Origin of the sequence: Pseudomonas sp. LFS074, from assembly GCF_047978165.1 — a bacterium.
In the GTDB taxonomy this organism is placed as follows: domain Bacteria; phylum Pseudomonadota; class Gammaproteobacteria; order Pseudomonadales; family Pseudomonadaceae; genus Aquipseudomonas; species Aquipseudomonas putida_P.
In genome coordinates this window covers 2,449,811-2,505,466 of sequence record NZ_JBFPFV010000001.1, presented here as the reverse complement: position 1 = coordinate 2,505,466, position 55,656 = coordinate 2,449,811, and the positions used below count along the sequence as shown (strand labels likewise).

Here is a 55,656-nt window from a genome sequence, read left to right as displayed (position 1 = left end):
GTTGGTCAGCGCCACGCTATAGATAAGCAGGATGGGGAAGATGGCGAAGAAGTACAGCACGGTGATCGAGGCACCGGCGGTGCTGCCGAAGTGCTCCTTGACCACTTCGGTAATGTCGCCACCGTTGCGCCCCGACAGGACGAATCGGGTCAACCCACGGTGGGCAAAGTACGTCATCGGGAAGGCCAGGATGGCCAGGATCAGCAGCGGCCAGAAGCCGCCAAGGCCGGCGTTGATCGGCAGGAACAGGGTTCCGGCGCCAATGGCTGTGCCGAACAGGCCCAGCATCCAGGTGGTGTCGTGACGCGCCCAGCTGCCAAGGGTGGCGGGGGTCGATTCTGCAAAGCGTTGTTCAACGCTTGGGGCCTGCTCATTCATTCCGGGTGAAGCTCCACTCGCAAGACTGCAACAGGCTGAGAATGGCGAAACAGTGCCTTCGCCCAACTCAACCGGAAAAGAGGGGCGCGATTGTGCACGGAAAGGTTGCACTTGCGAAGCCCTTTTCCGAGGGGCGGTTGCACTTGTCTTTACAAGTGAGGTGCAGCTGGCTGAAAACGCGGGTTGCAGCAATGACCTGTGGGGGCGGCGTTGCGCCGCGAAAGGGCCGCAAAGCGGCCCTGGCATTACTCGCTGCGAAGCTGCGAATGCAGGGGCCGCGCTGGGCCCCTGGAGGATTACTTCTGAACGGCGGCGAACGCTTCGGCAACCCGCTGCAGGTTGGCCGGGCGCAGGCCGGACATGCACACGCGGCCGCTGTCGATCAGGTACACACCGAACTCGTCACGCAGGCGACGCACCTGCTCGACGCTGAAGCCGGTGTAGCTGAACATGCCGCGCTGGCGCAGGAAGAACTGGAAGTCCTGGCCTGGCAGCAGCACGGCCAGGGCATCGACCAGCGCCTGGCGCATGTCGAGGATCCGCTTGCGCATCACTTCGACTTCTTCGGCCCACTGGGCATTCAGGCCTGCATCGCTGAGCACGCCAGCCACCAGCTGGGCGCCGAAGTTGGGCGGGCTGGAGTAGTTGCGGCGCACGGTGGCCTTCAACTGGCCAAGTACGCTCTGGGCAGTGGCGTCGTCATCGCACACCACCGACAGGCCGCCTACCCGCTCGCCGTACAGCGAGAAGATTTTCGAGAACGAGTTGCTGACCAGGCACGGCACGCCGGCACGGGCCATTTCGCGGATGGCGTAGGCGTCTTCCACCAGGCCTTCGGCGAAGCCTTGGTAGGCGATGTCGAGGAACGGGATCAGCTGGCGCGCCTTGACCACTTCGACCACTTGCTGCCACTGGTGCTGTTCCAGGTCGGCGCCGGTAGGGTTGTGGCAGCACGGGTGCAGCAGGACCACGCTGTTGGCCGGCAGGGTCTGCAGGGTGGCCAGCATGCCGTCGAAGTCCACGCCACGGGTGGCCTGGTCGAAGTACGGGTAGGTGTGCACCTTGAAGCCTGCGCCTTCGAAGATGGCGCGGTGGTTGTCCCAGGTCGGGTTGCTGACCCAGACTTCGGACTGCGGGAAGTAGCGCTTGAGGAAGTCGGCACCAACTTTAAGGGCACCGGAGCCGCCCACGGTCTGCACGGTAGCCACGCGACCGCCCGTCACGGCGGGGTGATCAGCACCGAACAGCAGCGCCTGGATCGCCTGGCGGTAGCTGGCCAGGCCTTCCATCGGCAGGTACAGGGAGGCTTCGTGGTCCTGGCCGGCCATGCGTTTTTCCACCGCATCCACAGCCGCCAGTTGCGGCACCACGCCGGCCTCATCGTAGTACAGGCCAATACTCAGGTTGACCTTGTCGGCGCGCGGGTCGGCCTTGAAGGTTTCCATCAACGAGAGGATCGGGTCGCCGGCATAGGCATCGACATGTTTGAACACAGCGTGCAGCTCCTTGGATCAGGACAGTTCGAAAAGGCAGACCTGAGCATACCCGGAGTGCAGGCTCAGGAACATCCACTATTGTGCAAGGTTGTCTATGCAACATTGCATGGCCCGACGGTGCAGGGGTCAGCCAAGCAGCTCTTTCAGGCCCTGCAACTCCTGCTCGGTCACCGCCACCCCTTCCTCCTCGGCCACCTCCCGCTCGCGGTAACGCCGCTCGCCCGGCATGCGCGTCAGCCCTACGGCCTGCATCTGCTCCACCAGTTCACGGCTGCGCTGTGCAAACCGCTCGCCTTCGGCCTTGCTTGGGTCGATGAGGATGATCAGTTGCCCGGTCCACGGCGTCTTCGCCCCCGGGTGCCCCGACCAGTCGAACTCCCAGGAGAAGTGCCCGCCGGTCAACGCCGCCGCCAGCAACTCGACCATCATCGAAAGCGCCGAGCCCTTGTGCCCGCCAAACGGCAGCAAGGCGCCGCCTTCCAGAATCGCCTTGGGCTCGGTGGTCGGTTCGCCATTGGCATCCACGCCCATGCCTTCAGGTAGCTGCTGGCCAGCCCGCGCAGCAATCTGCACGTCGCCATGGGCCATGGCGCTGGTGGCCATGTCGAAGACGATCGGGTCATGTTCGGCGCAAGGCGCGGCAAAAGCGATGGGGTTGGTGCCGAACAGTGGCTTGCGCGCGCCATGTGGCACCACGCAGGTCATGCTGTTGACCACGCTGAGGGCAACCAGGCCCTCTTCGGCGAACGGCTCTACATCCGGCCACAGCGCGGCGAAGTGGTGCGAGTTGTGGATTGCCAGCACGGCGATGCCGGCGTTGCGCGCCTTGGCCACCAACAGTTCTCGGGCCGCCGCCAGTGCCGGCTGGGCAAAACCACCCGCGGCATCGACACGCACATAACCAGCAGCCACGTCGCTGACCTTGGGTGTGGCCTGGCCATCGACCCAACCGCTGGCCAGGGTCGAAACATAACCGGGCATGCGGAACACCCCATGGCTATGAGCGCCATCACGCTGGGCGCTGGCGCAGTTGTGGGCCAGCACCCGAGCCACGGCCTCGCTGCAACCATGGCGCTGGAAGATGGCCTGCAGCAGGCCCTGCAGCTCGGAAAAGGGCACGCGCACAATGGTGCTGGTGGAGGGTGCGGACATCTGAAGCTCCTTGTTGTTTTGGATTGGCTACAGCGTTGCAACGACAAAAACTTTCCTGCATGTGACAGCAATCTGTCAAATGTTGACTTGATGACAGAAAACATTCATTTTCTTCCCAAGCCTTACCCCTGGAGCCGCAGCATGAGCCAACCGATCAAGCAACGCCTGGAAAACAGCCTCGAAGGGGCCGCTGCCTCGGGTCGCAAGATCGCCACCTACATGCTCGCCAACCTGCACGAACTGCCGTTCCAGACTTCAGCCAGCATTGCCGCCAAGCTGGGCGTCAGCGAATCGAGCGTCGGGCGGTTCTGCCGCTCATTGGGTTATGCCCACCTCAAGGCGCTTAAGCAAGACCTGCAGAACGATCTTGGCGATGGCCCATGGCTGGTGGGTGATCGCCTGCAAGATTACCGCCAGAACCAGGACGCCAGCGACAACGCCGGCAGCCTGGAGCTGGAAATCGCCGCCTTGGTGCGCGTGCACGAATACCGCCAGAGCACGGCCTGGCACACCGTGGCGCAACGCCTTGCGAGCAAGCCCAGGGTGTTCATCGCCGGTTTCCAGACCGAGCGTGGCATCGCCATGTGCATGAGCCACTTGCTGCAATACCTGCGCGATGGTGTGCAGCTGGTCGACATCAGCGCTGGGCACTTCGGCGAAGTGCTGCTGGGCCGCGCCGAAGACAGCGCCCTGGTGGTGTTCGAGGCGCGCCGCTATTCCCGCCACGCCCTGATGCTGTGCCAGAAGGCACGCGAGGCTGGCATTGCGGTCACTCTGGTGACCGACACCTTCTGTGACTGGGCCGATGCCAATGCCGACGAGGTGTTCCGCATCCCCACCGAGTTCAATCTGTTCTGGGAATCCACCTCGACGATGCTGTCGTGGGTGCACCTGATGGTCAACGAGGTCTGCAAGAAGCTCGGGCCGGATGTTGAAAAACGCTTGGAAGCGACTGCCGCTCTACATAACGAATTCGTCGGCTACACCTCGTGGTCGACGGGCAAACAACAATAGCAAGAGTGCAATGAGGTGCGAGATGAACAAGTCCATGGCCTTGGTGGGTGCGTGCGCCCTGCTGCTGGCGGGTGCCGCCAGTGCCGAAACCCTGCGTTTCGCCACGGAGGGTGCCTACCCGCCCTTCAACTATGTAGACGCCGATAACAAGCTGCATGGCTTCGATATCGACATCACCCATGCCCTGTGCGAACAGATGAAAGTGGAATGCACGCTGGTGGCCCAGGACTGGGAAGGCATCATCCCCGCCCTGATGGCACGCAAGTACGACGCAGTGGTGGCGTCAATGATCGACACCGAAGAGCGGCGCAAGAAAATCGCGTTCACCGACCACTACTACCGCACGCCACTGACCGTTGCGGTGGCCAAGGACAGCAAGATCGACAGCGCCCAGACCGACTTTGTCGGCTACACCGTCGGCGCCCAGTCGTCCTCCACCCAGGCCATCTACGCCGAAGACGTGTATGGCAAGGCCGGTGCCGATGTGAAGCTGTACCCAACCATGGACGAGGCCAACGCGGACCTTGCCGCAGGCCGCCTGGACGGCGTGATTGCCGACAAATTCCCGCTGCACGAGTGGATGAGCAAGAACGGCGGGGACTGCTGCAAGATCCTCGGCGATGTGGCCGACACCAAGGCCGATGCCGCCATTGCCGTGCGCAAGGACGACGAAGCCCTGCGCCAGCGCCTGAACACCGCGCTACAACAGATCGTGGCCAACGGCACCTACCAGAAGATCGCCAGCAAGTACTTTGCTTTCGATATCTACAACTGATCTTCAGGAAACTGCGCAATCCCTGTAGGAGCGGCCTTGTGTCGCGATAGGGCCGCAAAGCGGCCCCGGCGTTCTTCGCGGCGAAGCTGAAAATGTGGGGGCGCTACGCACCCCTATCGCGACACAAGGCCGCTCCTACAAAGAGACCGCGTTGCCCATCTTAGGGGTTCGTCATGCTCGATCAATTGTCCTTGCTGTCCTTCGCCAGCGGAGGCTGGGGCCAGGCGTTGCTGGCCGGCGCGCTGGTTACCGTTTCCCTGGCCCTGGCCTGCCTGCCCATCGGCCTGCCACTGGGCCTGGTGGTCGCCCTGGCGGCGCGCTCGCGCAAGCGCCTGCCACGGGCCTGGGCCACTACCTTTTCAACCGTGTTTCGCGGCCTGCCCGAGCTGCTGACCTTGCTGATCATCTATTACGGCTGCCAGATCGCCGCGCAGAAGATCCTCGCCGCCATGGGCTACGAGGGTGAATTCCTGATCAACACCTTCCTCGCCGCGATGATTGCCTTCAGCCTGGTATTTGCCGCGTTTTCCAGCGAGATCTGGCTGGCGGCCTTCAAGACCCTGCCCAAGGGCCAGCTGGAAGCCTGCTCGGCCTTGGGCCTGAGCAAGCGCACCGGGTTCTTCAAGGTGCTGCTGCCACAACTGACCCGCATCGCCCTGCCCGGCCTTTCCAACAATTGGCTGTCGCTGCTCAAGGACACCTCGCTGGTGTCGACCATCTCACTGGTCGACCTGATGCGCCAGACCAACCTGGCGGTCAGCGTGACCAAGGAGCCGATGTTCTTCTACGGCGTCGCCTGCCTGGGTTACCTGCTGTTCGCGGCACTGTCCGGGCGCGTGTTCGCCTACATCGAACGGCGTAGCAACCGCCACCTGCTAGGAGCACGCGCATGAGCCTCGATCAACTGCTGGCGCTGGTACTCGACCCCGACCTGCTGGAGCGCTACGGCCCACGCTTTCTCGACGGTTTGCTGGTAACTGCCAAACTGGTGGCCATTTCCTTCACCCTGGGCGCCGTGCTCGGCCTGCTGCTGGCCCTGGCACGCATGTCGCGCAGCCTGGTGCTGCAGCGCATGGCCGCCGGTTACGTGTACTTCTTCCGCGGCTCGCCACTGCTGGCGCAGCTGTTCCTGCTGTATTACGGGCTGGGCTCGCTCAAGGGCTTCTGGCAGGACGTCGGCCTGTGGTGGTTCTTCCGCGAGGCGTGGTTCTGCACCTTGCTGGCGTTCACCCTGAACACCGCCGCCTATCAAGCCGAGATCTTCCGCGGCAGCCTGATGGCCGTTGCGCCCGGCCAGCATGAGGCGGCACGGGCGCTGAACCTGAAACGCTCGACCACCTTCTTCAAGGTGATCTTGCCGCAGTCGCTGCTCGTGGCCATCGGCCCACTGGGCAACGAACTGATCCTGATGATCAAGGCCAGCGCGATTGCCTCGCTGGTGACCATCTACGACCTGATGGGCGTGACCAAACTGGCCTTCTCGCGCAGTTTCGACTTTCAGATCTACCTGTGGGCGGCCGTGCTCTACCTGGTGATCGTCGAGCTGGTAAGGCGCCTGCTGAAACACTTGGAAGGCCGCTTGGGCCGCCACCTGAACTGACCGAAGGATACGTTCCATGCATTGCCAGACCCTTGTCCTCGGCGCCGGTATCGTCGGCGTCAGCACCGCCCTGCACCTGCAGGCCCGCGGGCGCCAGGTGATTCTGATCGACCGCGACGAACCGGGCAGCGGCACCAGCCACGGCAACGCCGGGCTGATCGAGCGCTCCAGCGTCATCCCCTACGCCTTCCCCCGGCAACTGGGCGCGCTGCTGCGCTATGGCCTGAACCGCCAGCCCGATGTGCGCTACAGCCTGGCGCACCTGCCCAAGGTCGCACCGTGGCTGTGGCGCTACTGGCGCCAGTCGGCGCCCGGCCGCCTGGCCGGGGCCGCCGCCGATATGCTGCCGCTGGTACAACGCTGCGTCGAAGAACACGACGCGCTGATCGAAGCGGCCGGCCTTGAAGGGCTGGTGCAGGCCAAAGGCTGGATCGAAGTGTTCCGCGACCCTGCGCTGTTCGAGCAGGCCAAAACTGACGCCAAGGGCCTGAGCCGCTACGGCTTGCAGTTCGAGATACTCGAATGCGGGCAACTGCAGGCACGCGAGCACCAGTTGGACGCCACCGTGGTCGGTGGCATTCATTGGCTCGACCCAAAGACCGTGAACAACCCCGGCGCCCTCACCCGTGGCTATGCCGCGCTGTTCCTGCAGCGCGGCGGGCAGTTCCTGCATGGCGATGCGCGCAGCCTGCGCCAAGCCAACGGCCAGTGGCGGGTAGAAAGCCGTCGTGGCCCGGTTACCGCCGACGAGGTGGTGGCCTGCCTCGGCCCGCAGTCGGCGGACCTGTTCAGCGGCCTGGGCTATCAGATTCCGCTGGCGATCAAACGTGGCTACCACATGCACTACAGCACCCGCGACGGCGCACAGTTGGAGCACTCGATCTGCGATACCCAGGGCGGCTACGTGCTGGCGCCGATGGCGCGCGGTGTACGCCTGACCACCGGCATCGAGTTCGACGCAGCCGGGGCGCCTGGCAACCAGATCCAGCTGGGCCGTTGCGAAGCCTTGGCGCGCAAGCTGTTCCCGGCCCTCGGCGAGCGGCTGGACGACACCCCATGGCTGGGCCGTCGCCCGTGCCTGCCCGACATGCGCCCGGTGATCGGCCCGGCACCGCGCCACCCGGGGCTGTGGTTCAACTTTGGCCACGCCCACCACGGCCTCACCCTGGGCCCGGTCAGCGGCCGGCTATTGGCCGAACTGCTCACTGGCGAGCGCCCCTTCACCGACCCCGCGCCCTACAGCGCGACCCGTTTCGACTGAACCCACGCGGGAGAAAAACAACATGACCGCACCACTGAGCCTTGCCACCCTTGCCCCCGAACCCGACCCGCGCCCGGTGCTGATCCGTATCGAAGGCCTGAACAAGCATTACGGCGCCTTCCACGTGCTGCGTGACATTGACCTGCAGGTGCGCGAAGGCGAACGCATCGTGCTGTGCGGGCCCTCCGGCTCGGGCAAGTCGACCCTGATCCGCTGCATCAACCGCCTGGAGATTGCCCAGCAGGGCAGCATCCAGGTGGATGGCATCGACCTGTCAGCCACCACGCGCGAGGCCGCGCAGGTGCGCAGCGACATCGGCATGGTGTTCCAGCATTTCAACTTGTTTCCACACATGAGCGTGCTCGACAACTGCCTGCTGGCCCCCACCAGCGTGCGCGGGCTGTCACGCAAGGACGCCGAGGAGCGGGCACGCATGTACCTGAGCAAGGTCGGCATCGAAAGCCAGGCGCACAAGTACCCCAGCCAGTTGTCCGGTGGCCAGCAGCAGCGCGTGGCCATCGCCCGGGCGCTGTGCATGAAGCCACGGATCATGCTGTTCGACGAGCCTACTTCGGCGCTGGACCCGGAAATGGTCGCCGAGGTGCTGGATGTGCTGGTGCAGTTGGCCGGCACGGGCATGACCATGCTGTGCGTCACCCACGAAATGGGCTTTGCCCGGCAGGTAGCCGAGCGCGTGCTGTTCCTTGAGGGTGGGCAGATCATCGAAGACAGCCCGCCGCAGGTGTTCTTCAACCAGCCGCGCACCGAGCGGGCCAAGGCGTTTCTGGCGCAGATACTGCACTGAATGGAGGTCTGATGCGTGTGGGAACGGCCTTGCGTCGCAAAAGGGCTGCGCAGCAGCCCCAGCAATGTGCATCAGTGCTGAAATCCGGGGCCGCTTTGCGGCCCTTTCGCGACACAAGGCCGCTCCTGCAAGGACCGCGCTTGCCTCGAGCGCCTTGCTCATTGCACCGCTGCAAAGACCCAACTGCATCGTTAAATATTATTGACCAACGCCCCCGCCAAACCCACGCCACCACAGGCCCGCATCGGTTTCAGCCCCCAAAAACCGGCGCATCCCCCGCATTAAAGCCCTCTTCCGTCGTTTGACATATCGAACGGCTCTGGCAAGCTATCTACATGCCCCGACCGGAATCGTCGCCTCTGACGAGCCGGCAGTGCTCGGGGCTACAGGCAGCACCCAGAGCCCCGCGCCGTGCGCCTGCACAACAACGACAGGTTGAACCTGTCCCAAGGTGACATATGTCCAACAGCAACATTGGCAACAAGCAACCTTCCCTGCGCAAACCCGTCGTCCTGATGACCATGGGCAGCCAAGAGCGCAAAGGCCATGACTATCAGGTCATGACCCACAAATACATCACCCCGCTGGTCGAGTTTTCCGATTGCGTCCCGGTACTGGTGCCCACCTGCTGCGGCATTGAAGACCTCGAGACCTACCTGGACATGGCCGACGGCGTGTACCTGACGGGCGCTGGCAGCAACATCGACCCGGCCCTGTATGGCCAGGAAAATGAAACCCCAGGCAAGGGCCAGGACCAGAACCGCGACCTGTTCGACATCCCACTGGTCAAGGCGGCGATCAAGCGTGGCCTGCCAATCTTCGGCATTTGCCGTGGCATGCAGGAAATCAACGTGGCCCTGGGTGGCGACATCTACCAGAAGGTCTACGCCGAGCCTGGCTTCAATGACCACCGGGAAAACCCGGAAGACCCGGTTGAAGTGCAGTACGCCCAAGTACATGGGGTGAAGATCCAGCCGGGCAGCTGGCTGCGTGACACCCTGGGTACCGACGAGATTCGCGTCAACTCGCTGCATGGCCAGGGCCTGCACAAGCTCGGCGCCGGTATCGAAGCTATCGCCCATGCCGAAGATGGCTTGGTTGAAGCGATTCACGCGCCGAGCATTTCGCCGTTCCTGTTCGCCGTACAGTGGCACCCAGAATGGCAAGCGGCGAAGAACCCTGATTCGATCAAGATCTTCCAGGCTTTCGGCGATGCCTGCCGAGCCCAGGTACGCAAGGCGCAGGTCAAGCGCCAGCACGCTGCCTGACATTCAGTTTCCTCTGCTTTGATCGCGGGGCGGCGCAAGGTCGCCCCCGTTTCCCCGGTCACCCTCTGCTGGTCCCAGAACACTTCCCGTGGAATCGGGCGGCGGGCTTGTACCTGTCTCCGCGATCGTTTTTTACCCCTCCCCACCTAAGAGATACGATGACCAACATGCGGTCGCCGTGTCATTTCTAGCGCCTACGAGATCGAGCGCCGCCACCCCCAGACCGGCGCACACAAATTTTTCTGCAAGGAGGGCTAGTCATCGCTTAAGTTGTACGATAACTTACCTCTAACGCAGAACAACACCCTTCACCCAAGCGCCACAGGATGCCAACAACAATGAATCCACAAGAACTTAAATCCATCCTCTCCCACGGCCTGCTGTCTTTCCCGGTCACCGACTTCAACGCCCAGGGCGACTTCAACCCGGCTGGCTACATCAAGCGCCTGGAGTGGCTGGCCCCGTATGGCGCCAGCGCCCTGTTCGCCGCTGGCGGCACCGGTGAGTTCTTCTCCTTGGCCGCCAGCGAGTACAGCCAGGTGATCAAGACCGCCGTCGATACCTGCGCCACCTCGGTTCCTATCCTCGCGGGTGTTGGTGGGTCCACCCGTCAGGCCATCGAATACGCACAAGAAGCCGAGCGCCTGGGTGCCAAGGGCCTGTTGCTGCTGCCGCATTACCTGACCGAAGCCAGCCAGGACGGCGTCGCCGCACACGTCGAAGCGGTGTGCAAATCGGTGAACATCGGCGTGGTGGTGTACAACCGCAACGTCTGCCGCCTGAACGCCGACCTGCTGGAAAAACTGGCCGAGCGCTGCCCGAACCTGATCGGCTACAAGGATGGCCTGGGTGATATCGAGCTGATGGTGTCGATCCGTCGCCGCCTGGGCGAACGTTTCAGCTACCTGGGTGGCCTGCCGACCGCCGAAGTGTATGCTGCTGCCTACAAGGCCCTGGGCGTGCCGGTGTACTCCTCCGCGGTGTTCAACTTCGTGCCGAAGACCGCCATGGACTTCTACAGTGCCATCGCCCGTGACGACCACGCTGCCGTGGCCAAGCTGATCGACGATTTCTTCCTGCCGTACCTGGACATTCGCAACCGCAAAGCCGGCTACGCCGTGAGCATCGTCAAGGCCGGCGCCAAAATTGCCGGTTACGACGCAGGCCCCGTGCGCACCCCGCTGACCGACCTCACCGCAGAAGAGTACGAGATGCTCGCCGCGCTGATGGACAAGATGGGCCCGCAGTAAGCCCTGCCCGCGGCCTGCCAGATGCCGCGCCCGGAGTGGGCCAGCCCCACTCCGGTTACAATTCGTGAGCCCGCACAAAAATAACTAGTGGGAGTATTGCCAGCATGCAAGCGACTAAAAAGACGCATGTGCGCTACCTGATCCTGTTCATGCTTTTTCTGGTGACCACGATCAACTATGCCGACCGCGCTACCATCGCCATCGCAGGCTCCAGCCTGCAGAAAGACCTCGGCATTGACGCCGTAACCCTCGGTTATATCTTCTCCGCCTTCGGATGGGCTTACGTGGCTGGCCAGATTCCTGGTGGCTGGCTGCTCGATCGCTTCGGTTCCAAGAACGTCTACGCCTTCAGCATCTTCACCTGGTCGCTGTTCACCCTGTTGCAGGGTTTTGTCGGTGGCCTGCCGGTTGCCTGGGCGGTTGTCACCCTCTTCACCTTGCGCTTTCTGGTTGGCTTCGCCGAAGCCCCGTCGTTCCCGGGCAACGCACGCATCGTCGCCGCCTGGTTTCCGACTCAGGAGCGCGGCACTGCCTCAGCCATCTTCAACTCGGCGCAGTACTTCGCCACGGCGCTGTTCGCCCCGATAATGGGCTGGATCGTGTTCAGCTTCGGCTGGGAGCACGTGTTTGTCGTCATGGGTGCACTGGGCATCGTGTTCTCCATGGTGTGGCTGAAAACCATCCACAACCCGCGCCAACACCCACGCATCAGCCAAAGCGAGCTCGAACACATCGAGCATAACGGCGGCCTGGTGGACATGGACCAGAAGCGCGGCAACGACGGCCCGAAATGGGGCTACATCAAGCAACTGCTGACCAGCCGCATGCTGCTGGGCGTGTACCTGGGCCAGTATTGCATCAACGCCATCACCTACTTCTTCCTTACCTGGTTCCCCGTGTACCTGGTGCAGGAACGTGGCATGACCATTCTCAAGGCCGGCTTCATCGCCTCGCTGCCGGCGGTCTGCGGTTTCATTGGGGGCGTGCTGGGTGGCGTGATCTCCGACTGGCTGCTGCGCCGTGGCAACTCGCTGACCTTCTCGCGCAAACTGCCGATCGTGTGCGGCCTGCTGCTGTCGACCACCATGGTGTTCTGCAACTACGTCGATGCCGAGTGGATGGTGGTTGGCTTCATGACCCTGGCGTTCTTCGGCAAAGGCATTGGCGCGCTGGGTTGGGCGGTGGTGGCAGACACCTCGCCGAAACAGATCGCCGGGCTGTCCGGTGGCCTGTTCAACACCTTCGGCAACATCGCCTCGATCACCACCCCTATCGTGATCGGCTACATCATCAGCGCCACCGGCTCGTTCAAATGGGCGCTGGTGTACGTGGGCGCCAACGCGCTGGTGGCGGTGTTCAGCTACCTGGTGATCGTCGGCCCGATCAAGCGTATCGAACTGCGCGACGACGCCCCAAAGCCACAGGCTGAGCCTGCCGCCAATGGCGAACTGGCCAGCTCGCGCCACTGAGTGAACACGCCCGCCCCGGGGCAACCGGTGCGGGCAGATGTACAAAAAGCCTGAGAACCTGACAAGTAGGGCCCAAACATGCAGTTGATCGAACATTCCGACTCGCCGCGCTACGTCCGCCTGCACGACGACGATAACGTCGTGGTGGTGGTCAACGACGGCGGCCTGGGCGAAGGCGCCCACTTCGCCGACGGCCTGACCTTGGTCGAAGGCGTGCCACAAAGCCACAAGGTCGCAACCAAGGCCATCGCCAAAGGCGAGCCCGTGCGCCGCTACGGGCAAATCATCGGCTACGCGCTGGAAGACCTACGCCAGGGCAGTTGGGTGCAGGAAAGCCAACTGGCCATGCCGGCCGCCCCGGAACTGGACAGCTTGCCGCGCTGTGACGCCGTCCCACAACCGCTGCCGCCACTCGAAGGCTTCACGTTCGAAGGCTACCGCAATGCCGACGGCACCGTTGGCACCCGCAACATCCTCGGCATCACCACCACCGTGCAGTGTGTGACCGGCGTGCTGGAGCATGCGGTCAAGCGCATTCGCAGCGAACTGCTGCCCAAGTACCCCAACGTCGATGACGTGGTAGCCATCACCCACAGCTACGGCTGCGGCGTGGCCATCAACGCTCGCGACGCCTACATCCCGATCCGCACCGTGCGCAACCTGGCCCGCAACCCCAACCTGGGTGGCGAGGCATTGGTCATCAGCCTCGGCTGCGAAAAGCTGCAGGCCGGCCAGGTGATGCACGACAACGACCCGTCGGTAGACCTCAGCGAGCCATGGTTGTACCGCCTGCAGGACGCCAGCCTGGGCTTTGTGGAAATGATCGAGCAAATCATGGAGCTGGCCGAAACCCGCCTCAAGAAGCTCGACCAGCGCCGCCGCGAAACCGTACCGGCCAGCGAGTTGATCCTCGGCATGCAGTGCGGTGGCAGCGATGCCTTCTCGGGCATCACCGCCAACCCTGCGCTGGGCTACGCCGCAGACTTGCTGGTACGTGCCGGTGCTACGGTGCTGTTCTCGGAAGTGACCGAGGTACGAGACGCCATCTACATGCTGACCTCGCGCGCGCAAAACCAGGACGTTGCCGATGCCCTGGTGCGCGAAATGGACTGGTACGACCGCTACCTGCAGCAAGGGGCCGCCGACCGCAGTGCCAACACGACGCCGGGCAACAAGAAAGGTGGCCTGTCCAATATCGTCGAGAAATCCCTGGGGTCGATCGTCAAGTCGGGCAGCGGCGCTATCCAGGGCGTGCTTGGCCCAGGCGAGCGGGTAACGCGCAAGGGCCTGATCTTCTGCGCCACCCCGGCCAGCGACTTCGTCTGCGGCACTTTGCAACTGGCCGCCGGCATGAACCTGCATGTGTTCACCACAGGCCGAGGCACCCCTTACGGGCTGGCCATGGCACCCGTGGTCAAGGTGTGCACGCGCACCGAACTGGCCCAGCGTTGGCCCGACCTGATCGATATCGACGCCGGGCGCATCGCCACAGGCCGTTCGACCATCGAAGAGCTGGGCTGGGAACTGTTCCATTACTACCTGGACGTGGCCAGCGGCCGCAAGCAGACCTGGGCCGAGCAGCACCGGCTACACAACGACATCACCCTGTTCAACCCGGCACCGATTACCTGATGCCGAGGGCATGCTGTGGGAGCGGGCATGCCCGCTCCCACAGGTCATGCGACAACCCGCCAGATTTTCTTTCAACCTACAGGAGCACCCCATGCCTGAAATCCTCGGCCACAACTTCATCGCCGGTCAGCGCAGTGCCGCTGGTTCTCAGCGCCTGCAGAGCCTGGACGCCAGCACTGGCGAAGCCCTGCCCTTCAGCTTCGCCCAAGCTACCGAGGCCGAAGTGGACCAGGCCGCCAGCGCCGCCGCCGCCGCCTTCGCCGAATTCCGCCAACTGGCCCCGGCACGTCGTGCCGAGTTTCTCGACGCCATCGCCGCCGAACTGGACGAACTGGACGAACTGGACGATGCCTTCGTCGCCATCGTCTGCCGCGAAACAGCCCTGCCCGCCGCCCGTATCCAGGGCGAGCGCGGCCGCACCAGTGGGCAGATGCGCCTGTTCGCCCAGGTACTGCGTCGCGGCGACTTCCTCGGCGCGCGCATCGACCTGGCACTGCCCGCACGCCAACCCCTGCCACGCGTAGACCTGCGCCAGATGCGCATCGGTGTCGGCCCGGTCGCTGTGTTTGGCGCCAGCAACTTCCCGCTGGCCTTCTCCACCGCTGGCGGTGATACCGCCGCAGCCCTGGCCGCCGGCTGCCCGGTGGTGTTCAAGGCTCACAGCGGCCACATGGCCACCGCCGACCTGGTTGCTTGCGCCATCGTGCGCGCCGCCGAACGTACCGGCATGCCCAAAGGCGTGTTCAACATGGTATTCGGAGGCGGCGTGGGCGAGTGGCTGGTCAAGCACCCAGCCATCCAGGCCGTTGGCTTCACCGGCTCGCTGAAAGGCGGTGACGCTCTGTGCCGCATGGCCGCCGAGCGCCCGCAGCCAATCCCGGTGTTCGCCGAGATGTCCAGCATCAACCCGGTCATCATCCTGCCGGGCGCCCTGGCCAAGCGTGGCGAGGCCATTGCTCGCGAACTGGCCGGCTCTGTGTGCATGGGTGCCGGGCAGTTCTGCACCAACCCGGGCCTGGTGATCGGGCTGCAGTCGCCGCAGTACAACCAGTTACTGGCCGACCTTGGCCAGCATCTGGACCAACAGGCCGGGCAAACCATGCTCAACGCGGGAGGCCTGCGCAGCTACGTTGGCGGCCTGGAGCACCTGCATGCCCATAGTGGAATCCAGCACCTGGCCGGCCAGAAGCAGGAAGGCAGCCAGGCCCGCGCCCAGCTGTTCAAGGCCGATGCAGGCCTGCTGGTCCAGTCTGACCCGCTGCTGCAGGAAGAAGTGTTCGGCCCCACCACCGTGGCCGTAGCAGTGCAGGACGACGAACAACTGCGCGCCGCCCTGCTCGGCCTGCGTGGCCAGTTGACCGCTACCCTGATCGGCGAAGCGGAAGATTTCGAGGCCTACGCCTGGTTGGTGCCACTGCTTGAGGAGAAAGTCGGGCGGATCCTGATCAATGGCTACCCGACCGGTGTCGAAGTGTGTGATGCCATGGTTCACGGCGGGCCTTACCCTGCGACCTCGGATGCGCGTGGCACCTCGGTCGGCACCTTGGCCATCGACCGCTTCCTGCGCCCAGTGTGCTACCAGAACTATCCGCAGGCGTTGCTGCCCGAAGCACTGCGCGATGGCAACCCGCTGGGGCTGCGTCGGCTGGTGAACGGGCAATGGAGCGAGGAGGTGATCTGACGGGTTGCCTGAAACAAGAAAGCCCCGCACATGGCGGGGCTTTCTTTTGGCTGTACCGGCGACAAATGGCTCAGGCCCCTTGTGCCTCAGCCGCCTCATGCGCCTGACGCAAGCGCTCGCGGCTGTTGCTCAGGTGCATACGCATGGCCATCTTCGCCCCTTCGCTGTCCTGCCGGGCAATCGCTTCATAGATCGCCTCGTGCTCATGCATCAACCGGCTCATGTAATGCGCCTGATCATCATGGGCCAGCCGCGCCGAATTCAGCCGGGTGCGCGGAATGATACTGGTACCCAGGTGGTTGATGATATCGGCGAAGTAGTGGTTACCGCTGGCCTGGGCGATGCGCAGGTGGAACTGGAAGTCCGCCGACACCGCATCAGTGGCATGGGCGGCCCCTTCGTTGAGTTCGTCCAGCGCCGCCCGCATACCAGCCAGCGCTTCATCACTGCGTCGCTGCGCCGCCAGCCCAGCGGACTCGATCTCCAGGGCAATGCGCAACTCCAGCACCGCCAGCACTTCGCGCAGGGTGACCACAGTGGCCGGGTCGATGCGAAAGCCCCCGGTTGCCGGTGCATCCAGCACGAAGGTGCCGATGCCATGACGGGTCTCTACCTGCCCGGCAGCCTGCAGCCGCGAGATCGCCTCACGCACCACGGTGCGGCTGACGCCCTCTTCGGCCATGATCTGCGATTCGGTCGGCAGCTTGTCGCCGCGCTTGAGCTGGCCACTGCGAATGCGCTCGGTCAGCACTGTGACCAGTTCCTGGGCCAGACTGCGCGGCTTGCGCCGGGTCCTTGCCTGTACCTGCTGCTCTGTCATTGCCCTGTATTTCACCTTGAAAGACAGCGCTCATCATAGCGCAAGCGGTTGTACGATCACATACACCCGGTGCGGTATTTATTGCTCACCTTTGCAGGCCCCCAGCCCAGGAAAAACCCACAGAAGCACTGGCTCAAGCCCCGCGCAAGCCTGTACTGTGCGCCCTCACGCTCACTCATCCATGGAAGGACACCGCAGCATGAAAACCCTCGACCGCCTGTTGCTCGGCAGCGGCCTGCTGATACCCCTCTGGCTGTTGGCAGGGGTATGGCTCACCGCCCTGGCGTACCCCGGCTACGACCACCTGCAACAGGCCATGAGCCAGCTGGGTGCGACAGGCTCGCCAACCCACAGCTGGTCGCCACTGCTCAACAATTTTCCCTTGGCCGGGTTGTTCGGCCTGTTTGCCTGGGGCCTCGCCCGACGCTGGCGTGGCTCGAAGCTGGCGCTGCTGAGTGCCGGCCTGGTGTTGCTGCATGGCATCGGCAGCCTGGGAACCGGGTGGTTCCCTTGCGATCAGGGTTGCGCACCGACACAGCCATCCACCGCCCAGCAACTGCATAACCTGTCCGGCTTGCTGATGTTCCTCTCCCTGACCGTTGCCAGCGCCCTCTGGGCATGGCAGGGCAGCCGCATTGCTGGCTCGCCTGCATTTGCGCTGTTTTCTCTGGTCTGTGTAGTGCTGGCGATCGTCACCGTCATACTGATGGGCCAGGCGGCCCAAAGCGGCCAGCTGTTCGGCCTGTATCAGCGCCTGAACTATGGTGTGTCGGTGATCTGGGTCGCCAGCCTGGCGTGGATCAGCCTGCGCAAGCCTGCTGCCAGCCCGCTGCGCATGGCCATATTCTGACGGCAAATTGCTGGCCCCCAGCCACTGAAAGTGAAGGCAAACTCTTTTTCCTTTCAGACGCTTAGGACAGCAACATGCGAGTACTTCTAGCAACGATGGCCGGCTGCCTGCTGGCCACGCTCGCTTTCAGCGCCCAGGCCCGCGCACTGAGCCAGAACGATCGCCACACCTGCGGCTGGGGTGCGCAGATAGCCGCCGAGGCCCAGCAGGCCAAGCTTTCCGGGGTAACCCTGTATGCCACGCGCAAGAAGCTGCAGGTACGCAAATTCCCCAAGCCGTGGATGCGCATGACCGCCTTTGGCATTACCGAGCAGACCTACAATAGCCGCTCGCGACTCAAGCCTGCCGCGATCAAGCAGACCTACTACGAGCAGTGTGTTCAGCATGCTGTAGCAAAAAGATAATTACTTATTTATCAATAAGTTATTAACTAAACATAAAGTCATGTAGGCGTAACCTTATGCTGCGCCTACAAAGACCGTTTCAGGGCCGCCAAGGGGCGCCGCCCTTGAAACGGTCCTCCAGCCAGGCCTTGAAGGCGCCCAGGGCCGCTGTATTCAGGCGTGCGGTGGGTCGCACCAGGTAGATGCCCGCCGCCACGTCCAATTGCCATTGCGGCAGCACCCGTACTAGGTTGCCGCTGGCCAGGTCCTCGCCCATCAGCCAGTCGCCACCCGCCAAAATTCCTACACCGCGGCGCGCTGCCTCCAGCAGCGCTTCGTTGTCATTGCTGCGCAGGCTACCGGTAACCTTGACGTTTACCTGATGCGCGCCGCTCTTCAGGCGCCATTCAGGAAATGATCGTAAACCACTGAAACCTAAACAATTATGCTCAGGCAATTGTTCCGGCTCCGCAGGCACCCCATGCCGAGCGAGGTACTGAGGCGATGCGCACAGGATGCGTACGTGATCGCATAATTTCCTCGCCACCAGTCGATTGTCCGCTAGCTCACCAATGCGAATCGCGGCGTCGAAGCCCTCGCCGATCAGGTCAACGAAACGGTCGGCGTACTCGGTCTCCACCGTCACTTGCGGGTAGGCCAGCACAAAGTCGGCAAGCATCCCGCTTAACCAGCGCCTGCCCATGGCAGCCGGTAACGCCAGACGCAGGCGCCCACGCACCGTTGCAGCGCCTTCGGCAGCCTCCTGCTCCGCTTCGGCAATCAGCCGGCTTGCCTCGCGTACCTTGGCTACCAGCCGCTGTCCCTCATCGGTAAAGCGCAACTGCCGCGTGCTGCGCTCCACCAGGCGAATGCCCAGCCGCGTTTCCAGTGAGCTCAGGCGTTTCGACAGCACCGTGGGGTGGCGCTCCAGTTGTCGCCCGGCAGCAGCAAACGAGCCCTGCTCATGCAAGGCCAGCAAAGTGGCAAGTTCATCGGCGCGGCGGCTGTCGAAGGCATCCATGGCAAGGCTCGGCTCAGGGCAGTGGGGTCAAGGATCGGGCATCAGGCAGTCAGTACCAACGCGCCCTCCGACCGCCCTTGCTCCAGGTCCCCGTGGGCCTTGGCTGCGTCAGCCAGCGGGTAGCGACGCCACACCCGAGGCTGGATGATACCCTCGGCGACGGCCGTCAGCACATCGGCCGCACGCTGCTGGTACTCCTCGACCGTGCGGGTGTGGGCCGCTAACGACGGCCGGGTCAGGTACAACGAGCCCTTGGCATTGAGCGTGGCCACCTCGATAGCCGCCGGTGCACCGGAGGTGCCACCGAACGACACCAACAGGCCGCGCACTCGCAGGCTGTCCAGCGAAGCCTCCAGCGACACCTTGCCCACGCAGTCATACACCACATCCACCCCTTGCCCTTGGGTCAGCTTGCGCACCTGGCTGGCCAAGGTTGCCGCGTCGAACACCAGCACATGCTGGCAGCCTGCTGCCTGTGCCCTCGCCACACTTTGCGGGCGCGACACCACGCCGATCACCGTCGCCCCCAGGTGCCGCGCCCAAGGTGCCATCAGCTGGCCCAAGGCACCGGCTGCGCCGTATAGCAGCACTTGTGTACCCGGCCCCACGGCAAAGGTGGTTTTCAACAAGTATTGCGCCGTAATGCCCTTGAACAGCACCGCTGCGGCGGCTTCGTCCTCCAGCTGCGGCGGCAGCTTGACCAGCCGTTCGGCCGGGAACAGCCGGCCGCTGGCATAAGCGCCGACCGGCCCCATCGCATAGGCGACCCGGTCGCCGACCTGCACGTTGCGAACCCCATCGCCGAGGGCAGTGACCCTACCTGCACCTTCCAGCCCCAGGCCTGACGGCAATGCCAGCCCTGCCCCACCCTTGCGCTGCAACACGTCCAGCGGGTTCACACCCATGGCTGTCTGTTCCAGCCAGACCTGCCCAGGCCCTGGAGTTTGCACCGCCATGTGTTCGAGCTGCATGACATCGGCAGTGCCGGTGCCATTGAGAATGATGCGGGTAACCATGATCGAATCCTGCTGGATGAGTGTTCGAATCAGGCTAATCAGGTAGGAAACGTTGAACAATCAGGCGAGGTGCAGATGATTTCTGCACCCCTTGCAGCAATCAAATCAGTGCTTCAGCACCCGCCCAGTACCGCAGGGCGCCGCTCACCAGCGAAAAACAGCGGGCGCAGGCGCACGCCGACCAGGTTGCCAGCATAGGCCGCCACCAGCCACAGCCAGCCATGCACGCTGCCCGAGGCGATACCGCTGAAATACGCACCGATGTTGCACCCGTACGCCAGGCGCGAACCGTAGCCCAGCAGCAGGCCGCCAATCACTGCGGCCACCAGCGACGGCAGCGGGATCTTCAGGCTTGGCGCAAAGCGCCCGGCCAGGCCCGCCGCCAGCAACGCCCCCAGCACGATGCCCAGGTCCATCACTGTGGTGATGTCCTGCCACAACGGCGCCGCCAAGGCCTTGGCATTGGCCGGAGCCTGCCAGAACACCCAACTGCCGACATCCACACCCAACCCGTTGAGCACCTTAGCCCCCCACAGGGCGAACGCCGAGGTAATGCCCCATGGCCGCCCCGCCAGCGCCAAGGTCGCGTAGTTCAACAAGGCCAGGGCGACAGCGCCCCACAGCAATGGCCAAGGACCACGCAGGAAGCGGCGCAGGCCCTGGTGTTCGCTGGCAACCGGCGCCTCAAGCGCGCCATGCCGGCGTTTTTCCAGCACCACGGTAGCCCAGGCGATCAACCCGAATACCGCCAGGCTAACCAACAGCGCAGGCCCTACCCCCCAGGTTTGCACGATCGAGGTGGCCGGGAACGACGGCAAGGCGAACCACCAATCAGCATGATGGGTAGCGCTGACCGAGCCGATGATGAAGAACAGCAGGGTTACCAGCATGCGCGCATTACCACCCCCTACGGTGAACAGCGTGCCCGATGCGCAACCGCCGCCCAGCTGCATGCCGATGCCGAAAATGAACGCCCCGAACACCACAGAGACACCCGCCGGGGCTACCAGACCGGTGACCGGGTTACCGAACAGGCTACCTGCCGAAAGCGCCGGGAAGAACAGCAGCACGGCCAAGGTCAGCATGACCATCTGTGCGCGCAGGCCTGCGCCACGTCGCTCGTTGATGAACACTCGCCAGGCCGAAGTGAAACCGAAGGCGGCGTGATACAGCGTCAGACCAAGCGCGGCGCCGACCACCAGCAACAAAACCTGCTTGAAGCCGGCATTGAAGTTGAGGAACCAGGCGCCAGCCAGCAGCAAGGTCATGGCGATAATAGGTGCGCCAAGGCGACGCGGTTCGGGTGTGGCAGTTGCGGAAAGACCCATCGGAATACTCGGATAACAGTAAAACGGACGGGGAGTATAACGCTAGACAGGTCGGCGCAGCCCTTTGTGGGGGCCATGTGGCCACATCATTTGTTAAGCTGATTCACGCCTTTAAATTCTTACAGGATCATTCACTCCATGGATGAGCTGCGCAAGATCGACCTCAACCTACTGCTCGCCTTGCACGCCCTGCTCAGCGAAAAGCACGTGACCCGCGCCGCGCTGCGCCTGCACCGCAGTCAACCGGCAGTCAGCCACGCCCTGGCGCAGTTGCGTAAACACTTCGACGACCCGTTGCTGGTACGCCAAGGCGGCGGCATGGCCCTCAGCGCCCGCGCCCAGTCGCTGGCCCAACCCCTGCAAGATGCCCTGGGCAACCTCAACGGCCTGCTGGCTACCCCGTTGTTCGAACCCGCCAGGGCCCAGCGCCGTTTCCGGCTGTCACTGTCTGACTATTCCTCGCGCCTTATCCTGCCGCCTCTGCTACGCCATCTGCGCCAGGTAGCACCCGGGGTGGACCTGGCCATCAGCCAGGCCAGCCGCGAAACGATGCTGGCCCAGTTGCTCGACGGCGAACTGGACCTGGCCCTGGGCCTGTTCCCAGACCTGCCCCAGGACATCACCGCCCAGCCCCTGTTTGCCGACCGTTTCATCAGTGTTGCCGATCGCCAGGTATTGCCCCCTCGCGGTGATCTGGCCCTGGAAGACTGGCTGGCACGCCCGCATGTGTTGATGGCCATGCGCCCGGATGCCTTCGATGAAATCGAGCGTGCACTGGCCGCCCAAGGCCTGCGCCGTCGTATTGCCTTGGCCTTGCCACACTGGAGCGCGGCAGTCGAAGTGCTGGCTGGCACCGATCTGATCCTGACGGTGGCCAGCCGCGCTGTAGGGTCGTTACGCCAACACAAGACACTGCGCCAGTTCACGCCGCCACTGGCTATTCCCTCATTCGACTACCAGCAGGCCTGGCACAGCCGCAAGGACAGCGACCCTGGGCACCGCTGGCTGCGCGAAACCGTGTGGGCCTGCAGCCAGCCAGGGCGCTGATCAGTTTTCCTGCTGCTTCACCGGTACCGTGGAATCGGCCGATGGCGCCGGCGCCCATGTACCCTGCACCAGCAGCACACCGCACAGGATTAGCACTACACCCGCTACCCTGGCCAGGCTGAGCGGCTTACCGCCCAGCCCCATTACCCCGAAGTGGTCGGCGAGCACCGCTGTGATGATCTGCCCGGCCACCACCAGCACCAGGAACCCCGCCGCGCCCAGTTTGGGAGTAAGTGCTGCGGCACCGGCCACATACATCGCCCCCAGCACTCCCCCGACCCAAAGCCACCATGGCCCCTGCAGGGCCTTGTCTAGGTCTGGCACTGGCACTCTGAGGATCAACAGCGCGGCGACAACCACCAGCGAACTCACCGTCAACGACGTGAATGCCCCCCACAGCCAGTGCCCCAACGCCCGGCCGACGGCGGCATTACCTGCGGCCTGGAACGGCAAAACTGCCCCGGCTAGCAACGCCAGGGCAAAGGGAAGCACCAGAAGACACAGGGTTTTACTGAACATGGCAATCCTCATCGCTGACCAATATTCACGCCATGATCGAAAATTCCCCAAACTTATGGAAATCGAAAACATGCACGCACACTATTCGCCAGGCGCATGAATAGATACGTTCTCTACCTATTGAGCTAGGCTCCTGTCCCGTCGCGACACCCAAGGGCCTCGCTACGAGCAAACCTAAAGCTGATGTGATGGAACACATTCGATGACAGATGAACGCAAAACCCTGCTTGATCTAGGGCAGTTACCAACCCGCAACCTCGCCGAATGCCTGGCGGTGGACCAGAGAGCCCTGGTCGGCTCGTTGGCCACCCTGCTGCCAGCCACGCTCATCGACGATTTGACCGCCTGCGCTGAAGACACAGCCTCGTTGGGCCTGTCGAAGAAGATCGCAGCCATCGGGCTGGCGCTGGGGCAATGGTTGGAGCAGGCCGCCTCGCCGATGCGCGAGCAAGTGCTGGCGCAGTGCAGCTCGCATGCTTCCGATACCGTGCGCAGCTGGGCGGCCTTCGCCCAAGCGCATTTATCGCGCACGCAACTGCTGGAGCCTGCACTGCTGGCACAGTTGCGATTCGCTCGCGATGAGCATTTTGGCGTACGCGAGTGGGCGTGGATGGCCTTGCGCCCACGCCTGGCCCAAGAACTGGACGCAGCCCTCGCACTGCTCGGGCCTTACGCCGGCGACCTGAACCCGCTGGTAAGGCGCTTCTGCATCGAGGTGCTACGCCCACGTGGGGTGTGGTGCGAGCACATCAACGCACTCAAGCAAACGCCTGAAGCGGCTGAGCCGCTGCTGGTACCGCGCCTGGCAGAAGCTGACAAATACGCTCAGGACTCGGTCGCCAACTGGCTCAATGACGCCAGCAAGACCCGCCCGGATTGGGTGATCCAGCTGTTCGTGCGCCATCCGCCGTCATGCAAGGCATCACGACGGATACATACACGGGCAACCCGCAGCCTACCTCGATGAATGCTCAGCGCGAGGTTTCAATGCGCAGCACTTCGGTGTAGATCGCGTCGACCGTCTGGCCAACCTTGAGGTTCTTCATGCGCGCCTGCAGGTCTGGGTTCTCGACCTTGACGACCTGCAGCTTGCCCTCTGGTGGCAGCAGGCTCACCTCATGCTGCTTGAGGTCGATCTTCTTGATCTGCGAAGTGACCCTGACCTGGCGGAATGCCTCGCCACCCGGGTTGGGGTTTTGCGCAGTGGCGCGAATGGTCCCCGACTCCTCACTGGCCTTCGGCGCCCCACCCACATTGGTGTTGAGCACATAAGCCACGGCACGGGTGACGAAGATGTCGACCTGGTCGCCCACTTTGAGATTAGGCAGGGCCTTGGCCTTTTCCGTGAGCTGGAACGTCACATCCTTCTTGTTATCAGGGCCCTTCACCGTCACCTGGCGGTTGGCCAGGTCGATGGCTGTGACTTGCGTGGTGACGTGGCTTTCCAGTGCCTCGCTGGCAATCGGGATATCAGCAGCGTGTGCCGTGAGGCTGGCAGCGGAAACCAGTGTGGCCAAGGCAACTGCACGAGCGAGAGAACGAATCGGGTTCATAGGCCTGCTTCCATGTGATCAAGACCAAAAAAGGGCGCGAAAGGCTCACGCGCCAACAAGCATAGACGTTGCCCACCACCCTGCCCGCACACATCCGCTGCGACCGGTTTCGCCTCCTTCTCGCCACCCCACGCTTGTAATAGCAAATGCGAACTCTTTACACTTGCTTTACATTTACAAATCATTACTATTCGTGACCTCGAAAACAACAAAGAGTCACCTGTAATGGCAAAAAGGTCCGTTGCCCCAGCATCCATTTCCATGCTGGGCCTGCTGGTTGTGCCTGCTGTTCACGCTGCCGTTCAAACCCAAGCGCAGGGTAGCCTCGCCCTGCCCGCCACTGCCGTCACCAGCGCCTACGAGCAGCAAAGCTACAAGGCCAGTGAAAGCCGCAGCGCCATGAAGATCGACGCGCCGCTGCGTGATATCCCGCAAACCGTCAACGTCGTGCCCGAAAGCGTAATCAAGGATCAGGGCGCGCAGTCCATGGAGGACGTGCTGAAGAACGTGCCCGGCATCGGCCTGTCCAACGGCGACGGCCAGCGCGACCAGGTGACCATCCGCGGCTTCAGCGCCATTGGCGACATGTACATCGACGGCGTGCGCGACGATGCCCTGTACTTCCGTGACCTGTCCAACGTCGAGCGTGTCGAGGTGATCAAGGGCCCAGCCGCCGTGCTGTATGGCCGTGGTTCTTCTGGCGGGCTGATCAACAGCATCAGCAAGAAGCCAAGCTTCACGCCCAAGCGCGAAGTGGGCATGAGCTTCGACAGCGAAGGCAAACGCCGCACGCAGTTCGACACCGGTTGGGCCGACCCGCAAAGCAACCAGGCCTACCGCGTAACCGGCGCCTTCGAAGACAGCGACACCTTCCGCGACGATGGCTATATCGACCGCAAGGCCATCGCGCCGTCGGCCTACTTCCGCCTCTCGGACGACCTGGAACTGAACCTGGGCGCCACCTACCTGTACGACAAGCGCCTGATCGACTTCGGCATCCCGGCCCTGGGCAACCGCCCGGTGGATGTCGATCGCGACAAGCGCTTCGGCTCTGGCGATGCCGACCAGGACTACGCCCGCAGCGAGGTGTTCTCGCTGACCGCCAGCCTGGACTACCGCATCAACGACAGCTTCACGCTGACCAACACCAGCCGTTACTACCGCTACGACCTGGACCGCAACAACACCCTGGCCGACAGCAGCCCGACACGCTTCGTCACTGCGCCCAACGGCGAATTGCTGGTCAAGCTCAACCGTGGCAACGTTGCCCGTGACGAGTACGGTGTATTCAACCAGACCGAACTCAAGCAGCAGGCGCAAGTGGCCGGCATGCAGCACAACCTGCTGTATGGCGTGGAAGTGGGCTTGCAGGACAAGTACCAGCGCGTGCTGAGCCAAAACAATGTGGCCCAGGTGCCGGTGTACCGCGACGCCCTGGTGCCGGTGCCAGACCATGCCGCCAACCTGTCGTCCAAAGGCACCAACTTCCAGCAGACCACCGGTTTGTACCTGCAGGACATGATCGAGCTTAACGAGCACTGGAAGGCCCTGGTGGGTGTGCGTTATGACATCTTCGGCCAGGAGTACGACGACGACCGCGTGCAGAACGTCGACCTCGACCGCACCGACAAGACCTGGAGCCCGCGCGCCGGCCTGGTCTATCAGCCGGACACCATCCAGTCCTACTACGTGTCGGTCAGCCGCAGCTACCAGCCTTCGGGCGAAGTGTTCGCGGTCAGCCCGACCAACCAGCATCTGGAGCCGGAAGAAACCACCAACTATGAAATCGGCGCCAAATGGGACCTGCTCGACAGCCGCCTGTCGCTGACCGCTGCGGTGTTCCGCCTTGAGCGCACCAACATGAAGACTGCCGACCCGGCCAACCCCAACCTGACCGTACTGGCGGGCGAGCAACGTACCGATGGTTTCGAAGCCACCGTCAGCGGGCAGCTCTCGGACAAGTGGCAAGTCTACGCCGGTTACGCCTACCTGGATGCCGAGATCACCAAGTCGAACAGCAAGACCAATGGCGTGGCCAATGAAGGCCAGACCCCTACGCTGACGCCGCGTAACAGCGCCAACATCTGGCTGGTGCGCACCCTGACCCCAGAGTGGCGCGTGGCTGCCGGTGCCAACTACGTCGACGAGCGCTACACCGCGCTCGACAACGTAGTGGTGATGCCGGGCTACACCACCTTCGACGCCGCACTGCTGTACAGCGTGCCGCAGTGGGATGCCGCGCTGCGCCTGAAGAACGCCTTCGACCGTGACTACTATGCCTCGGCGCACGGCTCGGTGGACCTGGTTACGCCAGGGGCACCACGGACGCTGGAAGCCAGCTTCAACTACCGCTTCTGAAGCGCTGCGCGATCCGTGTAGACGCTGTCGCGCAAGCCCAGCGGATCGCGCAACCCCGGTAGTTCATTCAGCGATTGCGCGTCACCCGCCAAACCGTATTCGCCAAATCATCGGCAATGATCAACGCCCCACGGGGGTCCACTGTCACCCCCACCGGCCGTCCACGGGTCTTGCCATCCTCACCTCGGAACCCCATGGCGAAGTCGATCGGCTCTCCCGCAGGCTTGCCATTGCTGAACGGCACGAAAATCACCTTGTAGCCCACCGGGTCAGGTCGGTTCCAGCTGCCGTGCTCGCCCACGAAGACACCGTCGGAAAACCCATCCCCCATGGCCGGTATCGAGAAGTCGACACCCAGGGCAGCCACATGCGAGCCCAGGCTGTAATCCGGCTTGATCGCCGCTGCCACCTTGCCTGGGTTCTGCGGCCGCACCCGGTCATCCACGTTCTGTCCCCAGTAGCTGTAAGGCCAACCATAGAAGCCGCCCTCACGCACCGATGTGAGGTAATCCGGCACCAGGTCGGGGCCCAGTTCATCCCGCTCGTTGACCACCGTCCACAACTGCCCGGTCTGCGGCTGAATGGTCAATGCCGTCGGATTGCGCAGGCCGGTGGCGTAGGGCCGGTGCGCACCGGTTTCGGCATCGACCTGCCAGACCATGGCCCGATCGATCTCGACCTCCAGGCCGCGCTCGGTGATATTGCTGTTCGAGCCTATGCCCACGTACAGGTAACGACCATCCGGGCTGATGGTCAGCGCCTTGGTCCAGTGGTGGTTGATCTCGGCCGGCAGGTCGGTGACCTTGGTGGGCGAGCCTTCGGCCTGGGTCTGGCCTTCCTTGTAGTCGAAGCGCACCAGCGCATCCTGGTTGGCCACATACAGCTTGCCGTCGGCAAACGCCAAGCCGTAGGGGGCGTTGAGGTTTTCCGCGAACACGGTCTGCACCTCATAGGTGCCATCGCCGTCGGCATCACGCAGCAAGGTCAGGCGGTTGCCGCCCTTTACCTGCGTGTTGCCCTTGGCCTTGATCTGGCTGGCAATCACGTCCTTGGGCTTGAGCTTGGCCGCACTGCCACCCCTGCCCTCGGCTACCAGAATGTCACCATTGGGCAGCACCAGGCTCTGCCGCGGAATCTTCAGGTCAGTGGCAATGGCCGTGACGCTGAAACCCTCCGGCACGGTCGGTTTCTGTTCACCCCAGGCAACCGGCTGCGCAATCTTCATGCTCGGCAGCAAGCCGCGCTGCGGCTCCGGCAGCTTCGGGTCTGGGCCGTGGGCCTGGGTCGGCTCACCGTCGCCACCACAGGCACCAAGCGCCAGCGTCAGGCTCAACAGGGTCAATGCATGTAAAGGCTTCATGCCGCACCTCCCGAACGCAGGTTGCTCAAGCCGGTCCATGCAGCCACTACCGCAAGCACGGTCACGATCACCGACAACACCAGCCCCGACGGCATCACTGCCCAAGCGTCCTTGGCATGCTCAAACGCATTGACCAGCCCAAGCAGCCAGGTCACCAGCAGCAGCGCGAAGTAAAGCGTTGCGCGCCCGCCCTTGTGCTCGGCGCGGATCAGGTTGGCCAACGCGAAGAGCAGTGCCAGCCCGCAGAACACCAAAGCACCGGCGATCAGCCAGGCGGCGAAGTTACTCCACTGGATTTGATAACTGTTGTAGTAGGCGATATCGCTCAGTAGCGCACCCAGAAACAACGGCACACTGCCGGCCAGCAACAAGGCGTGCAGCGGGCTGGGTGTACAGCGGTAGAAATTTTGGTCAGATGCGGTCACGGTGCCTCCTTTTCATTCAGTGACCCGGGGCTGATGGGCTTGTACCATCAGTTGAGCGCAGGGTGCGCTTAGCAAAGGAGCCCCTTGACGCCGCGATAGTTCACCGTTTGGCTTGAATGAAATATCCTGCAAGGCATTTGCCGCCAAGCGGACAAGGGGATCACATGCGCAGACAACCGATACGCCCAATCGAGTCCTGGGTGCTGAACACCCTGCTAGCCCTCAGCCTGGCGCTCACCGCTGGCTGCTCCAGCAAACCCCGCTACGCCACACCTGCGGTGGGCTCCAACTGCTTCGCCAAAGCCGTCCCCACGACCGGCGAGGGTGGCCTGGCCTGGGGCAATAACCTCAGCATTGCCCGTCAGAAGTCGATGAACAACTGCATACGCTATGCCAGTCGCTCGGGAGGCACACCGAGAACTTGCCAAGTCGTCATGGCCAAGTGCAAAAACTGAATAGATAGAGGACGGTTTAAGTAAGGCAATTCCTACAAACTTAGTTATAACTTCCCACGTTACTAAAGCACGAATAAATCCACATAAAATATTACACTTTCACCCTCGACCAAAAATAATTAATCGAGGCATCCTACTTCGCTTATCGCCCAGCAAATCCATATCCCTGCAACTTAAAATAGCAAGTAAGAAATTTCTTACACAACAATCGTCAGCCAATTATCTTTCAGTCTTTTCTGTACTGGAGCAGGCCACTCTACGCCTAATGTCTGAAAGGGCTGCTCTCTGAGCAAGGAACTCTCATGAGCAATGCCTCCGTCAGCAGTGCCACCTCTGGTCCCGCCTGCAGTGCACGCATCCCCATCCTGCCAGTGCGCTATGCCATCGTGCCGCGCACCGGCGACTCCCCCGCCTACCGCTATGCCGACGCAGGCTTCAACCTCGAACAAGGCTTTGCCCCGCTGCAGCACTCCGCCTATACCCTCCGCGCCCTGCGTCAGGGCTATGTCTACGTGTTCATGAAAGGCCCGCTGGGCGAAAAGCTGGTCATTCATGAGTACGTCGGCGCAGGCCTTTACAAGGAACTGCGCTACCAAGGGCTGGAGAACTACCACCTGCGTGAACGCTACCTCTCCAGCCGCACCCTGGGCTGGGTGTGGGCCGATACCTGCCCCGATACCGCCAAGGAAGTCTGGATCGGCTACAGCCCACACCTGTGGACCAACGCCATGACCGCCCGCATCACCGGCTCGCCTGCCCTGCGCAAACGGCACATGCGCCAGTTGGACATGGCCGAACTGGTGAGCGGCAACCAAGCGCCGTCCACCCAGCCCCATGTGCTGCCGGTCAGCGCCCTGCAAACCTGGGTCGAAGACTTCAAACCGCCCCACCTGCGCATGCCGCTGACCTGGAGCAGCGACCCGATCAGCGAAATCCTGCCCATCGGCAACCTCGTCGCCATGGCGCGGCACTACCCCTACACCCAGCCGAAAGTGCCGGTGGTGGTCGCGCTTGCCGACGCCGAAGGCATGGCTCTGGACCTGAGCCTGTCGGTCTCGGCCTACCAGCATCAACTGCGCGACCTGATGCCCGCCGAGCAACTGGAGCACACCAAACCCGCACAACCGCCCGAGCAGGAGCGCGTGCCGGCGTGCTACCGGTTGGATGCCGAACAACTGAGCGTGCAAAGCCGCGATTTCCACCATCGCAACCTGGTGGCCATGCTGCTGAACAAGACGCTGGAAAGCATGTACCCGGCGGACGCCCCCTCACCGGAACTGGCCGCGTTCCGGCTTGGCCTGGAACGCCGGGGCCCCGCCCTGTCGCCGGCCGAGTCGCATTTTCAGGCGCTCACCCACAAGGACTACTCGCCCCACGGCGCGCGCCTGGTACAGCGCCTCGATGTCGGCAAATACCAGCGCTTCATCGCCGAGCGCGATGAGCTGGAACGGCGTATTGCCGCCCTGCGCAACCAAGCCTTGCAAGCCAGCAACGATCATGACGCCTGGCTGGCAACGGCCGAATCCCAACACATCGATAACCCCTATAGCCTGGCGGCGGCCTTGGCCTGCTACGACCGCGACGAACGCGCCTCCGCCCGTGGCCTGGAAATCTCACTGGCCTTGCTGATTCAGCCAATGGGCCAGCCGACACCCGGCACCGAGGAACAGGATCGACGCTTCAAGCGCCTGGAACAATGGCTCGACCAACACGACAGCCCGCTGTACACCGCCCTGGCACCGTTCAACCCGTTCAAGGACAAGGCCGACTCGATCGGCAGTTTGTTCGGCGCCAGCGACGACGTGATCGAAGGCTTGGCCGGTCGCTTTCCGGCCATGGCCGACATCACCGACCTGACCGCCCAGACGCTCAATACCGTGGTGCTCAAGCGCCTGCGCGGGCAAACCCGCTGGGATGCCAGCCATGGCCTGCGCCAGCAGGTGTTGATGGCGGCGCGTGAGGGGAATGCCGAGAAGGCGCTGGGGCTATTGGCAGCGCGCTATCGGATCACCAGCCAGGCCATCACGGAAAATCCGTTCAGCCAGGAGGTACAGAAGTACTTGAAGAGCGGCATGGCGCAGGTCGAAGAACTGAAAGAGCTGCGCATCTCGGGTAGCCGGAACGTGTTGATCGAACTGACGACCACAGCGCGAGTGAAACCCAATTTTCTCGGCCTGCTCACCTCGGGCGTTGGCGGTGGTTTGAACGCGGGCATGCTGTGGTTCAACATCTTATCGCTCAAGACGGCCTACAACAGCCTGCAGAAGAGCAATGCACCGGAATATACCTTGGGCTTTGCTTCATCGATATTCGGGGTGATCGGTGCAGCGGCAGCGACAACGGTCAGCGTTCGGGCAACGCAGAAGGCGGTGATGCTGCGATTAAGCTCGACAGCACCTGGGATGGCGTTTGGTAACGGCGTTATCAGGTTCCTAAGCAGTAACTTGTTTGCGCGTTTAGCCGGATATCCTGCAATAGCATTCACTCTATTTTCAGATTTTTTCAAGGCAGGGCGCCAGAGAGCGAACGGCAATCAAACAGCTGCTGATTACACTTTAGCTGGCGGTTTAAGCATGGCCATTGGTTCCGTTGTAATTCTTGAAGCAGGTCTTGCAGTTGCAGGCGCTACAACGCTAGTACCCTTTGCCGGATGGGCCGCAGCGGCCCTTGTCCTCGTGGGTGTCGCCATCATTGGAGTAGGCCTGTACCTACACGCCAAGGCACATGAGCACCTTCATAGCCCAATTGAGTTGTGGGCAGCACGCAGTATCTTCGGCAATCGTAATAATGATGGAGAGGAGCGCCCCGGCATAACTTTGGATTATGAAAAGAAACTGCCCTCTTTCGACTCGCTACAAGCCGAAATCAAAGCTTGGCACAATCAGCACTACGGCCCAAAACTTCTATCTACCGAGCAGGCCCTGTCACTCGGCGTATCTCATGTCGACACCCGGTGGCATCAGAATGATTACTGGTCTCCGCCCAACTGGGCCGCTATCACACATAACGAAGTTTCCACACCTCAACCAACCGCTGAGTTCACAGTGCTGCTACCTGGCTTTGTGCTTGGGGTAAGCGAATGGTCAGGACGCTTAAATGCCCTCCGTGATGACCATGGAAGGGACCTGCTTCCAATTACCCCGACCGGCCACATCGTAGGTGCTGGCTTGGTTCTGCACTTCGAAAACACGCTAGCTAACCAAAAATATGTCTCACTGCATCTAACTTACAGCACCAATCAAGGCCTGGACGAGAACAATGAGATCCTGTCAACTTTTCATCTGGAGCGCTGAGCATGGCGACCATCTGGCTATTCAATCCAACCACAGACTCCGGGCACAAACCTGCTATTGGCGGACAGCTATTAAACTTATCAAGTAACACTTTAACCCTGCGAAACCCCTGGGTAACAGACTCTGTATTTATGGGAAAGATTTACTGCGCAATGATTGTCGCGTCGATTATCTTCTTCTACCCATACCTACTATCCAGCGAAGCATGGGACCCATACACCTTTAGCTATACCTTTATCATCCTCACAGTAATTGGACCTTTCATCTTCCTCCCGTTTTTAGCCTATCGAATATATTTCATAAAACGCTTATCAAGCTTATGCTTCAACCGATCAACTCAGAAAATTTACTATCAGCGGTTGAGTAAGCTATTTGTCTTTGAGTGGAGCAACACGGGCGGAGGCCTTTTCAAACGCACCGAAAACGGCGGCTCATCGTTCAGCACCAGCTACGCCCTCGCCTTCGCCCCTCGCCGGGCAGATGGCAGCCTCCACCAAAAAGACTGCCTCTGGGTCGACAGCAACGAACCCACCGAACCCGGCGTGAAGCACGTCGCCGAAGTCTGGGAATACCTCCGCCATTTCATGGCTCACGGCCCGGACAAACTCCCCCCGCCCGGCGAGCCCAACTGGTGGCACAAGCCGCTGCACGCCATCTGCCTGACCCCAGCCGAAGCGTGGCGCCACTACGCTCCTTGGCGAACCGGTGAGCCCGGTGAAATGCAGGGCAAAAAGAACTGGCAATTGCCGTTCTGGGCCGTGCTGTTCCCCTATAACCTCACCGTCGCCATCTGCTGGTACGGCATCTGCCGCCTGTTCAACGTCCGAGCGGCGCCACCGCCCCCAGAAGCGTTCGAGGAAGCTCCAGCACCTTCAACCCAAAAAAGGCGCGTATGAGCGACGCTTGAGGGCGGCGGTTATCAGGCAAACTTGGCCCGCGCCGCGTGCAGCTTCTTGTAGCTCTCGATCAAGCGCAAGTGGCGATCAAGCCCTTCGAGCTTCATGCTGGTCGGGGTCAGGCCATGGAAGCGCACGCTGCCGTCCACCGAACCCAGCACCGCGTCCATGCGCGCGTTGCCGAACATCCGACGGAAGTTGGCTTCGTAGTCACCCATCTCCAGTTCGTCATCCAACTGCACTTCCAGCACCACGTTCAGCGCCTGGTAGAACAGGCCGCGCTCGACGGTGTTGTCGTTGAACTGCAGGAACGCCTCGACCAGTTCCTTGGCATCCTCGAAGCGCTGTACCGCCAGGCAGATCAGCAGTTTCAGCTCAAGGATCGTCAGTTGGCCCCAAACGGTGTTCTCGTCGAACTCCACGCCGATCAGCGTGGTGATGGTGGTGTAGTCATCCACATCGCAGTTGTCCAGGCGCTTGAGCAGCAGCTTCAGTGAGCGGCTGTCGAGGCTGTGCAGGTTGAGGATGTCGGCACGGAACGACAAGGCACGGTTGGTGTTGTCCCAGATCAGGTCCTCGACCGGGTAGATTTCCGAGTAGCCCGGCACCAGAATGCGACAAGCAGTGGCGCCCAGATTGTCGTACACCGCCATGTACACTTCCTTGCCCAGCGCCTCGAGGATGCCGAACAGCGTCGCGGCCTCCTGTTGGTTGGAGTTCTCGCCGTGGCCGGAGAAGTCCCACTCGACGAACTCGAAGTCGGCCTTGGCGCTGAAGAAGCGCCATGACACCACGCCGCTGGAGTCGATGAAGTGCTCGACGAAGTTGTTCGGCTCGGTCAGCGCGTGGCTTTCGAAGGTCGGTTGCGGCAGGTCGTTCAGGCCTTCGAAGCTGCGGCCCTGCAGCAGCTCGGTGAGGCTACGCTCCAGCGCCACTTCCAGGCTTGGGTGTGCGCCGAACGAGGCAAACACACCGCCCGTGCGCGGGTTCATCAGCGTCACGCACATGACCGGGAACTCGCCACCCAACGACGCATCCTTGACCAGTACCGGGAAGCCCTGCTCTTCCAGCCCCTGAATGCCGGCGACGATCGCCGGGTACTTGGCCAGCACCTCCTGCGGCACGTCCGGCAGGCACAGCTCGCCTTCCAGGATTTCGCGCTTGACGGCGCGCTCGAAGATTTCCGACAGGCACTGCACCTGCGCCTCGGCCAGGGTGTTGCCGGCGCTCATGCCATTGCTGAGGAACAGGTTTTCGATCAGGTTGGACGGGAAGTACACCACTTGCTGGTCGGACTGACGCACGAACGGCAGCGAGCAAATGCCCCGCGCTTTGTTGCCCGAGTTGGTGTCGTACAGGTGCGAACCACGCAATTCGCCGTCAGGGTTGTAGACCTCCAGACAATGCTCGTCGAGGATCTCGGCCGGCAACGCATCGCGCGGGCCCGGTTTGAACCACTGCTCGTTGGGGTAATGCACGAACGGCGCATTGGCCAGGTCTTCGCCCCAGAACTGGTCGTTATAGAAGAAGTTGCAGTTAAGGCGCTCGATGAACTCACCCAGTGCCGAGGCCAGCGCGGCTTCCTTGGTGGCACCCTTGCCGTTGGTGAAGCACATCGGCGACTGCGCGTCGCGCACGTGCAGCGACCAGACGTTGGGCACGATATTGCGCCACGAGGCGATTTCGATCTTCATCCCCAGCCCGGCGAGAATGCCCGACATGTTGGCGATGGTCTGCTCCAGCGGCAGGTCCTTGCCGGGGATGTAGGTGCTGGTGTCCGACACCGGCATCAGCAAGCCCTGGGCGTCGGCATCGAGGTTGTCGACCACTTCGATCACGAACTCGGGGCCGGTCTGCACCACCTTCTTGACAGTGCAGCGGTCGATGGAGCGCAGGATGCCCTGGCGGTCCTTCTCGGAAATATCCTCGGGCAACTCGACCTGGATCTTGAAGATCTGGTTGTAGCGGTTTTCCGGGTCGACGATGTTGTTCTGCGACAGGCGAATGTTTTCGGTGGGGATGTCGCGGGTCTGGCAGTACAGTTTGACGAAGTAAGCCGCGCACAAGGCCGAAGACGCCAGGAAATAGTCGAACGGGCCTGGGGCCGAACCGTCGCCTTTGTAGCGGATCGGTTGATCGGCGATCACCGTGAAGTCGTCGAACTTGGCTTCGAGACGGAGATTGTCGAGAAAATTGACCTTGATTTCCATGCGGATTTACCGTGATTTAAGCGTGCAAAACGAAATTGCCCGGCATTATCCGGGTTTTCACAACGGAAGTCCTGTTTACCTGCCCCACCCCTTCACGCCCTTGCGCATTCCACCGGATTGCTTGCCTGATCCTCTGAACCTCGCCCCGACACCAGACCAGCGGTCATCCCCCTGTGCTAGCGTTTCTTCTCTGGGGAACAACGTATTCCCGCACTGAAAAAAACAACGCGACAGCAACCGATGACTGGCAGGTGAACCATGGAACTACGCATCAACCAGAAGACCTATCAGGTCGAGGCGGACGCCGATACGCCCTTGCTGTGGGTGATCCGCGATGACCTGGGGCTGACCGGCACCAAATACGGCTGCGGCCTGGCCCAGTGCGGCGCCTGTTCGGTGCTGGTGGATGGCAACGTGGTGCGCGCCTGCGTCACCCCGGTGGCAGGCGTGGTCGGCCGCGAGGTCACCACCATCGAGGCGATCGAGGCCGATGCCGTCGGCAAACGCGTGGTCGCCGCCTGGGTCGAGCACCAGGTGGCCCAATGCGGCTACTGCCAGTCTGGCCAGGTGATGGCAGCCACTGCGCTACTAAAGCACACGCCCAAGCCTAGCGATGCGCAGATCGATGCAGCCATGGTCAACCTGTGCCGCTGCGGCACCTACAACGCCATCCATGCCGCCGTGCATGACTTGGCCCAAGGGGAGCAGGCCTGATGAACACGCCCGTCGATACCCTCGCCGAACTGCACAGGTTGCAACTGGGCGAAACGGTCAACCTGTCGCGTCGGCGCTTTCTGGCCAGCACCGCAGTCGGTGCCCTGGTACTGGGCTTCGGCCTGCCCATGGGCTCGGCTCGCGTGCAAGCTGCAGCGGCGGCAACTGCTGAGCGCGGCACCCAGGTGCCGGCGTTTCTGGAAATTCGCCCAGACGGCACGGTACGCCTGCTCAGCCCCTTCATGGAGGGTGGGCAAGGCCCGTTTACTGCCATGGCACAGATCGTCGGTGAAGAACTTGACGTCGACCCGGCTCATTTCGTGGTCGACAGCGCACCACCGGGCGAAGCCTACGTGGTGATGGAAAACGGCATGCGCATTACCGGCGGCAGCATGTCGGTACGCATGAGCTATCCGACCATGCGCCGCCTGGGCGCCCTCGCCCGAGCCATGCTGCTGCAGGCGGGCGCCGAACAGCTGGGCGTGCCGGTCGATGAGCTTTCAACCACGCCGGGTAACGTGGTACATACCACGACTGGCCGCTCCATATCCTACGGAGAACTGGCGGGGCGCGCCATGGACCTGCCCGTGCCCGACCCGGCCAGCGTCAAATTGCGCGACCCCAGCCAGTTTCGCTGGATCGGCAAGCCCGTACGCCGCCTGGATGCTTATGACAAATCCACTGGCAAGGCCCAGTACTGCATCGACATCAAGGTCGACGGCATGCTCCACGCCGCCGTGCAGCATGCGCCACGCTTGGGCATGACCGTGGGCAGCTTGCGCAACGAAGACCAGGTCAAGGCCATGAAAGGCGTGCATTCGGTGCATCAGCTGCCGGGCGCCGTGGCCGTGGTCGCAGAACGCTGGTGGCACGCCAAGCGTGCGGTGGAGGCGCTTCAAGTGGACTGGAAAGAGCCAACCGTCGACAGCAAGGTTCGGCCGATGCCGGCCGACTTTTCCAGCGACGCCTGGCGCGAACACCTCGCCACGGTCAAGGGCCCGGCCCGTGATGAAGAAAATGAAGGTGATGTGGCCAGCGCCCTGAGCAATGCCAAGACCAAGGTCGAGGCCAGCTATCACAATCAATACCTCAACCATGCCCAGCTCGAGCCGCCGTCCGCCCTCGCCCGCTTCAACCCGGACGGCACCCTGGACGTCTGGCTGCCCAACCAGGCCCCGGACATGTTCCGTGACGACATTGCCAAGCGCACCGGCCTGGAGCCTGCACAGATCAACCTGCACTCGCCGCTACTGGGCGGGTTCTTTGGCCGGCATTTCCTGTACGACTCGGCCAACCCTTACCCGCAGGCCATTGCGTTGGCCAAAGCCGTTGGCCGGCCGGTAAAGCTTATCTGGAGCCGCGAAGAAGAGTTCCTGCGTGATGTACTGCGCCCGGTTGCCGTGGTGAAGTTCCGCGCCGGGCTGGATGCCGACGGCATGCCAGTGGCCCTCGAAGCGATAAGCGCCACCGAAGGCCCAACCGAGGCCATCGCAGGCAAACAGGGGGACAAGATCGACCCGACCGCGCTTGAGGGGCTGTCGGGCAAGGCCTACGCCATCGCCAACAAGCGCATCGCCCAGATCTACGTCAAAGGCCCAGCCATGCTCGGCTACTGGCGCTCTGTGGGCAATTCGCTGAACGACTTCTTCTACGAGTCATTCCTCGACGAGCTGGCTGACAAAGGCGGCAAGGACCCGTTCGAACTGCGCCTTCACCTGCTGCGCGACAACCCACGCCTGACCCACCTGCTGAACGCGGTCGCCGACTTGTCCGGTGGCTGGAAGCGTGGGCCGTTCACCGCCGAAGACGGTAGCAAGCGCGCACGCGGTGTGGCCATGGCCTCACCGTTCGGCTCGGAGGCTGCGGTCATTGCCGAGGTGTCCATCGACAACGGCCAGGTCAAGGTACACGACATCTGGCAGGCCATCGACCCGGGCAGCATCGTCAACCCGGCGATCATCGAGCACCAGGTCAATGGCGCCGTCGCCCTTGGCCTGTCGCAGACGCTGGTGGAAGAAGCGGTGTACGTGGACGGCAAGCCGCGCGCGCGCAATTACGACCTGTACCCGATCCTGCCGCCTGCGCGCATGGCCCGGGTGCATGTGCGCATCGTCGAAAGCGGGGCGAAGATGGGCGGCATTGGCGAACCACCGTTGCCGGCCGTGGCCCCGGCGGTGGCCAACGCGGTCGCGCAGCTCACCGGCCAACGCGTACGCAGCTTGCCATTGAGCCGCCATACCTTCAGCTGATCGCACAAGGGACGCCCCATGACCCATCGTTTCGCAAGAACCGCTGGCTGGCTGGCGCTGCCGTGCCTGGTCGCGGCAGGCCTGCTGGCCTGGTATGTCACCCGTGAGCCTGCTTCGCCGTTCGCCGAAGCCCAGGCCCAGGCGCAGGCGCAGGCCACCGAAGCCGACCCGGCGCTGATCAGCCGCGGCGAGTACGTGGCCCGGCTTAGCGACTGCGTGGCCTGCCACAGCCTGCCAGACGGCAAACCGTTTGCCGGCGGGCTGGAGATGGCCACCCCACTGGGGGCAATCCACGCCACCAACATCACTCCCGATCGCGACAAGGGTATCGGCAACTACAGCCTGGCCGACTTCGACCGCGCCGTGCGCCAAGGTGTCGCGCCCGGTGGTCGACGGCTGTACCCGGCGATGCCCTACCCGTCCTATGCCAAGCTCACTGATGACGATGTAAAGGCGCTGTACGCCTTTTTCATGCACAGCGTGCAACCGGTGCAGCAGACCAACCTGGCCAGCGACATCCCCTGGCCACTGAACCTGCGCTGGCCAATCGCCTTGTGGAACGGGCTGTTCGCTGCCACAACGCCTTACGCCGACAAGGCCGGGCAAGATGCGCAATGGAACCGTGGCGCCTACATCGTCCAGGGGCCTGGCCACTGCGGCAGTTGCCATACACCGCGCGGCCTGGCGTTCAACGAGAAGGCACTGGATGACAGTGGCAAGCCGTTCCTGGCTGGCGCCTTGCTCGACGGCTGGTACGCACCTAGCCTGCGCGCCGACCACAACACCGGGCTGGGGCGCTGGAGCGAGGCTGAGATTGCGCAGTTTCTGAAGACCGGGCGCAACCGGCATGCCGTGGTATTTGGTTCGATGACCGAGGCGTTCAACAACTCCACGCAATTCATGCATGACGATGACCTGGCCGCCATCGCCCACTACCTGAAGTCCCTGCCCGGTGACCCACAGCGTGACGGCGCGCCGTGGCAATACCGGGCCGAATCGGCAGCTGCGCAGCTCGACAGCCCTGGGGCGCATGCCTATGTGACCCGCTGCGCCTCCTGCCACGGCCTGGACGGCAAAGGCCAGGCCGAATGGATGCCGCCGTTGGCCGGGGCAACCTCGGCACTGGCCAGGGAGGATGCCTCGGCCATCAATATCACCCTCAACGGTTCGCAGCGGGTGGTGGCTGCCGGGGTGCCGGATGCCTATCGCATGCCGGCTTTTCGCGAACAGATGAGTGATCAGGAGATTGCCGAAGTGCTGAGCTTCGTGCGTACGGCATGGGGTAACCAGGGTGGCGCGGTGAACGCGCAAGCAGTGGGCAAGCTGCGAGGGCATACCAACCCGGCCAGTAGCAGCCCGATCATCTTGCATATGCGCTGAATCGGACAACTTTTGAACACCTAGGTTAATGGAGCCCCAATGGAAAGCATCGACCTGCTGGTCCTGCGCACTACCCGTGACTGGCTTGCAGCCGGCCACCGCGCCCTGCTCGCCACGGTCGCCCGCACCTGGGGCTCATCCCCGCGCCCGGTCGGCTCGATGATGGCCCTGCGCAGTGACGGTCGAATGGTCGGCAGTGTTTCCGGGGGCTGCATCGAGGACGACCTCATCCATCGCTACACCCGTGCATACGAAGGCCCCGGCATGCCCGCCAGCCAGCCCCAGGTCGTGCGCTATGGCGTCAGTGCCGACGAGGCCCACCGCTTCGGCCTGCCCTGTGGAGGTACCCTCGAACTGGTGCTGGAGTTCACCCCTTCGCTGGAGCACCTTGAACAACTGCTGGCCTGCCTCGACCGCGCAAGCCTGGTACGCCGTGACCTGAACCTGCGAAGCGGCGAAGCCAGCCTCTGCGCCACGGGCTTGCCTGAACTGTTCAGCTTCGATGGCCAGCGCATGCTCAGCACCCTCGGCCCAGGCTACCGCCTGCTGCTGATCGGTGCCGGCGCACTGGCCGAGTACCTCGCCACCATGGCCCTGTTCAACGGTTTCAGCGTTTCGCTGTGCGACCCGCGCCCGGAGTACACGGCAGGCTGGAATGTTGCCGGGGTCAACTTGCTGCCTGGCATGCCAGACGACGTGGTCCGCGCCTTCGCCGCTGACGTTCGCAGCGCCATCGTCGCCGTCAGCCACGACCCAAAACTGGATGATCTGGCCCTGCTCGAAGCGTTGCACAGCCCGGCGTTCTACATTGGCGCCATCGGTTCGCGGCGCAACAGCCAATTACGCCGTGAACGGCTGATCGAGCACTTCGGTGAGAGCGAAGCTTCGCTGCGGCGCTTGCACGGCCCGATTGGCATCTACATCGGCAGCAAGACCCCAGCGGAAATTGCAGTCAGCGTCATGGCCGAGATCCTCGCGGCGAAGAACAACGTCAGTTTGCCTGGGGCAGTCAACGTCACCCAAGCCAAGGAAGCAGAACGATTGGCACGGTCCCTGTAGAAGCGCGCACCTGCGCGTTACTGCCACCGCTCCAGGTTCTGCTTCAGCAAATGATCGGGCAGCGCTCCGGCAACTATCTTCGCCATTTCCCGCGCCAGCGCCTCACGCAACTGCGGCAGGTTACAGGGCGAATCATGCGAAATCGCCAGGTACAACCCTTCGCTGGACACTGGCGGCTGCAACACCTGCACAGTGGCTGCGATGCCCAAGGTACGCGCCAGCGCCATACCAGGGTACTGCTCGTACACCACGTAATCGCTGCGCTTGTGCATCAGCTTCTCGAACGCCTGCCGGGCGCTGGGCACCGCTTCAAGGGTTAGGTTGGCCCGGGCGTATTCATCGAACTGCTGGCCATGGCTGTTGTTGACCAGAGTGCCGCCCTTGTGGCCCTTGAGGTCGGCCCATTGTCGGTAGGCAAAGGCATTGTCCTGGCGCACCCAGACCACGCTGGGGGTATGCAGGAATGGCGGGGCAATGAAGTCCATCTGCAGCCGGCGTGCTTCGGTCAGGAAATACCCGGCCAGCAAATCGATCCGACCGGTGCGCACCTCTTCCTGGGCTCGCGACCACGGCCCGCCGTAAACCACTTCGATATCCAGCCCCAACTGCTTGCCCAAGTACTTGAGCAGGTCAGCATTGGCACCGATCAATTGCTGGGGGTTTTGCGGGTCGCGCCACAAGTACGGCGGGTATTCAGGATTGCCGGTCGCGGTGAGCCGTCGGCATGCATCATCCGCTACCGCAGCCAGGGGCAGCGGCAACAGGCACAACAGTAGCAAGGCGCGGCGAAAGCAACGCTCGATCATCTACGACCCTCGGCACATGTACATCCGGCGACCCGACATGGTGGCCAAAGGCTGCCACCTACTGTGGTCGGCTGCAGCAATCATCTGTGCGTCTTCTAGGCAGTCTGGACCATCAGCGGCCAATAGACGGGCCTTTCATCGGCCAGCAGAAAAACCGCCGGAGGATAGACAATGAGGGCCCGCACAGTTGACTGGAATCCGGCCTTTTCAGGCCCCCTGCCGCCGCATTGCCAGGATCGCCGCGCCAAAACCGATAAAGGTGGTGCCCACCACCCGGCTCACCCAGCGCGACAGCGAAGGTCGGGTCAACACACCCTTGGCCCGCGCAGCCAGGGCGGCATACAAGCTCAGTGAAGTAAGCGACAAGGCCACGAAAATGCCTGTCAAGGTCAGGAACTGCGGTAATAACGCCGCGCCCTGGTCGATGAACTGCGGGAACAGCGCGGTGAAGAACATGGTCGCCTTGGGGTTGGTCACCGCCGTCAGAAAGGCCGACTTGAACAGTTTCAGCGGCGTAGGCCTTGCCTTGGCTGCACCCTCTGCGGCGCCCTGCTCCAGCATCGGGCTTTTTTTCAACAACTGCCGCACCCCCAGGTAAAACAGGTAGCCTGCCCCCAGGATTTTCACGGCATTGAACAGCACTTCAGAACTGGCCAGCAATGCGCCCAACCCCAACATGGCCGCGGCCGACAGACAGAACAGGCCCGTGCCATTGCCCAGCGACGACCAGATCGCGCTGCGCTGGCCATGGGCCAGACTGTTGTTGATGGCCATCAAGGTGGCAGGGCCAGGGCTGGCGATCGCGATGGCGGCGACCAGGGTAAACGCAAACAGCGAGTGAGAATCCATTTCAGGCTCGACAAACAATCAGGAAAGGTTGCGTGAATGGCACGCAGGCTCAGTCGGCATTCTGCCGCTTGGCCGCCTTCTTGGCGATAGCCTTCATTCGCGTCGCCGCCCGCTGCACAGTGGCCATCTTCTCGGGGCGCTTCATGCCCCGCCACTTGCGGATTTCGTCACGGGTGCGGCCGCAGCTCACGCACAGCTCGCTGTTCAGCTGGCATAAAGAGACGCAAGGGTTGTCGATGTCTTTGGCCATGCCACCACTCAGCCGGGCATTTCCGCCCGAGCACGTTCGGCGGCGCTGTGAAACACCTGGCGTACTTCTTCGGCCTTGGCCTTGCTGACCGACCTGGCAGCCAGCAGCTCATCGACCACACGAATGCACTGGCCCAGGGCGGTGTCCAGTTGTTCAAGGTCGGAGGCGTCAGCGATATCACCCAGATAAGGAGCGATGAGGTACACGTAACGGTCCTGCAGCTTGAGCGCTGCCAGCGCGTCGAGGGCTTTCTGGAACCGATCGGCAGCGGCAGGGCTCATGCTCAATTTATCGAAATGAATCAGGCTCACACGGTCAGTGGCCATTATGACGAATCTCCGTTTCCTGGTACGGCCAGGGCCGCAAGCAGCAGCGCTTCTACGGTGCTCGTATGTGCGGGCCCGGGTAATGCCCATCAGGTTACCAGAAGCCGAGGCAGAAAGGGCCACTGCCCCCAGAACTAAAAGTATTTGCCAAGTCGCGTAATGGACGCCCCAGGGCGCTATGGGGACAGGCGTCGCCTTTTCCGGCGCAGGATAATCGCGCCAGCACTCCACCCCGCCGAAGCCTTCATCGCGCTCGGTAGCCCATACAACAACAAGCCTGCATACGCAGGTAAACCACAAAGGGGCCTCATCATTCATGGCAAAGGAACACATCACCGAAACACTCGATCTTGGCGTGACAGACCCCTCGAAAACCGCAGAAGCCCGCCAGGACCGACATTTCGAGGGCAAACTCGACTGGATCGTCTTTGGCTTCACCAGCCTCCTGGCCATCGCATTCGTGCTCTGGGGCTTCCTCAACCAGGCCAGCCTGGCCAGCAGCGCCTCCAGCGCGCAATCCTGGGTCATTCTCAATTTTGGCTGGTTCTTCGTGCTCACTTCCACCCTGTTCGTGGTGTTCGTGCTGTGGCTGGCCGCCAGCCGCTACGGCAGAATTCCGTTGGGCCGTGATGGCGAACAGCCGGAGTTCCGCACGGTGTCCTGGGTAGCAATGATGTTCAGCGCAGGCATGGGGATCGGCCTGATGTTCTTCGGCGTGGCCGAGCCACTGTCGCACTACGTATCGCCGCCGCCCGGTTCGGCCAGCGGGCAGACCAGCGAAGCGATGCAGGTGGCGATGGCCACCACCCTGTTCCACTGGACCCTGCACCCCTGGGCCATGTACGCCATCGTCGGCCTGGTGATCGCCTACGGCACCTTCCGCCGTGGCCGCTCGCAGTTGATTTCCGCAGCCTTCCGGCCGCTGATCGGCAAGCACGCCAACGGCCCACTCGGCCGCCTGATCGACATGATGGCGATTTTCGCCACGCTGTTCGGCTCGGCCGCCTCGCTGGGCCTGGGTGCGCTGCAGATTGCCGGCGGCCTGGAATACAACGGCTGGATCGAAAGCCCCGGCAAGCTGTTCTACATCTCGATCATCACCCTGCTGACCATTGCCTTCGTCACCTCGGCGGTGTCGGGCATCGGCAAGGGTATCCAGTGGCTTTCCAACACCAACATGGTGCTGGCGCTGGTGCTGGCGGTGTTCGTGTTCATGGTCGGGCCAACCCTGTTGATGCTCAACCTGCTGCCGACATCGCTCGGCATCTACATCAAGATGCTCCCGGAAATGATGGCCCGCACCAACGCCAGTGGCGGCGAGCAGATGAACAACTGGCTGGCCGGCTGGACCGTGTTCTACTGGGCCTGGTGGATTTCCTGGACGCCATTCGTGGGCATGTTCATCGCCCGCATCAGCCGCGGCCGCACCATCCGCCAGTTCGTTACAGGGGTGCTGCTGGTGCCGAGCCTGGTCAGCCTGGTGTGGTTCACCATCTTCGGCGGCGCCGCCATCGATGCCGTGCGCGAGGGTGCCCTCCAATTGGCCAACGGTGCGGTCAACAGCAACCACGCGTTGTACCAACTGCTGGACAGCTACCCGCTGGCCTCGGCGACTTCGGTGCTGGTGATGATCCTGGTAGGCATTTTCTTCGTCTCGGGAGCCGATGCAGCCTCGCTGGTGATGGGCACGCTATCGGAACACGGCACCACCGCGCCATCACGGCGCACGGTAATTTTCTGGGGCGCGCTGACCGGGACGGTGGCGGCGATCATGCTGGCGATTGGCGACCCGCGTGACCCCGGCGAGGCACTGACCGGGCTGCAGAACCTGACCATCGTCGTCGCCTTGCCGTTCGTGATGGTGATGGTACTGCTGTGCCTGGCGCTTTACCGCGACCTGCGCAAGGACCCGATGATGCTGCGTCACCTGCGCGGCAACGAACTGATCGAAAAAGCCGTGCTGTATGGTGCGGTAAAGCATGGTGAGGAATTTTACATTGTGGTGCAGGAAAAGAAGGCTTCGACAAAGCCGGTAACGGCAGCGAACGAAGTTTCCCAAACCTGACCCTGCAAGGCTGGGCGGTCCCCTGTCGAAACGGCCTTGTGTCACCTAAAGGGGCTGCGAGGCGGGGACTTAAGCAGAACCTGCCTCAACCCTTCAATGCCGCCTCTATCTTGGCCACATCGATCTTGCCCATCTGCATCATGGCCTCGAACGCCCGCTTGGCCGCCGCACGGTCGGGGTGGCCGATGGCTTCGATGAGGACACGTGGGGTAATCTGCCACGAAATCCCCCATTTGTCCTTGCACCAACCACACACGCTGGCCTCGCCACCGTTGCCGACAATGGCATCCCACAAACGGTCGGTCTCGGCTTGGTCCGCGGTGCTGACCTGGAACGAAAACGCCTCGCAGTGCTTGAAGGTCGAACCACCGTTGAGCCCGACGCAAGGAATGCCCATTACCGTGAACTCCACGGTAATCACATCGCCCTGCTTGCCTGAAGGGTAATCGCCGGGTGCCTGGTGCACCGCGACCACCTGGCTATCGGGGAAGGTTCGGGCATAGAAGTTCGCCGCTTCTTCGGCATCGTGGTCATACCACAGGCAGACGGTATTCTTGGCAGTCATGGTCCTGGCTCCCTGAAAGGGTGTGAACCCATGAGTCTAGCTGCAACTTAATAGCCCGAAAAAAAAGCGCTCCATGCGGAGCGCCAAAATATTCACCCAAACCAAAGGAGCAACAAGGCTGCCAAGGTGAATTCACAGGATCGAAAGCGGGTATTCCACGATCAGCCGTACTTCGTCCAGGTCCGACTCGAAGGCCGTGGCCCGGGTGGTGGCCTGGCGCACGCGCAATGACAGGTCCTTGGCTGCGCCGGTCTGCACCACGTACTTGACCTCGATGTCACGTTCCCAGCGCTTCTGGTCGGTCAGTGGGTTGCCGTCGCCGTCGCGGCGCATGTAGGTGGCGTTGGCATTGGAGTAGTCGGCGTCTGTGCCCTTGCCGTAGCGCGTCATGAACGACAGGCCAGGCACGCCATAGGCGGCCATGTTCAGGTCGTAACGCAGCATCCACGAGCGCTCCTTGGGCGAGTTGAAGTCGCTGTACTGGATAGAGTTGTCGAGGAAGATCGAGTCGGACTGGCGCAGGTAGTCGAAGTCATCGTCGCCGTTGTTGCGCTGGTGAGTCAGCGCCAGGGTGTGAGCGCCAAGGCGCACGCCGACCTTGGCGCTCCAGATGTCATTGTCGAAGGCACCCAGGCGCCGCTGCCCTTCATCAACCGCCTTGTAATAGTTGAAACCGCCAAGCAGGGCCAGCTCATCGCTCAACGGCCAGCTCAGGCTGGTGCCGGCGTAGTACTGGTTCCACACATCCTTGAGCCGGCTGCTGAACAGGCTGACGCTGACATGGTCATTGAGCGTGTAGTCACCACCGCCATAGGCAATCCACGGCGAATCGACCGGGCCGCCGTAGAAGGTCACGAAGTTTTCCCGCAGGTCGCTGGACATTGGCTGGCTCATGGCGTGCAAACGCCCGGCCTGCAAGGTCAGGTCCTTGATGCTGGTGTTCTCCAGGGTCACGCCACGGAAGCTTTCCGGCAGTAGCCGCGAGTCGCCTGCCGCCACCACCGGGTTGGCCGGGAACACATCGCCTACCTTCAGGACCGTGTCGAACAGGCGCACCTTGGCCGCGCCACCTATCTTGGTGTATTCGTCACGGGCCTGGCCATCACGGTCAACGGGCATTACATCGAAAGAGCTACGCCCGCCGTTGCGACCGCCGCCGGTGTCGAGCTTGAGGCCAAGCATGGCGAACGCATCCAGGCCAACACCGACAGTACCCTGGGTGAAGCCCGACTCGAAGCGGGTAATCACAGCGTGAGCCCAGGCTTCGGAGTAGCCATTGTCAGGCTGCTTGTTGGGGTTGTGCGTGGGGGCGGCGGAATCGCGGTTGTCGCGGTTGAAGTAGAAATTGCGGTTGAGCACGCTGAGGGTACTGCCCTCGACAAAGCCTTCAGCGCTTTCTTCTGCGGCCATGGCCTGGTTGCCAACGCTGGCCAGTGCCAGGCAAGCCGCCAGTTTCAGGGGTGATCTGCGGGTCATCCGATGCTCCTTGAACGTCGCATTTGTTGTTATGTCGGCGGGCCGAGATTGACGGCCGGCAGATAACGCCAAGGTGATCGGCGCATTACAATTGCGTCATCGACAAGGCAATGCCCTGGGTCGGGCCTTGCAACATCCTGCAGACATTTCCGACGTCAGGTAGTGAACCTGCTTACAAAAAAACGGTCTTTGGCTGACGGTCAACTCACCGACCGGTTCATCGGCCCAGTCACCGGGCCTACTTTTGTCCTGTTTCAGCGAAGACCCAACATGCCCGATTCCCGCCCAATTGCTTCCGTCCTCCCTGCCCTGCGCGGCGGCCTGATTGCCGCCCTGGTGACCCTTGCCGCACCGGTGCACGCCGAAGAGCCTGCCAGCGATGCACGCTGGGTCAGCGACAGCCTGAGCACCTACGTGCGCAGCGGCCCGACGGATGGCCACCGCATCGTCGGAACGCTCAAGTCCGGGCAAAAACTCACCCTGATCGGCAGCCAGGGCAACTACAGCCAGGTGCGCGGGCAGAACGGCGATGTGGTGTGGATTCTCAGCAACGACCTGCAGGCGGTTCCTGGACAGAACGAACGCCTGCCGATGCTCGATGCCCAGGTCGTGGAACTGACCGGGCAGCTGAAGACCATCGACGACAGCTGGAAAAACCGCGTGCAGGGCATGCAGGAAACGCTCGATTCGCGCAAACAGCTGATCGACGAACTGGAGGCGCGCAACAAGGCGCTGAACGAGCAGCTGGACCAAAGCCAGTCGGAGCTGCGCGATACCCAGGCGCGCCTGGGGGATGAGAACAAGCAGGTGATGATGCGCTACATGGTGTATGGCGGCAGCATTGCTGGTGCGGGTTTGCTGGCGGGGTTGATCCTGCCGGCGCTGACCCGGGGACGCAAGAAGAACGATCGCTGGTTCTGACGGCGGGGCCATCCTGCACGGGCCTCTTCGCGGGTTTACCCGCGAAGAGGCCCGTACGAGCTTATTTGCTACGAGCCTTGTTATAGATGGTCTTGGCTTGGTCCGCAGAGGCCTGACATTGAGCCATGTCACCCTTGCTCTGAGCATCTTTGGCATTTTGCAGATGAACTTTGAAGTCATGGGCCATGCCGCCATGCATCGCCTGACCACTGGCTTTATGGAAATCCTCCAGTTCCTTGATCTTGGCCGCACAGTTGCTTGCTGGGTCTGCGTGTGCGGCAAAAGCGAGGACGGAGGTAATCACCAGCAAGGGTATGCATTTCATGGATTTCATGGAGCGTTCTCCTGGAAAACCGTAAGGTTCGTCGAGGCCTATTCGGCTCGGCGCAGCCAAAAGCATAGTCGGCCCATGCCTGCACCGCACCACGTCAGCTCAGCGGTTGCCCGGCCTCGGCGAACAGGAAATCGATGAACACCCGCACCCGCAATGGCATGTGCCGTGCCTGCGGGTAGATCAACATGAAGGGCCGAGAGGTGCCGCCAAACGCCGTCAGCACCTCGACCAGTTCGCCGCTGACCAATGCGTCTTGCACAGTAAAGCGATAAGCCTGCATCAGCCCGCCGCCGTGGCGCACCAGCGTGGCCGTGGCTAGAAAGTCGCCCAGGCAGGTGAACGCCCCCTGCGTTTCCACTTCCACCTGACGACCATCCTGGCGAAAGGTCCACGGCGGGCGGCGGCCACTGCTGGGCATTTCAAACTGGATGCACTCGTGGTGCTGCAAGTCCTGTGGCACCTGCGGCATGCCGGCACCGGCCAGGTAGCCCGGGGTGGCCACCACCACCAGCTCGGCATCCTCAAGCCGACGCGCCACCAGCCGTGAGTCGGCCGGTTCGCGGCCACGAATGGCCAGGTCGAAGGGTTCCTCGGCAAAATCGACGTTGCGGTTGCTGACATGCACGTCCACCCGCACCTGCGGGTAGCGCTGGCGAAAGCGCGGCAGCAGCGGCAGTAACCGATGATGGGCATAGGGCGTGGGCGCACTGATGCGCAGTAAGCCACTGGGCTCGATCTGCCCACCCGTTACCTGGCGTTCGGCTTCGACCAGTTGCCCTAGCGCCTGTCGGCATTGCAGGTAATAGGCATGGCCCGCTGCGGACAGGCGAATTTGCCGCGTGGTACGGACAAACAACCGTACCCCCAGGCGCTCCTCCAGACGCGCCACGTTGCGGCTGACCGCCGCCGGCGTGACGCCGGCCAGTGCGGCTGCGGCAGTGAAGCTGCCACTGTCGGCGGCCAGGCAGAACAGCTCAAGGCTACCCAGTTGCAAGTCATCGAAATGGCGGGGCATGGCGGCTCAATTAATTACATGGTGTATCGATTGAAATGCCTCGCGCCTTATTTTTCAAGCATCGGTAGCCAATTACAGTGAGTCCACATCGAGCCGATGGCTCAATTCACTGGAGACCAAGCACATGAACAAGCCACGTACCGTCATCATCACTGGGGCCTCCAGCGGCCTGGGTTTTGCCCTGGCCGAGGCCTTCCTGGAACGCGGCGACAACGTCGTCGGCAATGCCCGCAGCGAGGCACGCCTGGAGCAGGCCGCCGCTCGCCTCGGCAACGCTTCGCGGTTTATTGGCGTAGCGGGTGACATCGCCGAACCGGCCACGGCGCAACGCTTGTTCGCCAAGGCCGCTCACACCTTTGGCGGTGTGGACATCCTGATCAACAACGCCGGCATTTTCATTGCCAAACGGTTTGCCGAATACACTGCAATGGATGTGGACGCGTTGGTCGGCACCAACCTCAAAGGCTTTTTCTACCCAGCCCAGGAAGCAGCGCGGATCATGACCCAGCAAGGGCATGGGCAGATCATCGCCATCACGGCCTCCATCGCCCTGCAGCCGGATACCCGCGTACCAGCCCTGCTGCCGGTGTTGGTAAAAGGCGGCCTGAACCAGGCGGTCAAAGGCCTGGCGCTGGAACTGGCGGCCAGCGGCGTGCAGGTGAATGCCGTGGCGCCGGGGATCATCGAGACCCCCCTGCATGGCGACAATGTTCAGGGGATGGGCGCACTGTCGCCAAGCGGCCGCACCGGTTCGCCCCAGGACGTGGTGGACGCGGTGTTGTACCTGGCCGATTCACGCTTCGTCAGCGGCGTCATCCTGCCGGTGGATGGCGGCAGTACCGCCGGCACATGGCATTGACCCGAGGAGCAAGCAACCATGCCTTATGTCCATATTCGCGTAACCGATGAAGGGGTGAGCGCTGAGCACAAGCGCCAGTTGATCGAACAGACGACCCGTATGCTGCAGGAGGTGCTGGGGAAGCCGCCTGCCAGTACCTTTGTGGTGATCGAGGAGGTGCCAACCGATAACTGGGGTGTCGGTGGCGAGACCGTGACCGCAGTCCGGGCGCGAGAGCGGCGTTGAGGCCTGGGGCCGCCGAGCGGCCCCTATTGCCGTAACCGCTCCAACGCTTGCAGCACATACCCCGTGGCCCGCTCTGCCTGCCCCGCCCGGCAAGCAATGCCCAACTGCCGCCACAACCCCGGCCGCAATGGCCGGCGAGCAATACGCCGGTCCAGCTCGGCCGCCTCCCCCTCCTGCGGCAACAGCGTCGCCCCGTAGCCGGCGCCGACCAGGCTCTTGATCGCATCGTTGTAGTTCAGCTCGATGCGCGGCGTGGGGTACAACCCCGCTGTCGCGAACCATTCCCCGGTCACCCGTGACAGCTGGGTAGTGCTGTCGTTGAGAATCAATGCCCGCTGCGCCAACCAGCCCGGCGTGACCCTTGCCGGTGGCTGCCAGTCGGCCGGCACATAGGCAAGAATCGGGTCGCGCCGCCAGGGGGTGACCATCAGCCCTTTGCCGGCCACCTGCGGCAAGGCCACCAGGCCGATATCCAGCGTGCCTTCACGCAGGCGCGTGAGCGAGGCCTGTGAGGTCAGCACCTGTACCTGCACGTCGATCCCGGGGTGCTCCATGCGCAGCCGCGCCAAGGCTTGTGGCAGCAAATGGGCGATGGCGCCGGTAGAAGCGCCCAGGCGCACCCGCCCAGTCAACCCCTCGACCTGCCGGCGTACTTCGTCCAGCGCCAGGTCGGCGTCCGCCAACAGGCGGCGGGCACGTAGCAGCAGTGTTTCGCCGATGGCCGTGGGCCGCACCTGACCACGGGTGCGGGTAAGCAACGGGGCCCCCACTCGCGCCTCCAGTTCAGCCACGTGCAGGCTGATGGTGGGCGGCGCCAGGTTGAGCTGGCGGGCGGCCTCGGCAAATGAACCCAGGTCGGTGATGACCACCAACGTGCGGAGGCGGTCGAGGCTGATTTCGCGCATGGTCGGATCAATTCAGAAAAAATGAACATGTCGATCATCATATTCAAATTTTCATTAGCAAAGCCACAGGCGAGCATAGGCCATCCTTCCCCAACCGGACCCCGACCATGCACACCCCTGTTGTCTTCATCGATGGCGACCAAGGCACCACCGGCCTGCAAATTCATGCCCGCCTGCAGGGCCGTGGCGACCTGCGCCTGCTGACCCTGCCCGAGGCCGAGCGCAAAGACCCGCAACGCCGCCGCGAGGCGATCAACAGCGCCGACATCGCGCTGCTGTGCCTGCCCGACGATGCTGCACGTGAGGCCGTGGCAGCAATCAGCAACCCACACGTGCGGGTGATCGACGCCAGCTCCGCGCACCGCATCACGCCAGGCTGGGTGTATGGCCTGCCGGAACTTGACGAGCGACAAGCCGAGCGTATCGCGAACAGCAAGCGGGTCAGCAACCCAGGTTGCTACCCCACGGGTGCCATCGCCTTGCTACGGCCGCTGGTCAAGGCTAGCCTGTTGCCTGCAGATTACCCACTGAACATCCATGCCATCTCCGGCTACTCCGGCGGCGGGCGCACTGCGGTGGAGCGGCATGAACAACCCGGCGCGGGCAAAGCCCCGGCCTTGCAGTTGTATGGCCTGGAACTGGCGCACAAGCACGTGCCGGAAATTCAGCAGCACGCAGGGCTGTCGGCGCGGCCGATGTTCATGCCCGGTTACGGCGCCTACCGCCAAGGTATCGTGTTGAGCATTCCACTGCAGCTGCGCCTGCTGCCTGGGCAGGTCAACGCCGAACAGTTGCAGGCCTGCCTGGAGCAGCATTACCAGGGTGCCCGGCACGTCCAGATGATGCCCTTGCACCAGCACGGCGCTGCGGCAAACCTCGACCCCGAGGCATTGAACGACAGCAACAACCTGCGCCTGGCGCTGTACGCCAACCCCGAGCATGGCCAGGTCCTGCTCACCGCCGTGTTCGACAACCTGGGTAAAGGCGCCTCGGGTGCTGCGGTGCAAAACCTCGACCTGATGCTCGGTGCATTACAGGCACAAGGCTGATACGGCAAAACCGGTTAGACTGTACAACCCGCGCCAACACAGCGCGGGCTGTAATCTCACCCGCCGGAGCCTGCCCCCCGATGTTCATCCTGAGCCGCCTCGACAGCGTGCCGCCCGAATCTTTCCAGAACCAGATCCGCGAGCTGGTAATCCACAATGTCGGCGAACTGAGCAGTGTCGCCATCACTGCCGACAACCCGCTGTACCCGCTATACCAGTACGGCGTCGGCATGGAAGTGCACCAGTACCTGCAAGCACTGGACGGCAACCGTGGCCTGGCCGTTGCGCTCACCCTGGCGCTGGATGCCGAAGCACCGGACCAGTTGCTGGGCTTTGCCCTGTCTCTGCCAGCCGAGGACGACCAGCAGGCCTGTGCACTGGCATTCCTGGCCGTGCGCCCCAGCCACCGCCGCCAGGGCATCGCCCGCGCCTTGCTGGACGACTTGCGAGCTCGCCATGCCTGTGTAGAACTCAATGCCTTCGCCAGCCAGGTGCCGTGGTTCGAGGCCATGGGTATGCAGGCGGTGGCCGCCAATGGTCCGCAAGTGCTGATGAGTAGCACCGGGCAAGCCAGCGGCGCATTGATAGGGCGATTGGACATTGCGCCGATTTATCAGACGGCTGAAGTGCTGCAGATTCATACCTACCTGCTTAACCAGCAAGGTGAGGATGCGATGATCGAAGCGGAGCAGATGCGCGATGAGCGGCTGGATGAATTGGCCGCTCAAGCCCAGGAATGTGTGCGGCAGCGCAAAACCGTGCATTGAGCGTAGGGCTTCATCGCGGGCATGCCCGCGAGAAGCCCCATTGCCCCGTCAACCGTGTACCCAGCGTCGATGCAGCCCACGCGCCAGGGCATCCAGCACAAACCCCAGCACGCCAATCAGCAGCACCATCGCCATCAGCTCGGAGTACGCCAGCCGGTCGCGGGTATCGAGAATGAAATACCCAAGCCCCGCACTCACGCCCAGCATTTCGCACGGTACCAGCACGATCCACAGAATACCGATGGCCAGACGCACCCCGGTCAGCACATGGCCGATCACCCCCGGCACGATCACCTTGCACAAGGTCTCCCAACGCGTGGCGCTCAAGCTGCGGCTCAGTTGCAGCCAGCGTGGGTCCAGTTGCCGTACCCCTGCCGCGGTGTTCAGCAAGATCGGCCACAACGCGGCAAACGCCAGCAGGAAGTAGATCGGCTGGTCACCCACACCCATCAGCATCACCACCACCGGCATCCACGACAATGGCGAGATCATGCGCAAAAACTGGAACGCCGGCGTGGTCGCCGCCTCCAGGTGCCGGTAGCTGCCAACCAGCAAGCCCAACGGTACCCCTATCAGCAGCGCCAGCAGCAGCCCGACCAGGATACGCTTGAGGCTGACCCAGATATGCCCGTAGACCTCGCCCTGCCCCAACAGCTCGACCAGACTGGCCAAGGTAGCCGCCGGTGAAAAGCGCGCCGACAGGCCGTCGGCCTGGCCGAACATGGCAACACCGGCCCACCACAACAGCAACAAGGCCAACAACCCGGCCAGCCCAAGGCCGGCATGTACGACATGGGTGCGCATCAGACCGCGAACTCCTCGCTACGCTCGAAGTTGTCGGCAATGCCGAACACCGACGGGCCGCCGACTGCAGCGATGGCATTGCGCACGAAGCGATCGTCGACCAGGTCGCGGGCGGTCTGCGCCGGGTCCAGCCCGGCCAGGAAGCCGTTGTCGCCTTCGATCAGGGTGGTTTTCAGGCGCTTGACCAGCTCTTCGGTGTAGCTCGGGAACGGGTATGGCTGGAAGTCGATGCGTTTTTCGTCCCACTGCTGATGGCGAATGGCGCCACTGGCAATATAGCCTGCACGGTCCTCGGCGGCAGGCGCCAGAACCTTGGCCAACACCGCAGGCTCGTGCGGGGTGTACTTGTTGGGGCCGGCCTTGGACAGCAAGGCCGCGGCCTCGGCGCGGTGGTCGCGGGTCCAGTGCTGGGCCTTGACGATGGCGTTGACCACCTTCTGCGACCACTCTGGACGGTTGTTCAGGTCATGTTCGTGCATGAACACCACGCAGCAGGCGTGATTGCGCCACACATCGCCGGTAAAGCGCTGCACGCGGCCAACCTTGAGGTTTTCGGCCAGGGCATTGAACGGCTCGGCAACGATGTAGCCGGCGATGCGCTTGCTGGCCAGCGCCGGTGGCATGTCGGACGGCGGCAGCACCAGCAGGTTGACTTCGTTGGCAGCTAGCTGCGCATTGGCCGGCTTCGACACCGGCGACAGACCATTGTCGTTGAGCATCTGCTGCAGTACCACGTTGTGGATCGAATACCAGAACGGAATCGCCACGGTCTTGCCACCGAGCTGTTTCATGTCGGTGATATCGGGCGCCACGGTCAGCCCCGAACCGCCCACATGGTTCCAGGCCACCACTTTGGCCGGCACTTTGCTGCCATAGCGCGCCCATACGGTCATCGGCGATAACAGGTGGATGACGTTGACCTGGCCCGAGATGAACGCCTCGATCACCTGCGCCCAACTGCGCAGCAGCACCGGGCGCTCGGCCTTGATGCCTTCGGCCTCGAACAGCCCGTTGTTATGCGCCACCAGCAGTGGCGTGGCGTCGGTGATCGGCAGATAGCCGATGCGCACCGGTGCGTCCGGCTCGGCGGCGGCGCGGGCCTGCAAGCTCGACAGCAACGGCAGCGCACCGGCGGCGGTAAGCATGGCTCCGAGTTTGAGAAAATCACGACGCGATGAAGTGGAACAGCAGTCATCCATGCACATGGACAGCCTCCGAGGGCAACGGGGTTGAGGTAGGTTCGACTGTGCGGCTTGCCCGCCGAAGGGTTTTGAGAATTTCGATGCGCAAGGCGCCCAGTTCTTCGATCCGCTGCGCGCGCGGTTGCGCCAGGTCGATGTGCCATTGGCCGAGGATGTGCGCTGGGTGGTTGCCCAGTAGCAGAACCCGGTCGGACAGCAGCAGGGCTTCGTCGATATCGTGGGTAATCAGCACCGCCGCCGTGTTGTGGGTAGCGATCAGTTGCAGCAGCAGTTGCTGCATGTCGGCCCGGGTCACTTCGTCCAGCGCGCCGAACGGCTCGTCGAGCAGCAGTACTTCAGGCTGGCGGGCCAGACAGCGGGCCAGCGCGGTACGCTGGGCCATGCCGCCAGACAGCTGCGCCGGGTACTGGCCACGGGCATGCTCAAGGCCGACAGCGGCAATCGCATGATCGATGCGTGCACGCCGCTCGGCAGCAGCCAGTTTGGGCTGACGGGCGAAGTCCAGGCCAAAGGCAACGTTC

General features: G+C 62.8%; 53 protein-coding genes (2 of these 53 only partly in view). 29 read left to right on the top strand and 24 right to left on the bottom strand.

From position 1 onward, the window contains the following. From ACNQP3_RS11590 to ACNQP3_RS11580, 3 genes are all read right to left on the bottom strand, one after another. Positions 1-378, bottom strand: the 5' end (the start) of a protein-coding gene (locus ACNQP3_RS11590; RefSeq protein ID WP_264317049.1) for a serine/threonine transporter. It extends 903 nt beyond the left edge of the window; 378 of the gene's 1,281 nt are visible here — the first part of the coding sequence; the start codon lies at positions 376-378; its stop codon lies beyond the left edge, outside the window. Positions 379-674: 296 nt separating this feature from the next. Then, entirely contained in the window at positions 675-1,871 is a 1,197-nt protein-coding gene (locus ACNQP3_RS11585) for an aromatic amino acid transaminase (RefSeq protein WP_264317048.1), read from the bottom strand. Between the two features lie 129 nt (positions 1,872-2,000). After that, positions 2,001-3,026 carry an Ldh family oxidoreductase gene (locus tag ACNQP3_RS11580; protein ID WP_012271972.1) on the bottom strand — a complete coding sequence of 342 codons (1,026 nt, stop codon included), beginning with the start codon at positions 3,024-3,026 and terminating at the stop codon, positions 2,001-2,003. A gap of 141 nt (positions 3,027-3,167) precedes the next feature. Here ACNQP3_RS11580 and ACNQP3_RS11575 point away from each other — a divergent pair, with 141 nt between their 5' ends. From ACNQP3_RS11575 to ACNQP3_RS11525, 11 genes are all read left to right on the top strand, one after another. Then, positions 3,168-4,040, top strand: coding sequence for a MurR/RpiR family transcriptional regulator (locus ACNQP3_RS11575; protein WP_012271971.1), 873 nt, complete (start codon positions 3,168-3,170; stop codon positions 4,038-4,040). Between the two features lie 22 nt (positions 4,041-4,062). Next, a complete protein-coding gene (locus ACNQP3_RS11570) occupies positions 4,063-4,815 on the top strand; it encodes a transporter substrate-binding domain-containing protein (RefSeq protein ID WP_012271970.1) in 753 nt (250 codons plus the stop codon). Between the two features lie 173 nt (positions 4,816-4,988). After that, positions 4,989-5,708 (top strand): ABC transporter permease, encoded by a 720-nt coding sequence (locus tag ACNQP3_RS11565; protein ID WP_012271969.1) that lies wholly within the window; start codon positions 4,989-4,991, stop codon positions 5,706-5,708. After that, a complete protein-coding gene (locus ACNQP3_RS11560) occupies positions 5,705-6,415 on the top strand; it encodes an ABC transporter permease (protein WP_012271968.1) in 711 nt (236 codons plus the stop codon). Before ACNQP3_RS11565 ends, ACNQP3_RS11560 begins: the two co-directional genes overlap by 4 nt. A 16-nt stretch (positions 6,416-6,431) precedes the next feature. Further along, positions 6,432-7,676 (top strand): NAD(P)/FAD-dependent oxidoreductase, encoded by a 1,245-nt coding sequence (locus tag ACNQP3_RS11555; protein ID WP_012271967.1) that lies wholly within the window; start codon positions 6,432-6,434, stop codon positions 7,674-7,676. A 22-nt stretch (positions 7,677-7,698) separates the two neighbouring features. After that, positions 7,699-8,481 carry an amino acid ABC transporter ATP-binding protein gene (locus ACNQP3_RS11550; protein WP_060494128.1) on the top strand — a complete coding sequence of 261 codons (783 nt, stop codon included), beginning with the start codon at positions 7,699-7,701 and terminating at the stop codon, positions 8,479-8,481. 458 nt (positions 8,482-8,939) lie between these two features. Further along, positions 8,940-9,749 carry a gamma-glutamyl-gamma-aminobutyrate hydrolase family protein gene (locus ACNQP3_RS11545; RefSeq protein WP_060494127.1) on the top strand — a complete coding sequence of 270 codons (810 nt, stop codon included), beginning with the start codon at positions 8,940-8,942 and terminating at the stop codon, positions 9,747-9,749. A gap of 338 nt (positions 9,750-10,087) precedes the next feature. Continuing rightward, the gene (kdgD, locus tag ACNQP3_RS11540) at positions 10,088-10,999 is read left to right on the top strand and encodes a 5-dehydro-4-deoxyglucarate dehydratase (RefSeq protein ID WP_012271964.1); all 912 of its coding nucleotides are present in this window, start codon (positions 10,088-10,090) and stop codon (positions 10,997-10,999) included. Between the two features lie 104 nt (positions 11,000-11,103). Then, entirely contained in the window at positions 11,104-12,468 is a 1,365-nt protein-coding gene (locus ACNQP3_RS11535) for an MFS transporter (protein WP_069943320.1), read from the top strand. Between the two features lie 78 nt (positions 12,469-12,546). Next, positions 12,547-14,100, top strand: coding sequence for a galactarate dehydratase (gene garD, locus ACNQP3_RS11530; RefSeq protein ID WP_012271962.1), 1,554 nt, complete (start codon positions 12,547-12,549; stop codon positions 14,098-14,100). Between the two features lie 91 nt (positions 14,101-14,191). Next, positions 14,192-15,781, top strand: a complete 1,590-nt coding sequence (locus tag ACNQP3_RS11525; RefSeq protein ID WP_264317047.1) for an aldehyde dehydrogenase (NADP(+)) — start codon at positions 14,192-14,194, stop codon at positions 15,779-15,781. A 70-nt stretch (positions 15,782-15,851) separates the two neighbouring features. Here ACNQP3_RS11525 and ACNQP3_RS11520 read toward each other — a convergent pair whose 3' ends face one another. Beyond that, positions 15,852-16,601 carry a FadR/GntR family transcriptional regulator gene (locus ACNQP3_RS11520; protein ID WP_012271960.1) on the bottom strand — a complete coding sequence of 250 codons (750 nt, stop codon included), beginning with the start codon at positions 16,599-16,601 and terminating at the stop codon, positions 15,852-15,854. A gap of 199 nt (positions 16,602-16,800) precedes the next feature. Between ACNQP3_RS11520 and ACNQP3_RS11515 the strand changes: the two genes are divergently transcribed. Both ACNQP3_RS11515 and ACNQP3_RS11510 read left to right on the top strand, forming a co-directional pair. Beyond that, positions 16,801-17,451, top strand: a complete 651-nt coding sequence (locus tag ACNQP3_RS11515) for a DUF998 domain-containing protein (protein WP_012271959.1) — start codon at positions 16,801-16,803, stop codon at positions 17,449-17,451. A 74-nt stretch (positions 17,452-17,525) separates the two neighbouring features. Then, the gene (locus ACNQP3_RS11510; protein ID WP_012271958.1) at positions 17,526-17,855 is read left to right on the top strand and encodes a hypothetical protein; all 330 of its coding nucleotides are present in this window, start codon (positions 17,526-17,528) and stop codon (positions 17,853-17,855) included. Between the two features lie 79 nt (positions 17,856-17,934). Here the strand turns inward: ACNQP3_RS11510 and ACNQP3_RS11505 are convergent, their stop codons facing one another. The 3 genes from ACNQP3_RS11505 to ACNQP3_RS11495 all read right to left on the bottom strand — a co-directional run bounded on the left by ACNQP3_RS11505 (position 17,935) and on the right by ACNQP3_RS11495 (position 21,199). After that, on the bottom strand, positions 17,935-18,855 hold the full coding sequence (locus ACNQP3_RS11505; protein WP_069943323.1) for a LysR family transcriptional regulator: 921 nt from the start codon (positions 18,853-18,855) through the stop codon (positions 17,935-17,937). Positions 18,856-18,896: 41 nt separating this feature from the next. After that, on the bottom strand, positions 18,897-19,871 hold the full coding sequence (locus tag ACNQP3_RS11500) for a quinone oxidoreductase family protein (RefSeq protein WP_060494123.1): 975 nt from the start codon (positions 19,869-19,871) through the stop codon (positions 18,897-18,899). Positions 19,872-19,984: 113 nt separating this feature from the next. Then, positions 19,985-21,199: a YeeE/YedE family protein gene (locus ACNQP3_RS11495; protein ID WP_060494122.1), complete on the bottom strand. Its 1,215-nt coding sequence runs from the start codon at positions 21,197-21,199 to the stop codon at positions 19,985-19,987. Positions 21,200-21,337: 138 nt separating this feature from the next. On the opposite strand from ACNQP3_RS11495, the gene ACNQP3_RS11490 reads away from it, so the two are divergent. Beyond that, entirely contained in the window at positions 21,338-22,246 is a 909-nt protein-coding gene (locus ACNQP3_RS11490) for a LysR family transcriptional regulator (protein WP_012271954.1), read from the top strand. On the opposite strand, the gene ACNQP3_RS11485 is transcribed toward ACNQP3_RS11490, so the two are convergent. Continuing rightward, the gene (locus tag ACNQP3_RS11485; RefSeq protein WP_060494121.1) at positions 22,247-22,765 is read right to left on the bottom strand and encodes a DMT family transporter; all 519 of its coding nucleotides are present in this window, start codon (positions 22,763-22,765) and stop codon (positions 22,247-22,249) included. It abuts the gene before it with no gap. Positions 22,766-22,967: 202 nt separating this feature from the next. Here ACNQP3_RS11485 and ACNQP3_RS11480 point away from each other — a divergent pair, with 202 nt between their 5' ends. After that, a complete protein-coding gene (locus tag ACNQP3_RS11480; protein WP_264317046.1) occupies positions 22,968-23,732 on the top strand; it encodes a hypothetical protein in 765 nt (254 codons plus the stop codon). Positions 23,733-23,736: 4 nt separating this feature from the next. Here ACNQP3_RS11480 and ACNQP3_RS11475 read toward each other — a convergent pair whose 3' ends face one another. Continuing rightward, the gene (locus tag ACNQP3_RS11475) at positions 23,737-24,318 is read right to left on the bottom strand and encodes a hypothetical protein (RefSeq protein WP_012271951.1); all 582 of its coding nucleotides are present in this window, start codon (positions 24,316-24,318) and stop codon (positions 23,737-23,739) included. 225 nt (positions 24,319-24,543) lie between these two features. Between ACNQP3_RS11475 and ACNQP3_RS11470 the strand changes: the two genes are divergently transcribed. Continuing rightward, positions 24,544-26,676, top strand: coding sequence for a TonB-dependent receptor (locus tag ACNQP3_RS11470; RefSeq protein ID WP_012271950.1), 2,133 nt, complete (start codon positions 24,544-24,546; stop codon positions 26,674-26,676). A 67-nt stretch (positions 26,677-26,743) separates the two neighbouring features. On the opposite strand, the gene ACNQP3_RS11465 is transcribed toward ACNQP3_RS11470, so the two are convergent. Then, the gene (locus ACNQP3_RS11465; RefSeq protein WP_264317045.1) at positions 26,744-28,036 is read right to left on the bottom strand and encodes a PQQ-dependent sugar dehydrogenase; all 1,293 of its coding nucleotides are present in this window, start codon (positions 28,034-28,036) and stop codon (positions 26,744-26,746) included. After that, complete coding sequence (locus ACNQP3_RS11460; RefSeq protein ID WP_069943329.1) at positions 28,033-28,461, bottom strand: DUF2231 domain-containing protein; 429 nt, start codon at positions 28,459-28,461, stop codon at positions 28,033-28,035. Before ACNQP3_RS11460 ends, ACNQP3_RS11465 begins: the two co-directional genes overlap by 4 nt. A gap of 164 nt (positions 28,462-28,625) precedes the next feature. On the opposite strand from ACNQP3_RS11460, the gene ACNQP3_RS11455 reads away from it, so the two are divergent. From ACNQP3_RS11455 to ACNQP3_RS11445, 3 genes are all read left to right on the top strand, one after another. After that, positions 28,626-28,916 carry a hypothetical protein gene (locus ACNQP3_RS11455; protein WP_264317044.1) on the top strand — a complete coding sequence of 97 codons (291 nt, stop codon included), beginning with the start codon at positions 28,626-28,628 and terminating at the stop codon, positions 28,914-28,916. A gap of 302 nt (positions 28,917-29,218) precedes the next feature. Then, positions 29,219-32,209, top strand: a complete 2,991-nt coding sequence (locus ACNQP3_RS11450) for a T6SS effector BTH_I2691 family protein (RefSeq protein WP_264317043.1) — start codon at positions 29,219-29,221, stop codon at positions 32,207-32,209. A gap of 2 nt (positions 32,210-32,211) precedes the next feature. Beyond that, complete coding sequence (locus ACNQP3_RS11445; RefSeq protein ID WP_264317042.1) at positions 32,212-33,105, top strand: DUF6708 domain-containing protein; 894 nt, start codon at positions 32,212-32,214, stop codon at positions 33,103-33,105. Positions 33,106-33,128: 23 nt separating this feature from the next. On the opposite strand, the gene ACNQP3_RS11440 is transcribed toward ACNQP3_RS11445, so the two are convergent. Continuing rightward, positions 33,129-35,315: an OsmC domain/YcaO domain-containing protein gene (locus tag ACNQP3_RS11440; protein ID WP_060494370.1), complete on the bottom strand. Its 2,187-nt coding sequence runs from the start codon at positions 35,313-35,315 to the stop codon at positions 33,129-33,131. Between the two features lie 258 nt (positions 35,316-35,573). Here ACNQP3_RS11440 and ACNQP3_RS11435 point away from each other — a divergent pair, with 258 nt between their 5' ends. The 4 genes from ACNQP3_RS11435 to ACNQP3_RS11420 are packed head-to-tail and all read left to right on the top strand — an operon-like array spanning position 35,574 to position 40,717. Next, positions 35,574-36,029 (top strand): (2Fe-2S)-binding protein, encoded by a 456-nt coding sequence (locus ACNQP3_RS11435; RefSeq protein WP_012271943.1) that lies wholly within the window; start codon positions 35,574-35,576, stop codon positions 36,027-36,029. Beyond that, complete coding sequence (locus ACNQP3_RS11430) at positions 36,029-38,278, top strand: xanthine dehydrogenase family protein molybdopterin-binding subunit (protein WP_264317041.1); 2,250 nt, start codon at positions 36,029-36,031, stop codon at positions 38,276-38,278. The genes ACNQP3_RS11435 and ACNQP3_RS11430 overlap by 1 nt, the downstream gene beginning before the upstream one ends. Before the next feature lie 18 nt (positions 38,279-38,296). After that, positions 38,297-39,658, top strand: coding sequence for a c-type cytochrome (locus ACNQP3_RS11425; protein ID WP_264317040.1), 1,362 nt, complete (start codon positions 38,297-38,299; stop codon positions 39,656-39,658). A gap of 39 nt (positions 39,659-39,697) precedes the next feature. Then, entirely contained in the window at positions 39,698-40,717 is a 1,020-nt protein-coding gene (locus tag ACNQP3_RS11420; RefSeq protein WP_264317039.1) for an XdhC family protein, read from the top strand. 17 nt (positions 40,718-40,734) lie between these two features. Here the strand turns inward: ACNQP3_RS11420 and ACNQP3_RS11415 are convergent, their stop codons facing one another. The 4 genes from ACNQP3_RS11415 to ACNQP3_RS11400 all read right to left on the bottom strand — a co-directional run bounded on the left by ACNQP3_RS11415 (position 40,735) and on the right by ACNQP3_RS11400 (position 42,948). After that, on the bottom strand, positions 40,735-41,523 hold the full coding sequence (locus ACNQP3_RS11415) for a substrate-binding periplasmic protein (RefSeq protein ID WP_060515310.1): 789 nt from the start codon (positions 41,521-41,523) through the stop codon (positions 40,735-40,737). Positions 41,524-41,730: 207 nt separating this feature from the next. Beyond that, positions 41,731-42,372 carry a LysE family translocator gene (locus ACNQP3_RS11410; protein WP_012271938.1) on the bottom strand — a complete coding sequence of 214 codons (642 nt, stop codon included), beginning with the start codon at positions 42,370-42,372 and terminating at the stop codon, positions 41,731-41,733. A gap of 49 nt (positions 42,373-42,421) precedes the next feature. Further along, the gene (locus ACNQP3_RS11405; RefSeq protein ID WP_012271937.1) at positions 42,422-42,622 is read right to left on the bottom strand and encodes a DUF1289 domain-containing protein; all 201 of its coding nucleotides are present in this window, start codon (positions 42,620-42,622) and stop codon (positions 42,422-42,424) included. A gap of 8 nt (positions 42,623-42,630) precedes the next feature. Then, positions 42,631-42,948, bottom strand: a complete 318-nt coding sequence (locus tag ACNQP3_RS11400) for a hypothetical protein (RefSeq protein ID WP_012271936.1) — start codon at positions 42,946-42,948, stop codon at positions 42,631-42,633. Between the two features lie 316 nt (positions 42,949-43,264). Here ACNQP3_RS11400 and ACNQP3_RS11395 point away from each other — a divergent pair, with 316 nt between their 5' ends. Continuing rightward, a complete protein-coding gene (locus ACNQP3_RS11395) occupies positions 43,265-45,013 on the top strand; it encodes a BCCT family transporter (RefSeq protein WP_179026962.1) in 1,749 nt (582 codons plus the stop codon). 85 nt (positions 45,014-45,098) lie between these two features. On the opposite strand, the gene ACNQP3_RS11390 is transcribed toward ACNQP3_RS11395, so the two are convergent. Continuing rightward, entirely contained in the window at positions 45,099-45,578 is a 480-nt protein-coding gene (locus ACNQP3_RS11390; RefSeq protein ID WP_060515312.1) for a VOC family protein, read from the bottom strand. Between the two features lie 132 nt (positions 45,579-45,710). Further along, entirely contained in the window at positions 45,711-47,054 is a 1,344-nt protein-coding gene (locus ACNQP3_RS11385) for an OprD family porin (RefSeq protein ID WP_264317038.1), read from the bottom strand. Positions 47,055-47,324: 270 nt separating this feature from the next. On the opposite strand from ACNQP3_RS11385, the gene ACNQP3_RS11380 reads away from it, so the two are divergent. Further along, entirely contained in the window at positions 47,325-47,975 is a 651-nt protein-coding gene (locus tag ACNQP3_RS11380) for a TIGR04211 family SH3 domain-containing protein (protein ID WP_012271932.1), read from the top strand. A gap of 61 nt (positions 47,976-48,036) precedes the next feature. On the opposite strand, the gene ACNQP3_RS11375 is transcribed toward ACNQP3_RS11380, so the two are convergent. Together ACNQP3_RS11375 and ACNQP3_RS11370 are read right to left on the bottom strand one after the other, a co-directional pair. After that, positions 48,037-48,309, bottom strand: coding sequence for a hypothetical protein (locus tag ACNQP3_RS11375; RefSeq protein WP_012271931.1), 273 nt, complete (start codon positions 48,307-48,309; stop codon positions 48,037-48,039). 94 nt (positions 48,310-48,403) lie between these two features. Continuing rightward, complete coding sequence (locus tag ACNQP3_RS11370) at positions 48,404-49,324, bottom strand: LysR family transcriptional regulator (protein ID WP_264317037.1); 921 nt, start codon at positions 49,322-49,324, stop codon at positions 48,404-48,406. Positions 49,325-49,448: 124 nt separating this feature from the next. Here ACNQP3_RS11370 and ACNQP3_RS11365 point away from each other — a divergent pair, with 124 nt between their 5' ends. Both ACNQP3_RS11365 and ACNQP3_RS11360 read left to right on the top strand, forming a co-directional pair. Beyond that, a complete protein-coding gene (locus ACNQP3_RS11365) occupies positions 49,449-50,183 on the top strand; it encodes an SDR family NAD(P)-dependent oxidoreductase (protein ID WP_060494376.1) in 735 nt (244 codons plus the stop codon). Between the two features lie 18 nt (positions 50,184-50,201). Then, positions 50,202-50,408 (top strand): tautomerase family protein, encoded by a 207-nt coding sequence (locus tag ACNQP3_RS11360; RefSeq protein WP_012271928.1) that lies wholly within the window; start codon positions 50,202-50,204, stop codon positions 50,406-50,408. 23 nt (positions 50,409-50,431) lie between these two features. Here ACNQP3_RS11360 and ACNQP3_RS11355 read toward each other — a convergent pair whose 3' ends face one another. Beyond that, positions 50,432-51,313 (bottom strand): LysR family transcriptional regulator, encoded by an 882-nt coding sequence (locus tag ACNQP3_RS11355; protein ID WP_012271927.1) that lies wholly within the window; start codon positions 51,311-51,313, stop codon positions 50,432-50,434. A gap of 107 nt (positions 51,314-51,420) precedes the next feature. Between ACNQP3_RS11355 and argC the strand changes: the two genes are divergently transcribed. Both argC and ACNQP3_RS11345 read left to right on the top strand, forming a co-directional pair. Then, positions 51,421-52,362, top strand: coding sequence for an N-acetyl-gamma-glutamyl-phosphate reductase (argC, locus tag ACNQP3_RS11350; RefSeq protein WP_264317036.1), 942 nt, complete (start codon positions 51,421-51,423; stop codon positions 52,360-52,362). A gap of 80 nt (positions 52,363-52,442) precedes the next feature. Continuing rightward, complete coding sequence (locus ACNQP3_RS11345) at positions 52,443-53,129, top strand: GNAT family N-acetyltransferase (RefSeq protein ID WP_012271925.1); 687 nt, start codon at positions 52,443-52,445, stop codon at positions 53,127-53,129. Positions 53,130-53,177: 48 nt separating this feature from the next. Here ACNQP3_RS11345 and ACNQP3_RS11340 read toward each other — a convergent pair whose 3' ends face one another. The 3 genes in view from ACNQP3_RS11340 to ACNQP3_RS11330 are tightly spaced (each overlapping or abutting the next) and all read right to left on the bottom strand, a layout consistent with a single transcriptional unit that may run on beyond the window. After that, a complete protein-coding gene (locus ACNQP3_RS11340; RefSeq protein ID WP_060493298.1) occupies positions 53,178-53,933 on the bottom strand; it encodes an ABC transporter permease in 756 nt (251 codons plus the stop codon). Beyond that, entirely contained in the window at positions 53,933-55,138 is a 1,206-nt protein-coding gene (locus ACNQP3_RS11335; RefSeq protein ID WP_012271923.1) for an ABC transporter substrate-binding protein, read from the bottom strand. The genes ACNQP3_RS11340 and ACNQP3_RS11335 overlap by 1 nt, the downstream gene beginning before the upstream one ends. After that, positions 55,125-55,656: the 3' portion of an ABC transporter ATP-binding protein gene (locus ACNQP3_RS11330; RefSeq protein ID WP_012271922.1), read on the bottom strand. Its footprint extends 290 nt past the window's final position; the window shows 532 of its 822 coding nt (coding positions 291-822); its start codon lies beyond the right edge, outside the window; its stop codon occupies positions 55,125-55,127. Before ACNQP3_RS11330 ends, ACNQP3_RS11335 begins: the two co-directional genes overlap by 14 nt.

What these genes read in the sequence shown, in the direction of transcription:
- ACNQP3_RS11490 (WP_012271954.1), top strand. Translation starts at nt 21,338, where the DNA reads ATGGATGAGCTGCGCAAGATCGACCTCAACCTACTGCTCGCCTTGCAC.
- ACNQP3_RS11405 (WP_012271937.1), bottom strand. Translation starts at nt 42,622, where the DNA reads ATGGCCAAAGACATCGACAACCCTTGCGTCTCTTTATGCCAGCTGAAC.
- argC (WP_264317036.1), top strand. Translation starts at nt 51,421, where the DNA reads ATGCACACCCCTGTTGTCTTCATCGATGGCGACCAAGGCACCACCGGC.
- ACNQP3_RS11450 (WP_264317043.1), top strand. Translation starts at nt 29,219, where the DNA reads ATGAGCAATGCCTCCGTCAGCAGTGCCACCTCTGGTCCCGCCTGCAGT.
- ACNQP3_RS11570 (WP_012271970.1), top strand. Translation starts at nt 4,063, where the DNA reads ATGAACAAGTCCATGGCCTTGGTGGGTGCGTGCGCCCTGCTGCTGGCG.
- ACNQP3_RS11510 (WP_012271958.1), top strand. Translation starts at nt 17,526, where the DNA reads ATGCGAGTACTTCTAGCAACGATGGCCGGCTGCCTGCTGGCCACGCTC.
- ACNQP3_RS11340 (WP_060493298.1), bottom strand. Translation starts at nt 53,933, where the DNA reads ATGCGCACCCATGTCGTACATGCCGGCCTTGGGCTGGCCGGGTTGTTG.
- ACNQP3_RS11565 (WP_012271969.1), top strand. Translation starts at nt 4,989, where the DNA reads ATGCTCGATCAATTGTCCTTGCTGTCCTTCGCCAGCGGAGGCTGGGGC.
- ACNQP3_RS11355 (WP_012271927.1), bottom strand. Translation starts at nt 51,313, where the DNA reads ATGCGCGAAATCAGCCTCGACCGCCTCCGCACGTTGGTGGTCATCACC.
- ACNQP3_RS11470 (WP_012271950.1), top strand. Translation starts at nt 24,544, where the DNA reads ATGGCAAAAAGGTCCGTTGCCCCAGCATCCATTTCCATGCTGGGCCTG.
- ACNQP3_RS11425 (WP_264317040.1), top strand. Translation starts at nt 38,297, where the DNA reads ATGACCCATCGTTTCGCAAGAACCGCTGGCTGGCTGGCGCTGCCGTGC.
- ACNQP3_RS11555 (WP_012271967.1), top strand. Translation starts at nt 6,432, where the DNA reads ATGCATTGCCAGACCCTTGTCCTCGGCGCCGGTATCGTCGGCGTCAGC.
- ACNQP3_RS11515 (WP_012271959.1), top strand. Translation starts at nt 16,801, where the DNA reads ATGAAAACCCTCGACCGCCTGTTGCTCGGCAGCGGCCTGCTGATACCC.
- ACNQP3_RS11400 (WP_012271936.1), bottom strand. Translation starts at nt 42,948, where the DNA reads ATGGCCACTGACCGTGTGAGCCTGATTCATTTCGATAAATTGAGCATG.
- ACNQP3_RS11525 (WP_264317047.1), top strand. Translation starts at nt 14,192, where the DNA reads ATGCCTGAAATCCTCGGCCACAACTTCATCGCCGGTCAGCGCAGTGCC.
- ACNQP3_RS11430 (WP_264317041.1), top strand. Translation starts at nt 36,029, where the DNA reads ATGAACACGCCCGTCGATACCCTCGCCGAACTGCACAGGTTGCAACTG.
- ACNQP3_RS11485 (WP_060494121.1), bottom strand. Translation starts at nt 22,765, where the DNA reads ATGTTCAGTAAAACCCTGTGTCTTCTGGTGCTTCCCTTTGCCCTGGCG.
- ACNQP3_RS11375 (WP_012271931.1), bottom strand. Translation starts at nt 48,309, where the DNA reads ATGAAATCCATGAAATGCATACCCTTGCTGGTGATTACCTCCGTCCTC.
- ACNQP3_RS11415 (WP_060515310.1), bottom strand. Translation starts at nt 41,523, where the DNA reads ATGATCGAGCGTTGCTTTCGCCGCGCCTTGCTACTGTTGTGCCTGTTG.
- ACNQP3_RS11475 (WP_012271951.1), bottom strand. Translation starts at nt 24,318, where the DNA reads ATGAACCCGATTCGTTCTCTCGCTCGTGCAGTTGCCTTGGCCACACTG.
- ACNQP3_RS11440 (WP_060494370.1), bottom strand. Translation starts at nt 35,315, where the DNA reads ATGGAAATCAAGGTCAATTTTCTCGACAATCTCCGTCTCGAAGCCAAG.
- ACNQP3_RS11545 (WP_060494127.1), top strand. Translation starts at nt 8,940, where the DNA reads ATGTCCAACAGCAACATTGGCAACAAGCAACCTTCCCTGCGCAAACCC.
- ACNQP3_RS11575 (WP_012271971.1), top strand. Translation starts at nt 3,168, where the DNA reads ATGAGCCAACCGATCAAGCAACGCCTGGAAAACAGCCTCGAAGGGGCC.
- ACNQP3_RS11445 (WP_264317042.1), top strand. Translation starts at nt 32,212, where the DNA reads ATGGCGACCATCTGGCTATTCAATCCAACCACAGACTCCGGGCACAAA.
- ACNQP3_RS11365 (WP_060494376.1), top strand. Translation starts at nt 49,449, where the DNA reads ATGAACAAGCCACGTACCGTCATCATCACTGGGGCCTCCAGCGGCCTG.
- ACNQP3_RS11420 (WP_264317039.1), top strand. Translation starts at nt 39,698, where the DNA reads ATGGAAAGCATCGACCTGCTGGTCCTGCGCACTACCCGTGACTGGCTT.
- ACNQP3_RS11535 (WP_069943320.1), top strand. Translation starts at nt 11,104, where the DNA reads ATGCAAGCGACTAAAAAGACGCATGTGCGCTACCTGATCCTGTTCATG.
- ACNQP3_RS11520 (WP_012271960.1), bottom strand. Translation starts at nt 16,601, where the DNA reads ATGACAGAGCAGCAGGTACAGGCAAGGACCCGGCGCAAGCCGCGCAGT.
- ACNQP3_RS11560 (WP_012271968.1), top strand. Translation starts at nt 5,705, where the DNA reads ATGAGCCTCGATCAACTGCTGGCGCTGGTACTCGACCCCGACCTGCTG.
- ACNQP3_RS11580 (WP_012271972.1), bottom strand. Translation starts at nt 3,026, where the DNA reads ATGTCCGCACCCTCCACCAGCACCATTGTGCGCGTGCCCTTTTCCGAG.
- kdgD (WP_012271964.1), top strand. Translation starts at nt 10,088, where the DNA reads ATGAATCCACAAGAACTTAAATCCATCCTCTCCCACGGCCTGCTGTCT.
- ACNQP3_RS11495 (WP_060494122.1), bottom strand. Translation starts at nt 21,199, where the DNA reads ATGGGTCTTTCCGCAACTGCCACACCCGAACCGCGTCGCCTTGGCGCA.
- ACNQP3_RS11360 (WP_012271928.1), top strand. Translation starts at nt 50,202, where the DNA reads ATGCCTTATGTCCATATTCGCGTAACCGATGAAGGGGTGAGCGCTGAG.
- ACNQP3_RS11370 (WP_264317037.1), bottom strand. Translation starts at nt 49,324, where the DNA reads ATGCCCCGCCATTTCGATGACTTGCAACTGGGTAGCCTTGAGCTGTTC.
- ACNQP3_RS11455 (WP_264317044.1), top strand. Translation starts at nt 28,626, where the DNA reads ATGCGCAGACAACCGATACGCCCAATCGAGTCCTGGGTGCTGAACACC.
- ACNQP3_RS11465 (WP_264317045.1), bottom strand. Translation starts at nt 28,036, where the DNA reads ATGAAGCCTTTACATGCATTGACCCTGTTGAGCCTGACGCTGGCGCTT.
- ACNQP3_RS11390 (WP_060515312.1), bottom strand. Translation starts at nt 45,578, where the DNA reads ATGACTGCCAAGAATACCGTCTGCCTGTGGTATGACCACGATGCCGAA.
- ACNQP3_RS11345 (WP_012271925.1), top strand. Translation starts at nt 52,443, where the DNA reads ATGTTCATCCTGAGCCGCCTCGACAGCGTGCCGCCCGAATCTTTCCAG.
- ACNQP3_RS11335 (WP_012271923.1), bottom strand. Translation starts at nt 55,138, where the DNA reads ATGTGCATGGATGACTGCTGTTCCACTTCATCGCGTCGTGATTTTCTC.
- ACNQP3_RS11505 (WP_069943323.1), bottom strand. Translation starts at nt 18,855, where the DNA reads ATGGATGCCTTCGACAGCCGCCGCGCCGATGAACTTGCCACTTTGCTG.
- ACNQP3_RS11500 (WP_060494123.1), bottom strand. Translation starts at nt 19,871, where the DNA reads ATGGTTACCCGCATCATTCTCAATGGCACCGGCACTGCCGATGTCATG.
- ACNQP3_RS11550 (WP_060494128.1), top strand. Translation starts at nt 7,699, where the DNA reads ATGACCGCACCACTGAGCCTTGCCACCCTTGCCCCCGAACCCGACCCG.
- ACNQP3_RS11410 (WP_012271938.1), bottom strand. Translation starts at nt 42,372, where the DNA reads ATGGATTCTCACTCGCTGTTTGCGTTTACCCTGGTCGCCGCCATCGCG.
- ACNQP3_RS11480 (WP_264317046.1), top strand. Translation starts at nt 22,968, where the DNA reads ATGACAGATGAACGCAAAACCCTGCTTGATCTAGGGCAGTTACCAACC.
- ACNQP3_RS11435 (WP_012271943.1), top strand. Translation starts at nt 35,574, where the DNA reads ATGGAACTACGCATCAACCAGAAGACCTATCAGGTCGAGGCGGACGCC.
- ACNQP3_RS11385 (WP_264317038.1), bottom strand. Translation starts at nt 47,054, where the DNA reads ATGACCCGCAGATCACCCCTGAAACTGGCGGCTTGCCTGGCACTGGCC.
- ACNQP3_RS11380 (WP_012271932.1), top strand. Translation starts at nt 47,325, where the DNA reads ATGCCCGATTCCCGCCCAATTGCTTCCGTCCTCCCTGCCCTGCGCGGC.
- garD (WP_012271962.1), top strand. Translation starts at nt 12,547, where the DNA reads ATGCAGTTGATCGAACATTCCGACTCGCCGCGCTACGTCCGCCTGCAC.
- ACNQP3_RS11395 (WP_179026962.1), top strand. Translation starts at nt 43,265, where the DNA reads ATGGCAAAGGAACACATCACCGAAACACTCGATCTTGGCGTGACAGAC.